Annotated in this window: 47 protein-coding genes and 1 pseudogene (1 of these 48 running past the window's edge); 31 read left to right on the forward strand and 17 right to left on the reverse strand. The window is 72.6% G+C overall.

The annotated features are described in order from the left end of the window. Nucleotides 1-312, forward strand: partial view of a ribonuclease Y gene (rny, locus tag ACFYXS_RS10155; RefSeq protein ID WP_389245936.1) — the 3' portion only. It extends 1,182 nt beyond the left edge of the window; only the last 312 of its 1,494 coding nucleotides appear in the window; its start codon lies off the left edge, out of view; its stop codon occupies nt 310-312. A gap of 53 nt (nt 313-365) precedes the next feature. On the opposite strand, the gene ACFYXS_RS10160 is transcribed toward rny, so the two are convergent. The 5 genes from ACFYXS_RS10160 to ACFYXS_RS10180 form a co-directional block, all read right to left on the reverse strand. Then, entirely contained in the window at nt 366-2,021 is a 1,656-nt protein-coding gene (locus tag ACFYXS_RS10160; protein ID WP_389245938.1) for an FAD-dependent monooxygenase, read from the reverse strand. A 105-nt stretch (nt 2,022-2,126) separates the two neighbouring features. Then, nucleotides 2,127-2,975 (reverse strand): amino acid ABC transporter permease, encoded by an 849-nt coding sequence (locus tag ACFYXS_RS10165; protein ID WP_389245940.1) that lies wholly within the window; start codon nt 2,973-2,975, stop codon nt 2,127-2,129. After that, on the reverse strand, nt 2,972-3,619 hold the full coding sequence (locus ACFYXS_RS10170) for an amino acid ABC transporter permease (RefSeq protein WP_389245942.1): 648 nt from the start codon (nt 3,617-3,619) through the stop codon (nt 2,972-2,974). Before ACFYXS_RS10170 ends, ACFYXS_RS10165 begins: the two co-directional genes overlap by 4 nt. A 153-nt stretch (nt 3,620-3,772) precedes the next feature. Then, nucleotides 3,773-4,690 carry a glutamate ABC transporter substrate-binding protein gene (locus tag ACFYXS_RS10175; protein WP_389245944.1) on the reverse strand — a complete coding sequence of 306 codons (918 nt, stop codon included), beginning with the start codon at nt 4,688-4,690 and terminating at the stop codon, nt 3,773-3,775. Nucleotides 4,691-4,716: 26 nt separating this feature from the next. Then, on the reverse strand, nt 4,717-5,493 hold the full coding sequence (locus ACFYXS_RS10180; protein ID WP_389245946.1) for an amino acid ABC transporter ATP-binding protein: 777 nt from the start codon (nt 5,491-5,493) through the stop codon (nt 4,717-4,719). 303 nt (nt 5,494-5,796) lie between these two features. On the opposite strand from ACFYXS_RS10180, the gene ACFYXS_RS10185 reads away from it, so the two are divergent. Together ACFYXS_RS10185 and ACFYXS_RS10190 are read left to right on the forward strand one after the other, a co-directional pair. Continuing rightward, a complete protein-coding gene (locus tag ACFYXS_RS10185; protein ID WP_389245948.1) occupies nt 5,797-6,510 on the forward strand; it encodes a response regulator transcription factor in 714 nt (237 codons plus the stop codon). A 12-nt stretch (nt 6,511-6,522) separates the two neighbouring features. After that, entirely contained in the window at nt 6,523-7,911 is a 1,389-nt protein-coding gene (locus ACFYXS_RS10190) for a sensor histidine kinase (RefSeq protein WP_389245950.1), read from the forward strand. Here the strand turns inward: ACFYXS_RS10190 and ACFYXS_RS10195 are convergent. Next, complete coding sequence (locus ACFYXS_RS10195; protein ID WP_389245953.1) at nt 7,886-8,653, reverse strand: GntR family transcriptional regulator; 768 nt, start codon at nt 8,651-8,653, stop codon at nt 7,886-7,888. The genes ACFYXS_RS10190 and ACFYXS_RS10195 overlap by 26 nt on opposite strands. 269 nt (nt 8,654-8,922) lie before the next feature. Here ACFYXS_RS10195 and ACFYXS_RS10200 point away from each other — a divergent pair, with 269 nt between their 5' ends. The 5 genes from ACFYXS_RS10200 to ACFYXS_RS10220 all read left to right on the forward strand — a co-directional run bounded on the left by ACFYXS_RS10200 (nt 8,923) and on the right by ACFYXS_RS10220 (nt 14,768). Then, the gene (locus tag ACFYXS_RS10200; RefSeq protein ID WP_389245956.1) at nt 8,923-10,074 is read left to right on the forward strand and encodes an ABC transporter substrate-binding protein; all 1,152 of its coding nucleotides are present in this window, start codon (nt 8,923-8,925) and stop codon (nt 10,072-10,074) included. Nucleotides 10,075-10,082: 8 nt separating this feature from the next. Beyond that, nucleotides 10,083-10,976, forward strand: coding sequence for an ABC transporter permease (locus ACFYXS_RS10205; protein ID WP_389246866.1), 894 nt, complete (start codon nt 10,083-10,085; stop codon nt 10,974-10,976). Further along, the gene (locus ACFYXS_RS10210) at nt 10,964-11,800 is read left to right on the forward strand and encodes an ABC transporter permease (RefSeq protein ID WP_389245958.1); all 837 of its coding nucleotides are present in this window, start codon (nt 10,964-10,966) and stop codon (nt 11,798-11,800) included. Before ACFYXS_RS10205 ends, ACFYXS_RS10210 begins: the two co-directional genes overlap by 13 nt. A gap of 8 nt (nt 11,801-11,808) precedes the next feature. Beyond that, nucleotides 11,809-12,921, forward strand: coding sequence for an ABC transporter ATP-binding protein (locus ACFYXS_RS10215; RefSeq protein WP_389245962.1), 1,113 nt, complete (start codon nt 11,809-11,811; stop codon nt 12,919-12,921). Between the two features lie 65 nt (nt 12,922-12,986). Continuing rightward, nucleotides 12,987-14,768: an HAD-IA family hydrolase gene (locus ACFYXS_RS10220; protein WP_389245964.1), complete on the forward strand. Its 1,782-nt coding sequence runs from the start codon at nt 12,987-12,989 to the stop codon at nt 14,766-14,768. Between the two features lie 31 nt (nt 14,769-14,799). Here ACFYXS_RS10220 and ACFYXS_RS10225 read toward each other — a convergent pair whose 3' ends face one another. Together ACFYXS_RS10225 and ACFYXS_RS10230 are read right to left on the reverse strand one after the other, a co-directional pair. Continuing rightward, nucleotides 14,800-16,638, reverse strand: a complete 1,839-nt coding sequence (locus ACFYXS_RS10225; protein WP_389245966.1) for a bifunctional serine/threonine-protein kinase/glutamate ABC transporter substrate-binding protein — start codon at nt 16,636-16,638, stop codon at nt 14,800-14,802. A 116-nt stretch (nt 16,639-16,754) separates the two neighbouring features. Beyond that, nucleotides 16,755-17,738 (reverse strand): TAXI family TRAP transporter solute-binding subunit, encoded by a 984-nt coding sequence (locus ACFYXS_RS10230; protein ID WP_389245968.1) that lies wholly within the window; start codon nt 17,736-17,738, stop codon nt 16,755-16,757. 130 nt (nt 17,739-17,868) lie between these two features. Between ACFYXS_RS10230 and ACFYXS_RS10235 the strand changes: the two are divergent. The 4 genes and pseudogenes from ACFYXS_RS10235 to ACFYXS_RS10250 all read left to right on the forward strand — a co-directional run bounded on the left by ACFYXS_RS10235 (nt 17,869) and on the right by ACFYXS_RS10250 (nt 21,405). After that, nucleotides 17,869-18,755 (forward strand): annotated as a pseudogene (locus ACFYXS_RS10235) (MBL fold metallo-hydrolase). Between the two features lie 36 nt (nt 18,756-18,791). Beyond that, nucleotides 18,792-20,300, forward strand: a complete 1,509-nt coding sequence (gene miaB, locus ACFYXS_RS10240) for a tRNA (N6-isopentenyl adenosine(37)-C2)-methylthiotransferase MiaB (protein WP_389245970.1) — start codon at nt 18,792-18,794, stop codon at nt 20,298-20,300. 51 nt (nt 20,301-20,351) lie between these two features. Continuing rightward, nucleotides 20,352-20,675 (forward strand): hypothetical protein, encoded by a 324-nt coding sequence (locus ACFYXS_RS10245; protein WP_389245971.1) that lies wholly within the window; start codon nt 20,352-20,354, stop codon nt 20,673-20,675. Between the two features lie 25 nt (nt 20,676-20,700). Beyond that, nucleotides 20,701-21,405 carry a class III extradiol dioxygenase subunit B-like domain-containing protein gene (locus tag ACFYXS_RS10250; protein WP_389245973.1) on the forward strand — a complete coding sequence of 235 codons (705 nt, stop codon included), beginning with the start codon at nt 20,701-20,703 and terminating at the stop codon, nt 21,403-21,405. On the opposite strand, the gene ACFYXS_RS10255 is transcribed toward ACFYXS_RS10250, so the two are convergent. After that, entirely contained in the window at nt 21,402-21,617 is a 216-nt protein-coding gene (locus ACFYXS_RS10255) for an antitoxin (RefSeq protein ID WP_389245975.1), read from the reverse strand. The genes ACFYXS_RS10250 and ACFYXS_RS10255 overlap by 4 nt on opposite strands. 106 nt (nt 21,618-21,723) lie before the next feature. Between ACFYXS_RS10255 and miaA the strand changes: the two genes are divergently transcribed. The 6 genes from miaA to hflX all read left to right on the forward strand — a co-directional run bounded on the left by miaA (nt 21,724) and on the right by hflX (nt 29,710). After that, on the forward strand, nt 21,724-22,674 hold the full coding sequence (miaA, locus tag ACFYXS_RS10260) for a tRNA (adenosine(37)-N6)-dimethylallyltransferase MiaA (RefSeq protein WP_389245977.1): 951 nt from the start codon (nt 21,724-21,726) through the stop codon (nt 22,672-22,674). Nucleotides 22,675-22,771: 97 nt separating this feature from the next. Then, entirely contained in the window at nt 22,772-23,239 is a 468-nt protein-coding gene (locus ACFYXS_RS10265; RefSeq protein ID WP_389246868.1) for a hypothetical protein, read from the forward strand. Nucleotides 23,240-23,255: 16 nt separating this feature from the next. Beyond that, complete coding sequence (gene dapF, locus ACFYXS_RS10270; protein WP_389245979.1) at nt 23,256-24,134, forward strand: diaminopimelate epimerase; 879 nt, start codon at nt 23,256-23,258, stop codon at nt 24,132-24,134. 153 nt (nt 24,135-24,287) lie between these two features. Further along, on the forward strand, nt 24,288-26,420 hold the full coding sequence (locus ACFYXS_RS10275) for a RelA/SpoT family protein (RefSeq protein WP_389245981.1): 2,133 nt from the start codon (nt 24,288-24,290) through the stop codon (nt 26,418-26,420). Between the two features lie 71 nt (nt 26,421-26,491). Beyond that, the gene (locus ACFYXS_RS10280) at nt 26,492-28,060 is read left to right on the forward strand and encodes a M1 family metallopeptidase (RefSeq protein ID WP_389245983.1); all 1,569 of its coding nucleotides are present in this window, start codon (nt 26,492-26,494) and stop codon (nt 28,058-28,060) included. A 147-nt stretch (nt 28,061-28,207) separates the two neighbouring features. Then, the gene (hflX, locus tag ACFYXS_RS10285) at nt 28,208-29,710 is read left to right on the forward strand and encodes a GTPase HflX (protein ID WP_389245986.1); all 1,503 of its coding nucleotides are present in this window, start codon (nt 28,208-28,210) and stop codon (nt 29,708-29,710) included. A 70-nt stretch (nt 29,711-29,780) separates the two neighbouring features. Here the strand turns inward: hflX and ACFYXS_RS10290 are convergent, their stop codons facing one another. Continuing rightward, entirely contained in the window at nt 29,781-30,968 is a 1,188-nt protein-coding gene (locus ACFYXS_RS10290) for a trypsin-like serine peptidase (RefSeq protein ID WP_389245988.1), read from the reverse strand. A gap of 224 nt (nt 30,969-31,192) precedes the next feature. Between ACFYXS_RS10290 and ACFYXS_RS10295 the strand changes: the two genes are divergently transcribed. From ACFYXS_RS10295 to ACFYXS_RS10310, 4 genes are all read left to right on the forward strand, one after another. After that, entirely contained in the window at nt 31,193-32,578 is a 1,386-nt protein-coding gene (locus tag ACFYXS_RS10295) for a diaminobutyrate--2-oxoglutarate transaminase family protein (RefSeq protein ID WP_389246870.1), read from the forward strand. Between the two features lie 67 nt (nt 32,579-32,645). Continuing rightward, complete coding sequence (locus ACFYXS_RS10300) at nt 32,646-34,427, forward strand: IucA/IucC family protein (protein ID WP_389245990.1); 1,782 nt, start codon at nt 32,646-32,648, stop codon at nt 34,425-34,427. A 36-nt stretch (nt 34,428-34,463) separates the two neighbouring features. Next, on the forward strand, nt 34,464-35,240 hold the full coding sequence (locus ACFYXS_RS10305; protein ID WP_389245992.1) for a GNAT family N-acetyltransferase: 777 nt from the start codon (nt 34,464-34,466) through the stop codon (nt 35,238-35,240). Nucleotides 35,241-35,322: 82 nt separating this feature from the next. Continuing rightward, complete coding sequence (locus ACFYXS_RS10310; protein WP_389245994.1) at nt 35,323-37,323, forward strand: ATP-dependent DNA helicase; 2,001 nt, start codon at nt 35,323-35,325, stop codon at nt 37,321-37,323. Nucleotides 37,324-37,396: 73 nt separating this feature from the next. Here the strand turns inward: ACFYXS_RS10310 and lexA are convergent, their stop codons facing one another. Then, complete coding sequence (gene lexA, locus ACFYXS_RS10315) at nt 37,397-38,167, reverse strand: transcriptional repressor LexA (RefSeq protein ID WP_319659169.1); 771 nt, start codon at nt 38,165-38,167, stop codon at nt 37,397-37,399. A gap of 582 nt (nt 38,168-38,749) precedes the next feature. Between lexA and nrdR the strand changes: the two genes are divergently transcribed. Both nrdR and ACFYXS_RS10325 read left to right on the forward strand, forming a co-directional pair. Continuing rightward, nucleotides 38,750-39,262, forward strand: a complete 513-nt coding sequence (gene nrdR / locus ACFYXS_RS10320; protein ID WP_389245996.1) for a transcriptional regulator NrdR — start codon at nt 38,750-38,752, stop codon at nt 39,260-39,262. Nucleotides 39,263-39,389: 127 nt separating this feature from the next. Further along, the gene (locus ACFYXS_RS10325) at nt 39,390-42,317 is read left to right on the forward strand and encodes a vitamin B12-dependent ribonucleotide reductase (protein WP_389245998.1); all 2,928 of its coding nucleotides are present in this window, start codon (nt 39,390-39,392) and stop codon (nt 42,315-42,317) included. Between the two features lie 116 nt (nt 42,318-42,433). Here ACFYXS_RS10325 and ACFYXS_RS10330 read toward each other — a convergent pair whose 3' ends face one another. Together ACFYXS_RS10330 and ACFYXS_RS10335 are read right to left on the reverse strand one after the other, a co-directional pair. Then, nucleotides 42,434-43,900, reverse strand: a complete 1,467-nt coding sequence (locus ACFYXS_RS10330; protein ID WP_389246001.1) for an MFS transporter — start codon at nt 43,898-43,900, stop codon at nt 42,434-42,436. Between the two features lie 135 nt (nt 43,901-44,035). Continuing rightward, nucleotides 44,036-44,440, reverse strand: a complete 405-nt coding sequence (locus ACFYXS_RS10335) for a VOC family protein (RefSeq protein WP_389246003.1) — start codon at nt 44,438-44,440, stop codon at nt 44,036-44,038. Between the two features lie 84 nt (nt 44,441-44,524). Here ACFYXS_RS10335 and ACFYXS_RS10340 point away from each other — a divergent pair, with 84 nt between their 5' ends. Then, a complete protein-coding gene (locus ACFYXS_RS10340) occupies nt 44,525-45,133 on the forward strand; it encodes a YdbC family protein (protein WP_389246005.1) in 609 nt (202 codons plus the stop codon). Nucleotides 45,134-45,215: 82 nt separating this feature from the next. Here the strand turns inward: ACFYXS_RS10340 and ACFYXS_RS10345 are convergent, their stop codons facing one another. Beyond that, on the reverse strand, nt 45,216-46,001 hold the full coding sequence (locus ACFYXS_RS10345; protein ID WP_389246007.1) for a VOC family protein: 786 nt from the start codon (nt 45,999-46,001) through the stop codon (nt 45,216-45,218). A 236-nt stretch (nt 46,002-46,237) separates the two neighbouring features. On the opposite strand from ACFYXS_RS10345, the gene ACFYXS_RS10350 reads away from it, so the two are divergent. The 3 genes from ACFYXS_RS10350 to ACFYXS_RS10360 all read left to right on the forward strand — a co-directional run bounded on the left by ACFYXS_RS10350 (nt 46,238) and on the right by ACFYXS_RS10360 (nt 49,700). After that, nucleotides 46,238-46,903 (forward strand): phosphoglycerate mutase family protein, encoded by a 666-nt coding sequence (locus ACFYXS_RS10350; RefSeq protein WP_389246009.1) that lies wholly within the window; start codon nt 46,238-46,240, stop codon nt 46,901-46,903. A 56-nt stretch (nt 46,904-46,959) separates the two neighbouring features. Continuing rightward, the gene (locus tag ACFYXS_RS10355) at nt 46,960-47,862 is read left to right on the forward strand and encodes an ADP-ribosylglycohydrolase family protein (protein WP_389246011.1); all 903 of its coding nucleotides are present in this window, start codon (nt 46,960-46,962) and stop codon (nt 47,860-47,862) included. Nucleotides 47,863-48,176: 314 nt separating this feature from the next. Next, complete coding sequence (locus ACFYXS_RS10360) at nt 48,177-49,700, forward strand: DUF4173 domain-containing protein (RefSeq protein ID WP_389246013.1); 1,524 nt, start codon at nt 48,177-48,179, stop codon at nt 49,698-49,700. A gap of 56 nt (nt 49,701-49,756) precedes the next feature. Here ACFYXS_RS10360 and ACFYXS_RS10365 read toward each other — a convergent pair whose 3' ends face one another. Next, nucleotides 49,757-51,304 carry an MFS transporter gene (locus ACFYXS_RS10365; protein WP_389246015.1) on the reverse strand — a complete coding sequence of 516 codons (1,548 nt, stop codon included), beginning with the start codon at nt 51,302-51,304 and terminating at the stop codon, nt 49,757-49,759. Nucleotides 51,305-51,416: 112 nt separating this feature from the next. Here ACFYXS_RS10365 and ACFYXS_RS10370 point away from each other — a divergent pair, with 112 nt between their 5' ends. The 3 genes from ACFYXS_RS10370 (at nt 51,417) to ACFYXS_RS10380 (ending at nt 53,540) form a co-directional block, all read left to right on the forward strand. Beyond that, nucleotides 51,417-52,034, forward strand: coding sequence for a TetR/AcrR family transcriptional regulator (locus ACFYXS_RS10370; RefSeq protein ID WP_389246017.1), 618 nt, complete (start codon nt 51,417-51,419; stop codon nt 52,032-52,034). Between the two features lie 94 nt (nt 52,035-52,128). After that, on the forward strand, nt 52,129-52,824 hold the full coding sequence (locus tag ACFYXS_RS10375) for a ribonuclease HII (RefSeq protein WP_389246019.1): 696 nt from the start codon (nt 52,129-52,131) through the stop codon (nt 52,822-52,824). Between the two features lie 59 nt (nt 52,825-52,883). Further along, nucleotides 52,884-53,540 carry a hypothetical protein gene (locus tag ACFYXS_RS10380; RefSeq protein WP_389246021.1) on the forward strand — a complete coding sequence of 219 codons (657 nt, stop codon included), beginning with the start codon at nt 52,884-52,886 and terminating at the stop codon, nt 53,538-53,540. Here ACFYXS_RS10380 and ACFYXS_RS10385 read toward each other — a convergent pair whose 3' ends face one another. Together ACFYXS_RS10385 and ACFYXS_RS10390 are read right to left on the reverse strand one after the other, a co-directional pair. Continuing rightward, nucleotides 53,541-54,131: a hypothetical protein gene (locus tag ACFYXS_RS10385; RefSeq protein WP_389246023.1), complete on the reverse strand. Its 591-nt coding sequence runs from the start codon at nt 54,129-54,131 to the stop codon at nt 53,541-53,543. Between the two features lie 201 nt (nt 54,132-54,332). Then, nucleotides 54,333-56,492 (reverse strand): RecQ family ATP-dependent DNA helicase, encoded by a 2,160-nt coding sequence (locus ACFYXS_RS10390; protein WP_389246025.1) that lies wholly within the window; start codon nt 56,490-56,492, stop codon nt 54,333-54,335. Between the last annotated feature and the right edge of the window lie 101 nt (nt 56,493-56,593).

A 56,593-nucleotide genomic window follows, 5' to 3' on the forward strand; every position in this document is an offset into this window, starting at 1 on the left:
GTCCTCACCCAGGCCGCCGACGCCATCTCCGGCGGCCGCCCCGGCGCCCGCCGCGAGTCCCTGGAGAGCTACGTCCGCCGCCTCAAGCGCCTGGAGCAGATCGCCGCAGCCCAGCCCGGCGTTGTCAAGGTCTTCGCCATGCAGGCCGGCCGCGAGGTCCGTGTGATGGTCCGCCCCGACGACGTCGACGACATCCAGGCCCAGGTCATCGCCCGTGACGTCGCCAAACAGGTCGAGGAGGAACTCACCTACCCCGGCCAGATCCGCATCACCGTCGTCCGCGAGTCCCGCGCCACCGAGTTCGCCCGCTGAGCGGGCGAACCGGCGATGCGGTGATGCGGTGATGCGCGACCGGTGACCGCCGCTCAGTGCGGGACGGGGTCCTCCACCGGTGACGGGGGGCCGCCGCGGGCGAGGTCGGCGTAGGCGTAGAGCTCGGTCGGACGGCAACCGGTCATCACGGCGACGAGGTGGCCGTCGGGGCGGATCAGGAGCACGCTGTGCGCCGTGGAGCCCGGATAGGCGTCCGTGACAAGGAGTTCGGCGCGCTGGGGGAGAGCGGAGACCGCTTTGGCGAGCCGTGGCATCAGCCCCGCGGTGAGCCAGTGCCGGCTCTCCCACACACCTGTGCCGGGGGCGACGAGGACGACCAGCAGGTCCCGCCCCAGGTGCTCGTACAGATGCCCCTGGGAGCCGTCGAGGGCCGTGACGGGGACGTCGGTCACGGCGCCGCCGGGCGGTGTGGCGCAGGCGGCGATCAGCGGGGACGGCGCGTCGGCGGGGCCGCCCGCGGAGGGCGGGGCGGAGCCGCGCGGCGCCGGCAGTGCGAGCGGGGACCGGGTGTAGACCGGCGAGGCCCCCAGGGGACCGCGCCCGATGTGGCTGTCGGTGAGGAGTTCGGCGTACCGCCGGGCGGAGCCGGAGAGCACCGAGCGCCGGACGGTGTGCCAGACGCCGTTGGCCCGCAGCAGCGGCAGCACCTGGTCGGTGGCGCGCAGCCGGGCACCGACCGCGCCGCGCCGCTCGGCCTGGTAGCTGTCGAGCAGGGTGTCGGAGGCCCCGTGGTGCCAGGCCAGCGACAGCTTCCAGCCGAGGTTGTCCGCGTCGCGCAGGCCCTCCTCGACGCTCTGCGCGCCGAGCGCGCCCGTCAGGTGGGCCGCGTCGCCGGCGAGGAAGACCCGTCCCGCGCGCCAGCGCCGGGCGAGGCGCTGGTGCACCGGGTACTCGGCGGAGCCCAGCAGTTCGTACGGCGGAACGCTTCCGCACCAGGCCGTGAGGGTGCCCCGGACGCGGGACACCAACTCGTCGGAGGTGAGGTCCGCGCCGCGGGCGGGCAGCAGCCAGTCCAGCCGCCACACGCCGTCCGGCAGCGGACGCGCCGTCACCTCCGGCCCCGCCCCGGGTCCCGGCGGCTCGCGGTGCAGCAGGGCCACGCCCTCGTCCGGGAGCGCGACCTTCAGCGCGGCGACCGCGTGCCGGTCGACGGCGGTGCGGCCGGGGAAGCGCACCCCCAGCAGCTTGCGCACCGTGGAGCGCGGCCCGTCGCAGCCGACCAGGTAACTGCCGCGCCACCAGGTGCCGTTGGCGCCCCGGGTGCGCACGCTCACTCCGGAGTCGTCCTGTTCCACGGCGTCCACGTGCGCCCCGGGCACGAGCCGGGCCAGGGCCTGGGACCCGATCGCGGCGCGCAGTCCGTGCTCCAGCCGTTCCTGGGTGATGTGCAGGGGGGAGGGACCCTGGCCGCCGTGCCCTTCGGTGCCGAACTCGACGCGGACGGTCTCCTGGCGGCGCCGCAGCGTCCGCCAGGCGGCCCATGTGGCGCCGTCCTCGTACAGACGGGTGTGGCCGAGCCGGGCGACCAGGGAGGCGGTCTCCGGCGTCAGGACGGCGGTGCGCTCCGGGGAGGGGGAGGGCGCGTGGTCGTACTCGTCGAGGACGATGCTCGGCACGCCGTGCCGCGCCAGGGAGAGAGCGAGGGCGAGTCCGGTCGGACCCGCCCCCGCGATGATCACCGGGTCCACGGTGCGGTCCCGGGAAGATGTGCAGTCACATTGCGTATGCAACCCACTGCGCGTGCGTGCGTCAAGTGACGACACCTGGCCGAGCGGGGTGCGCCTGGCGCACCGTCACTCCGCCGCGGCCTCCACGGCCTTGATGGCACCGGCCCTGGGCGGGGCACCCTTGCGGCTGCGGCGCCCCTGCCGTTCGATCCAGTTCGCGAGCGCGCTGAGGGCCAGGCACATCACGATGTAGATCGGCCCGATCACGATGATCATCGGGATGAAGGGGAAGCCGGCGCTGTTCTTGGCGATGAGGTTGCCCGTGTAGAGCAGTTCCTCGTAGGTGATGATGTAGCCGAGCGAGGTGTCCTTGAGGGTGACCACGACCTGGCTGATGATCGAGGGCAGCATCGCCCGCACCGCTTGCGGGATCAGCACGGAGACCATGACCTGCGTCTTGCGCAGGCCCAGGGCGTACGCCGCCTCGCGCTGCCCCTTGGGCACGGCGTTGATACCGGCCCGGAAGATCTCGGCCTGCACCGAACCGTTGTAGAGGGTCAGGCCGATCACCAGGGCCCACAGCGGGGCGGAGGTGAAGACGCCGACGTACAGCGCGAAGATCATGATGAGCAGCGGCATCGCGCGGAAGAACTCCACGACGACGGTGGCCACCCAGCGCACGGGCGCGTGGTCGGAGAGCCGGCCGGTGGCCAGCAGCGCGCCCAGCAGCAGGGAGAGGACCACGGCCAGTGCGAAGGCCTTCAGCGTGGCGAGCAGGCCGTCGACGATCCGCTGCTGGATGTCGGCATACTGGAACGGCTCCCACAGGTACGAGGCGAACTGCCCCGAGTCGTCGAGCCGCCGGTAGACGAACCACAGCAGCGCGAGGATCGCCAGCGCGGCGACCGCGCCGATGGCCCGGTTGCGGACCCGGGCCCGCGGGCCGGGGGCGTCGAAGAGGACGTTCGCGCTCATCGGGCCACCGCCAGCCGGGACTCGAGCAGCCGGAAGACGCCGCTGATGAAGAGGGTGATGATCAGGTAGGCGATCGCCACCCAGATGAAGATGACGAAGATGTTGTAGCCCTTCTCACCGAGCGTCTTCTGGACGCTGAACAGCTCGAAGACGCTGAAGCCGCCGGCGATCGCGGAGTTCTTGGCGAGCGCGATCAGCAGGCTGCCAAGCGGCGCCACCACGGTGCGGGTGGCCTGCGGCAGGATGATCAGCCGCAGCGTCTGGCTGAAGGTCATCCCGAGGCTGCGTGCGGCCTCTGCCTGGCCCAGCGGCACCGTGTTCATGCCCGAGCGCACCGCCTCGCAGATGAAGGCCGAGGTGTAGCAGCTCAGGGCGAGCACGGCGAGCTGGAAGAAGCTCCAGGTGTTCAGCCCCAGCCGGGGCAGCACCAGTGCCGCGACGAAGAAGAGCAGGGTCAGGGGGGTGTTCCGCAGCAGCGTGACCCAGACCGTGCCGAACCAGCGCAGCGGCGGCACGGGGGACACCCGGAACGCGGCCATGACCACCCCGAGCACCAGGGCGATCGCCCCGCTGAGCGCGGTCAGCTCGACCGTGCCGAGGAACCCCTCGCGGAAGAGCGCGAAGTTGTCCAGCAGTACGTTCATCGATTCTCCGAAACCGATTCTCCGAAGGGGTGCGCCGGCGGCCGCACCGGGCCGCCGGCGCATCACGCTCGGGCTGTGCCGGGGGAGGGGGGCCCGGGACGGGCCCGCGTCGGGGACCCGGACGGGCCGGGTCCCCCTGCGGCGCGCGGGAGGTCAGGACTGGAGCTGCGGGATCTCGGCGCTCACGCCGGACTTGCCGAGCGTGGCGTCGTAGGCCTTCTTCCAGTCGCCGTTGTCCTCGTGGTTCTTCAGGGCCTCGGTGACCGCCTTCTGCAGGACGGAGTCGTCCTTGAGCAGGCCGACGCCGTAGGGCTCCTCGGAGAACGGCTTGCCGATGACCTCCAGGTTGGCCGGGTCCTGCGCGGCGTAGCCCTTGAGGATGGCGTCGTCGGTGGTGACGGCGTCGACCTGGCCGGAGGCGAGGTTCTGCACGCACAGCGAGTACGAGTCGTACTCGACGGTCTTGGCGCCGTAGCCGCCGTCCTTGATGCGCTGGATGGAGGTGGAGCCGGTGGCCGAGCAGACCTTCTTGCCCTTGAGGTCGTCGGTGCTCTTGATGCCGCCGCCCTTCTTGACCAGGAGGTCCTGGCCCGCGACGAAGTACGGGCCGGCGAAGGAGATCTGCTTCTTGCGCTCGTCGTTGATCGTGTAGGTGCCGACGTAGTAGTCGACCTGGCCGCCGGAGATGGCGGTCTCGCGGTTGGCCGACTGGATCGTCTTGAACTCGATCTTGCTCTCGTCGAAGCCCAGGTCGGCGGCGACCATCTTGGCGATCTCGATGTCGAAGCCCGAGTACTTCTTGCTGCCCGGGTCCTGGTAACCCAGGTTCGGCTGGTCGGCCTTGACGCCGATGACGAGCTTGCCGTCCTTCTTGATCCGGTCCCAGGTCTTGGAGCCGGCCAGGTCCACGCCGGACTTGACGGTGTACGAGGGCAGCTCGGCGGCGGCGGCGCTGCTGGAGCCGCCCGTGGGCGCGCTGGAGGAGGGCGAGCCCTCCTTGCCGCACGCGGTGGCGGTGGCGGTCAGCGCCAGGACGGCGAGTCCGGCGGCGGCAGTGGTACGGAACCTCATCGTCATCATCCTTAGGTCGGCAAACCTCAGTGGTGGAGGATCTTCGAAAGGAAGTCCTTGGCCCGGTCGCTCCGGGGATTGCTGAAGAACTGGTCCGGCGTCGCCTGTTCGACGATCCGGCCGTCGGCCATGAAGACCACCCGGTTGGCGGCGGACCGCGCGAAGCCCATCTCGTGGGTGACGACGACCATCGTCATGCCGTCGCGGGCGAGCTGCTGCATGACCTCCAGCACCTCGTTGATCATCTCCGGGTCCAGCGCGGAGGTCGGCTCGTCGAAGAGCATCACCTTCGGCTCCATCGCCAGCGCGCGGGCGATGGCGACGCGCTGCTGCTGGCCGCCGGAGAGCTGGGCCGGGTACTTGTCCGCCTGGCTGGCCACGCCCACCCGGTCCAGCAGGGTGCGGGCGCGTTCCTCGGCGGACCTCTTGTCGGTCTTGCGGACCTTGATCTGCCCGAGCGTCACGTTCTCGAGCACGGTCTTGTGAGCGAAGAGGTTGAAGGACTGGAACACCATGCCGACGTCGGCGCGCAGCCGGGCGAGCTCCTTGCCCTCCGCGGGCAGCGGCTTGCCGTCGACGGTGATGCGGCCCGCGTCGATGGTCTCCAGCCGGTTGACGGCGCGGCACAGGGTCGACTTGCCCGACCCGGACGGGCCGATGACGACCACGACCTCACCGCGTCCGATGGTCAGGTTGATGTCCTGGAGCACGTGCAGGGCGCCGAAGTGCTTGTTCACGCCCTCCAGCACGACCAGGGCGTCGGCCGTGGCCGCGACGTCCTCGGTCACCGGAACCTCCGTCATCGGCGTGTGCTCCATCCTCGTCGGTTGACTCATCGGTTGACCAGACCTTGAAGATCGACCCTATTGACATCGGGGGAACCGAGTCACCCGATCTGAGGGGAACTTGAGCATCACGATCCGATTACCGAAGGGCACAATTCCTGCACTCTGGGTGAGCGCGCGGGTCGGTGGAGCGTACCGGCTCCGTAACAGTCGGGCCGCGGCGCCCGGAGTGGCTTGACGCGCGCATCGCCGATCCGCGTGGATGCGGGGGGTGGGTCATCATGGCCGGTACGTGAAGGCCCGACGGCGGGAGGTGAACGGATGAGGCTGCTGCTCGTGGAGGACGACCACCGGGTCGCCGCCGCGCTGTCCGCCGTGCTGGGCAAGCACGGGCTGCAGGTCACCCACGCCCGCAGCGGCGAGGAGGCACTGCACGCGCTGCTGCCGGACCACGGTCCGGCCTACGACGTGGTGCTGCTCGACCTCGGCCTGCCCGACCAGGACGGCTTCGAGGTGTGCAGCAGGATCCGGCTGCGCACCGCCATACCCGTGATCATGGTCACGGCCCGCGCCGACGTGCGCTCCCGCATCCACGGGCTCAACCTCGGCGCCGACGACTACGTGGTGAAGCCGTACGACACCGGAGAGCTGCTCGCCCGCATCCACGCCGTCTGCCGCCGCAAGGCGCAGGAGGGGCCCGGTGCCGAGGGCGAGGGCGGCGAGGCCGTCGCGGACGGCGGGCCGATCCGGCTCGGGCCGGTCTGCCTGGAGCCGGCCACCCGCAAGGTGACCGTCGGCGAGGAGCCGGTGGCGCTCACCCGCAAGGAGTTCGACCTGCTGGCGATGCTCGCGCAGCGGCCCGGTGTGGTGTTCCGCCGTGAGCAGATCATCAGCGAGGTGTGGCGGACGAGCTGGGAAGGGACCGGGCGCACCCTCGAGGTGCACGTGGCGTCGCTGCGCTCCAAGCTGCGGCTGCCGTCCCTGATCGAGACCGTGCGCGGGGTCGGCTACCGGCTCGTCGTGCCGTCCTCCTAGGGGGCGCGCGCGGTGCGCACCCGGCTGCTCCCCCTGCTCATCGTCCTCATGGCGGGTGTGCTGCTGGCGCTCGGCTTCCCGCTCGCCGCCAGCCTCGCCGCCGCCCAGCAGCAGCGGGTCGTCGTCGACCGCATCGACGACACCGCGCGCTTCGCCGCGCTCGCCCAGTACGTCAACACCGACACCGGTGGCGAACGCGAGGGCACCCTCAAGGCCGACCTGCTGCAGTACCAGCAGGTCTACGGCATCCGGGCCGGTGTCTTCGGCCGCGACGGGCGGCCGATCGCCTCCGCGCCGGCCGGCTGGCGGCTGCCGGAGGGCGGCGAGGCCACGACCGCGTACCGCGAGGCGCTGGCCGGGCGCCGCAGCCACGACCCCCGGCAGATCTGGCCCTGGCAGCACCGCCGGCTGCCGGTCGCCTCCCCGGTGGTGCGGGACGGCGACGTCGTCGCGGTGGTGCTCACCGACTCGCCGACCGGCGCGATGCGTTCGCGCATCCTGCGCGGCTGGCTGCTGCTGGCCGCCGGGGAACTCGCCGCCATGGCCGTGGCCGTGATGGCCGCCTTCCGGCTCACCGGCTGGGTGCTGCGCCCGGTCCGGGTGCTGGACCGGGTCACCCACGACATCGCCACCGGCCGCATGAAGTCCCGCGTCGCGGCTGCCGGCGGACCGCCCGAACTGCGCCGGCTGGCGCGCTCCTTCAACGAGATGGCCGACAACGTGGAGGAGGTGCTCGACCAGCAGCGGGCCTTCGTCGCCGACGCCTCGCACCAGTTGCGCAACCCGCTGTCGGCGCTGCTGCTGCGGATCGAGCTGCTCGGGCTGGAACTCCCCGAGGGCCACGAGGAGATCGGCTCGGTCCAGGAGGAGGGCAAGCGTCTGGCCTCCGTCCTGGACGACCTGCTGGGGCTGGCCACCGCCGAGCACGCCGAGGCCCACCTCGCCCTCGCCGACGTCGCCGCCCTCACCGCGGAACGCGTGGAGGCCTGGCGGCCCGTCGCCGACCGCGAGGGCGTGGAACTGTCCTACGACGGTGTCGCGGCGGCCACCGGGTGGGCGGACCGGATCGCGCTGTCCAGCGCGCTGGACGCCGTCATCGACAACGCCCTGAAGTTCACCCCACGGGGTGAACGGGTGCGCGTCGGCACCGCCGTCGCCGTCCGTCCCGGCCGGGTCGAGGTCACGGTGGCCGACGGCGGCCCGGGCCTGAGCGGGGACGAACTCGCCCGCGTCGGCGACCGGTTCTGGCGCAGCCCGCGCCACCAGAACGTGGACGGCTCGGGTCTGGGCCTGTCCATCGCGCGGGTCCTGCTCGCCCAGGGCGGCGGCGGCATCTCCTACGCCCCGAACGAGCCGCACGGGCTGCGGGTGACGCTCACTGTGCCGCGAACGGCTCCTTGAGGCCCGGACCGGCCTGCCGGGCCAGCGGGTTGGACCCTATGGAGTTGTGGATGCTGAAGTTGACGGCGTCCGAGCGGTAGCGGTCGTCCGACCACTCGACCGGGCGGCCCTTCTGCGTCGTGGTCACCCGCCGCACCCGCAGCAGCGGGCTGCCGCGCCGCACGCCGAGCAGTTCCGCGTCCCTGGTGCCGGCCGCGACCGCGTCGATCAGGTGCTCGCCGTAGGCGAAGACCAGGCCCGTGTCGTCGTACAGCCGCTGGGTCACCGACTCGCATTCCGGCTCTATGCGCCGCACCGCCGGGGCGATCCAGTCCGCGTACACCGTGCGCTCGACCAGGACGCTCTCGCCGTCCAGGCCGCGCAGGCGCAGCACGTACAGCACCTCGGTGCCCGGGCGCAGGTGCAGCCGCGCGGCGTCCTCCGTGCCGGCCGGGCGGGTCTCGGAGGAGACCACCTCGCCGGAGGCCGCGCGCCCCATGGCGCGGGCCCACTGGGCGAAGCTGCGCAGCTCCGCGAAGCTCTGGCTGCGCCGGCTGGCCAGGACGACCCGGCGGGCGCCCTGCCGGGAGCCGATCAGGCCCTCGGTGGTGAGCGCGGCGATCGCCTGCCGCACCGTGCCGCGCGAGACGCCGTAGCGGGCGGCCAGTTCGGTCTCCGGGGGCAGCAGGGCGCCGACCGTGTACTGCTCGTCGTCGATGGCCCGCCGCAGTTCCTCGGCGATCTCTTCGTGCCGCGCCGTCACCGCGTCCCCTTCCGTTCATTCGCCGTCTGCGCACAACAGGGGTCAGCGTAGACGAGCCGGAGCGTGCCCGTCCGCAGGGGCATCGGTCAACTTGCTGACGACGCAGATCCGTTGCCATCAGCGGCGTACTGTTCTCCGGCAGCTGTCCGGGGTTCTCGCCCTGTTAACGGAAAGGACATGGATGCCGGGCCTACTGGGGTCAACTTGTTCAAACAAGTGATGCCGGTCCTGGTCGCCCAGGACCCGACACCCCTACCCAGGAGACATCCGTGCCTGCGTCCCTCCCGAAGGCGGCAGCCGTCGCCGCCGGTCTTGCTCTGACCGCGCTGGCCCTCAGCGCCTGTGGCTCCGCCCCCTCCACCCAGACCTCCGCCGACGGCAAGAGCGCCGCCACCGCGACCTCCGCCGAGGAGTTCGGCGGCATGGACGCCCTCGTGGCCGCCGCCAAGAAGGAGGGCACCCTCAACGCGATCGCCCTGCCCCGCGACTGGGCCAACTACGGCGAGCTGATCGACGGCTTCACCAAGAAGTACGGGATCAAGATCAACGACGAGACCCCGGACGCCGCCAGCCAGGACGAGATCAACGCCGTCACCTCCCGCAAGGGCCAGGACCGCGCCCCCGACGTCCTGGACCTCGGCAGCTCCTTCGCCCTCAGCGGTGCCCAGCAGGGTCTGTTCGCCTCCTACAAGGTCGCCTCCTTCGACGACATCCCGGCCGCCCAGAAGGACGCACAGGCGCGCTGGTACAACGACTACGGCGGCTACGTCTCCATCGGCTGCGACGCCAAGGCGGTCAAGGTCTGCCCGACGTCCTTCGCCGACCTGCTCAAGCCGCAGTACAAGAGCCAGGTCGCCATGAACGGCAACCCGACCAAGTCCGGCTCCGCCTTCGGCGGCGTCTACGCGGCGGCCCTGGCCAACGGCGGCTCCTTCGACGACATCCAGGCCGGCCTGGACTTCTTCGCCAAGCTGAAGAAGAACGGCAACTACACGCCCGTCGAGTCCACCCCGGCCACCGTCGAGAAGGGCGAGACGCCCATCTCCATCGACTGGGACTACCTGAACGCCGGCTACGCCAAGGAGTTCGCCAGCAAGGGCCTGGACTGGAAGGTCGTCATCCCCGAGGACGGCAAGTACGCCCAGTACTACTCCCAGGCGATCAACAAGGACGCCCCGCACCCCGCGGCCGCGCGCCTGTGGCAGGAGTACCTCTACAGCGCCGAGGGCCAGAACCTGTGGCTCAAGGGCTTCGCCCGCCCCGTCCTGATGCCCGCCATGGAGACGGCCGGCACCCTCGACAAGGCCGCCGCCGCCGCGCTCCCCCCGGTCACCGGCACCCCGTCCTTCCCGACCGAGGACCAGCAGGCCAAGGCCAAGGACGTCCTCGCCCAGGGCTGGGCCAAGGCCGTCACCGGATGACCGACCTCATGACCGCCACCGTCGCGCCCGCCGCCGACGCCGGGGAGAAGACCCCGGCGCGGCGGCGCCCCGCCGGCTGGCTCGCGGTGGCCCCGCTGCTCGTCTTCGTGGCGATCAGTTTCGGGGCCCCCGCCCTGGCCATGCTGAACGGCGCCTTCACCGTCAAGGACCCCACCACCGGGGCCTCCTCGTACACCACGGCCAACTTGACCTCCTCCCTGCAGGGGGCCTACCTGACCGCCCTGTGGGGCAGTGTCAAGCTGTCCGCGCTCTCCGCGGCGATCGGCACCGTGTGCGGGCTGCTGCTCGCGCAGGCCGTGGTCACCTCGCGCTTCCGCGCGCTGCGCGAGGCCGTTCTGACCGCGTCGGGCGTGCTCGCCAACTTCGGCGGCGTGCCGCTCGCCTTCGCCTTCGTCGCCACCCTCGGCAACTCCGGCATCCTCACCCGGCGCCTCGGCCTCGCCGACAAGGGCTGGAACCTCTACAGCTTCTGGGGTCTGGTGATCGTCTACCTGTACTTCCTGATCCCGCTGATGGTGCTCACCGTCACCCCCGCCCTGGACGGGCTGCGGGTCCAGTGGCGCGAGGCCGCCCAGAACAACGGCGCCACCGGCGTCCAGTACTGGCGGCACGTCGCGCTGCCCGTGCTGGCCCCCTCGCTGCTCGGGGGCTTCGTGCTGCTCTTCGGCAGCGCCTTCGCCGCGTACGCCACCGCCGCCGCCATGGTCGGCAGCTCGGTGCCACTGGTTCCCCTGCAGATCGCCGACGCCATCTCCGGCAACGTGCTGGTCGGCCAGGAGAACGTCGGCCTGGCGCTCAGTCTCGACATGGTCGTCGTCGCCGGCCTGGTCATGGCGATCTACCTGCCCCTGCAACGACGGAGCGCGCGATGGCTCGTGTGACCACCGCACGACTGCGGCCCTGGCGGGGCTTCGTCCTCGCCTTCGCCGCGATCTACTTCCTGGTGCCGCTGGCCGCCTCGGTGATCTTCACCGTGGACGTCCCCGGCCAGGGCTTCACACTCGACGCCTACGGACAGATCTTCAAGGCCGAGGGTTTCACCACCAGCCTGCTGCTCTCCCTCGAGCTGGCCGTGGCCACCGTGCTCGTCGTCCTGCTCCTCATGGTGCCCGCCATGGTGGCGCTGCGGCTGTCGGCGCCCCGGCTGCGCCCCGTGATCGAGGTGGTCTGCTCGCTGCCGCTGGTCGTGCCGCCGATCGCCCTGGTGGCCGGTGTCCGCACCGTGCTGGGCTGGGGTCCGGAGTACCTGTCCAGCACGCCCCTGTTCCAGACGTTCGTGGCCGTCCAGAACCCGGACTTCCCCGTGGTGCTGGTCCTCACGGACGTGGTGATGGCGCTGCCGTTCGTCTACCGGGCGCTCGACGCGGGCCTGCGGGCCATCGACGTGCGCACCCTGGTGGAGGCCGCCCGCTCCTGCGGGGCGAGTTACCCGCGCGCCCTGATCAGCACGGTGCTCCCGAACCTGCGCGGGGCGCTGCTGAACGCCTCGTTCCTGACCCTCGCCCTCGTGCTCGGCGAGTTCACCGTCGCCTCGCTGCTCGGCTTCCAGCCCTTCGCCGTGTGGATCGTCACCGCCAGCGGTTCGCAGGCCCAGTTGTCCGTCGCCGTCTCGGTGCTCAGCCTGCTCGTCACCTGGGCGCTGCTGCTGGCACTGACCGCGTTCAGCGGACGCCGTTCCTCGACACGCACCGCCTCCCAGGAGTGACCGACACCATGACCGACACCGTCCCCGCCCCGCCCACCGACGCCGCCCCGCGCACCGCGGGCGGCGCCACCGTCGAGTTCCGTGCGCTGCGCCGGTCCTTCGACACCACCACCGCCCTGGACGGGCTGGACCTGACCGTGCAGCCCGGCGAACTGCTCGCCCTGCTGGGCCCGTCCGGTTGCGGCAAAACCACCGCGCTGCGCATGCTCGCGGGCTTCGAGCACCCCGACTCCGGTCAGGTCCTCGTCGACGGCAAGGACGTCACCTCGACCCCGGCGCACCGCCGCGACGCCGGCATGGTCTTCCAGTCCTACAGCCTCTTCCCGCACCTGAGCGCCGCCGACAACGTGGCCTTCGGGCTGCGCATGCGCAAGGTCGGCACCGCCGAGCGCCGCAGGCGCGCCGCCGAACTGCTGGAGCTCGTCGGCCTGCCGAGCCACGCCGACCGCTTCCCGCACCAGCTCTCCGGTGGTCAGCAGCAGCGTGTGGCACTCGCCCGCGCCCTGGCGCTGCGGCCGCGCGTGCTGCTGCTGGACGAGCCGCTGAGCGCCCTGGACGCCAAGGTGCGCACCAACCTCCGCGAGGAGATCCGCCGCCTGCAGCTGGAACTCGGCATCACCACACTGTTCGTGACGCACGACCAGGAGGAGGCGCTGTCCATGGCCGACCGCGTCGCCGTCATGAACGCCGGCCGCCTGGAGCAGTGCGCCGCCCCCGCCGAGCTGTACGACCGCCCGGCGACCGCCTTCGTCGCCGAGTTCGTCGGCACCAACAGCCGGATCCCGGGCCGCCTGGCCGACGACGGGTACGTCGAGGTCCTGGGCCGCCGGCTGCCCGCCGAGAGCGGCACCGCCGACGGTTCCCACGGTTCCGGGGGCCGCGAGGTCGACGTGCTGGTGCGTCCCGAGGCGGTGACCGTGTCCGCCGACCCCACCGGCGACGCGCACGTCGTGGCGACCGCCTTCCTCGGCGCGGTGACCCGGGTGACCGTCCGGCTCTCCGACGGCACCGACGTCAAGGCCGACCTGCCCAGCACCGCCGCCGCCGCGCTGCCGCCCGGCGCGTCCGTCTCCCTGACCCTGCCCGACCGCCCCGTCCTGGTGGCCGCGCGCGCCGCCTGACCCCGATCCCGACCCCGCCCCGATCGCACCGCCCATCCCCCCACACCCCGTTGAAAGAGAGTTCCGTGACCCACCCACCGACCCACCCGCTCAATGCCGTTCTGTTCGACATGGACGGCACGCTCGTCGACACCGAGGAGCTGTGGTGGGAGGCGGTCGAGCAAGTGGCCGCCGGGTTGGGGCACGTGCTCGGCGACGCCGATGTGACCGAGGTCCTCGGCCGCGCCGTCGAGCACACCGCCGCACATCTGGTGAGCACGACCGGGACGGCGACCCGCGCCGACGAGCTGGCCGCCGTCCTGCACCGCGAGTTCGCGACCCGGGTCCGGGTCCGTACGGTCCCGCGCCCCGGTGCGATCGAACTGCTCGACGAACTGGCCCGGCACGCCGTCCCCATCGCGCTTGTGTCGGCCTCGCCCCGTGAGGTCGTCGACATCGTCCTCGACGTCCTCGGCCGGGACCGCTTCGCGGTCTCCTTCACCGCCGACGACACCGAGCGCACCAAGCCCGCCCCCGACCCCTACCTCGCCGCGGCCCACGCCCTGGGCGCCGACCCGGCCTCCTGCGTCGCCGTCGAGGACACCCCGACCGGCGTCGCCTCCGCCGAGGCCGCCGGCTGCCGGGTGCTCGCCGTGCCCTCGCTGGCGCCGATCGCGCCCGGTCCCGGACGCATGGTGCTCAGCAGCCTGGAGCAGGCCGGCATCACGGTGCTGCGGGACCTGGTCCGCCGTGCACCGTCCTTCCTGGTGCCCGCCTTCACCACCCGCGCCGCCCGGGTCGGCGAGCCCTTCCGCGCCACCGTGGCCGGCCTGCTGCGCGGCGCCCCCGTGACGTACGCGATGGGCGCCGGCCCGGCCTGGGCCGAGGTCACCGCCGACGGCACGGTCACCGGCACACCCGACGCGCCCGGCGAGGCCGAGGTCACCGTCACCGCCACCGACGACACCGGGCGCACCGCCTCCGTCACCGTCCGGGTGCCGGTCGCCGCGGCCGGCGAGCCCCTGGTGCGCAGGCTGCGCGTCATGACCTGGAACCTGTGGCTCGGCGGCACCAGGGTCGACGACCACCGCGACAAGCAGCTGCGCGTCCTGCTGGACGCGGACGCCGACGTCGTCGGCCTTCAGGAGACCCTCACCCACTCCGCCAAGGAACTGGCCGAGGCACTCGGCTGGGACTACCACCAGGCCGGCGACAACCTCGGCGTCATCAGCCGCTACCCGATCGTCTCCCGCCACGGCCTGCCCGCGACCCCGTTCTACGGCGGCCTCGGCGCGACCGTACGCCTCGACGCGGACCACGACGTCACGGTGTGGAGCGCGCACCTGAACTACACGCCCTACGGCCCCTACGACGCCCTCCACGACCGGCTGCCGGTCGAGGCGCTGGCCGCGCGCGAGGAGTCCTCGGGCCGTCTCGGCGAGATCCGCCACATCCTGCACGACATGGCCGGCGACCTCGCCGCCCGCGATACCACTCCGGTGCTGCTGGTCGGGGACTTCAACGTCCCCTCCCACCTGGACTGGACCGCCGGGGCGGCCCCGCTGCACGGCGGCCGCGGCCCGATGCCCTGGCCGGTCACCCTGGAGGCCGAGGCGGCGGGCCTGCGCGACTCCTACCGCGACGCCCACCCCGACCCGGTGCGCGACCCGGGCACCACCTGGTCACCGGTCAACCCCGAGCCCGAACCGCAGGACCGGATCGACTTCGTGCTCTACGCGGGCAGCGGGCTGGAGGTCCTGGACTCCACGACGCTCGTCACCGGCGACCCCCGTCCCGAGCCCGATGTCGCGGGCAACGCGTGGCCCTCCGACCACGCCGCCGTCGTCACCACCTTCGCGCTGCGCTGATCCGCGCGGGCCGCCCGGGGGCAGCGCACGGTCAGGCGCACTCCTCCATCTCCTCGGGCGGCCGCTGGTCCGCGAGCTGCTGCGGGGTGAGCGGCTTGAGGTGCTTGATGTACGACGCCTGCCAGGCACCCGAGGTGATCTCGTCCTGGATCGCGTCGCATATGGCGTGCTTCAGCGCGGGCTCGTTCTTCTGGATGCCCACGCCGTACTCCTCGCTTCCGAACGGCACCCCCAGCAGGCGCAGTTGCTCGGGGTGCTGGGCCCGGTAGCCGGCCAGGATGATGTCGTCGGTGGAGACGGCGTCGACCCGGCCGGTCAGCAGCTCGTCGACGCAGATCCCGTACGAGGCCTGCTGGTCGGTCTTTATCAACGGGAACTGCTTCCCGAGGCGCTCGGCGGGAGTGGAGTCGGTGACCGTGCACACCTTGCGGCCGAACAGGTCCTGCGCGCCGTGGATGGGCGAGTTCGTGCGCACCAGGAAGTCCTGTGCGGCCTGGTAGTACGGGCCCGCGAAGTCGACCTGCTCCTTGCGCTCCGGCGTGATCGAGTAGCTCGCCACTATCAGATCGACCTGACCGGCCTTCAGGCGGTACTCCCGCGACTGGGTGTCCACGACCGTGAACTCGACGCGCTGGAAGCCCAGATGGCGGGCGATCGCCCGGGCCAGATCGATGTCGAAGCCCTCGTAGCCGCCCTTGGCGGTCGACGAGGCCTGACTCAGTCCCGGCTGGTCCTTCTTGACGCCGACCAGCAGATAGCCGCGCGCACGGGCCGCCTGGTACGTCGGGGAGCCCCCCAGCTTCGGCCCGCTGCCGTCCCGCAGCCCGTCGGTGGCGAACCAGCCGGCCGCCGCGAGCACCACCAGTCCGACGCCGCCCGCCAGCAGCGCGCGCCAGCGCCGCCACGCGAGGCGCCCGCCGGGCCGGGGCGCCGGCACGGCGCCCCCCTCCGCGGACGGGTCCGTGAGCGGCTCCGGGACGTGTGCCGCCGACTCGGTGGCCTGCGGGTCGTAGTCGGTATGGACGGGCAGGGGGAACTGCGGGGTCTCCTGCGCCACGTGCTGCAGCAACTGCTCGGCGCGCTGTGCCGTCATCCGCGCCCCGGGGTCCTTGACCAGCAGCCCGTCGACCAGCGGGCGCAGCGGCCCGCCGTGCGCCATCGGCGGCGGCTCCGAGGTGCGCACGGCCTCCAGCACCTCGTACGGCGTCGGCCCCCGGAAGGGCGCCCTGCCCTCGACCATCTCGTACAGCGTGACGCCCAGCGACCACAGGTCGGAGGCGGGCGTCGGGGGCTGCCGGTTGGCCACCTCCGGGGCGAGGTACTGCGGGGTGCCCACGGTCTCGTGCAGCCGCGTCACCTGGGCCGCGCCCTCGAAGGTGGCGATGCCGAAGTCCATCAGCACGGCACGGCCGTCGCGCCGGAAGAGGATGTTGTGCGGCTTCACGTCCCGGTGCAGCACACCGGCCGCGTGCACCGCGCGCAGACCCCGCAGCACCTCCAGCCCGATCCGCGCCGCCTGGAGCGCCGGCAGCCGGCCCCGCTCGCGCAGCTGGTCGGCCAAGGAGTGCGGGTTGACCTGCTCCATGACGATCCAGACCTGGCCCTCGGCCTCTATCACGTCGTGCACCGCGACCACGTGCTCGTGCCCGATCCGGGCGATCGCCTGCGCCTCCCGGCGCGCCCGCTCCACCCACTGCGCCTGCGTCTCCGGGTCCAGCGCCCCGCGGAACAGCAGCTCCTTGACGGCGACCTGACGGCCGAGCCGGTTGTCGTACGCCTCCCAGACCACGCCCATGCCGCCGCGCCCGAGCTGCCGTCGCAGTTCGTAGCGGCCGTCGATGAGGGTCTCCGGAATACCCTCAGTGCTCATGCCTGTGCCCCCATCGGTCCGTGGTCGGCTACAGGTTATGGGGCGGCGACAGGGATGAACATCGGCCCCGGGGAAGGGAGATGATCACATGTCGGACGGAACGCCGCTTACCGGGCCTACGGCTTCACCGAGCGGTAGTAGCGCTCGGCCCCCGCGTGCAGCGGCAGCGGGTCGGTGAAGACGGCGGTCCGCAGATCCACCAGCTGCGCGGCGTGCACCTCCTGGCCGATCCGGTCCCGGCTGTCGATGACCGTCCTGGTGAGCCGTTCCACCAGCCCGGTGTCCTGCCGGTCCGTGGTGATCAGCAGGTTGGCCACGGCGATCGTCTGCACCGCCTGCCCGCCCTCGATCATCGGGTAGGCGTCCGCGGGCATGACGGCCTGCCGGTAGTAGCCGGACTCGTCGTCCCCGGAGTGCAGGGCGGTCACCAGGTCGCCGAGCTGGACCAGCTTGACGTCGGACCTCTCCGCCAGATCCGTCACGGCCTTCGTCGGCAGTCCGCCCGACCAGAAGAACGCGTCCAGCTTGCCCTCGCGCAGCAGCTGGGGCGCCGTGTCGATGCCGACCGGCTCCCGGCGCACGTCCTTCTCGTGCCCCAGGCCCGCCGCGGTGAGCAGCCGCCGCGCTATCAGGTTCACCCCGGAACTGGGCTGCCCCACCCCGACGCGCAGCCCCCGCAGGTCCTTCGCCGACCGCACCTCGGAGTCGGCGGGCACCACCAGCTGCATGTAGTCGTCGTACAGCCGCGCGCACGCCCGCAGCCGTCCGGCCCCCTCGCCCCGGTAGTCCGCGACGGCGTCGGCCGCCGCGATCGCGAAGTCCGCCTGCCCGGTGGCCACCCGCCGCACGTTGTCCACCGACCCCTCGGACGGCACGAGCCGCACCCGCACGCCCGGCAGATCGGTGCGCAGGTAGGGCTGGAGCCGCTTGCCGTAGGTCTCGTAGACGCCGTTGCGCGACCCGGTCGAGAACGACACGGCCCCGGTCGGGTACGACGGGCCCTCCGCGGGCAGCAGCCACCACACCAGCAGCGCCGTCGCCGCGGCAGCCGCCAGCACCGCCTGCACGACCCGGCGCCTGCCGATACGGGGAACCTCCATCCGGGCGATACTGCCAGCCGCCTCCCGCCCTGGCCAGCGCCCGCCGCCGGCGCCGGGGCGCCCGCGGTGGCCGGGGCGTCGTTACGCTCGGAGGACGACCGCGTCCCGCCCGTCGTACCGGAGGCACCGGATGCACACCTCGGCCGCCTGGGACCTCGGCGGCCTCGTCGTCCGCCGGGTCGACGAGACCGCCCTGCCGCCGTCGACCGGGGCGCGGCTGCTCCCCGGGGCCACCCCGGACGTCGTGACCGCCGTGCCCTGGCTGCTTCCCGACTTCGCCCGGCAGGACGGCACGCTGCGGCTGCACAGCCACACGTTCGCCTGGCGGGGGACGGGCTGAACGTCCTGGTGGACACCGGCATCGGCAACGGGAAACCGCGCGACGACCCGGCCTGGGACCGGCTGGACACCGCCTACCTGCTGCGCCTGGCCGGCGCGGGGTTCCCGCCCGAGGAGGTCGACCTGGTGATCCTCACCCACCTGCACACCGACCACGTGGGCTGGAACACCCGCGACGACGGCGGCGGATGGGTCCCCACCTTCCCCAACGCGCGCCACGTCGTCTCGCGCGCCGAGTGGGACCACTGGGCCGGCCCGGCGGCGGACGCGGCCCACCGGCAGGTTCTCCGTGACTCGGTGCACCCGGTGCGCGACGCCGGGCTGCTCGACCTGGTGGACGTCGGCGACGGGCCCGCCGAGCCCGCCCCCGGGATCCGGCTGCTGCCGGTGCCGGGCCACACCCCGGGACAGGTGGCCGTCGAGGTGCGGGGCGCCGGCCGGACCGCCGTGATCGGCGCCGACAGCGTGCACCATCCCGTGCAGATCGCGCGGCCCGGCCTCACCAGCCCCACCGACACCGACCCCGCGCTGTCCGTCCGCAGCCGCCGCGCACTGCTCGACCGCCTGGCCGGCACGGGGACGCTGCTCCTGGGCACGCACTTCCCGCCGCCCACCGCCGGGACGGTCGTCCCGGACGGGAACGCGCACCGCCTCGTACCCGTCCCGGGGGGAACGTGAGCGCGAGCGCCTCCGGCGCCCCCTTACCCTGGTTGGGTGCAGCGTGAAGAGCAGGGTGTGAAGAGCTACGAGATCCGCACCTACGGGTGCCAGATGAACGTCCACGACTCCGAACGGCTGGCAGGCCTCCTGGAGGCGGCCGGCTACGTTCGCGCGCCCAAGGACGCCGACGGCACGGTGTCCGCGGACGTCGTGGTCTTCAACACCTGCGCGGTGCGCGAGAACGCCGACAACCGCCTGTACGGCAACCTCGGCCGCCTCGCCCCGTACAAGGCGGCCCGCCCGGGCATGCAGATCGCCGTCGGCGGCTGCCTGGCGCAGAAGGACCGCGACACGATCGTGAAGAAGGCCCCCTGGGTCGACGTCGTCTTCGGCACCCACAACATCGGCAGCCTGCCGGTACTGCTGGAGCGCGCCCGGGTCGCCGAGGAGGCCCAGGTCGAGATCGCCGAGTCGCTGGAGACCTTCCCCTCCACCCTGCCGACCCGGCGGGAGTCCGCGTACGCGGCCTGGGTGTCCATCTCGGTGGGCTGCAACAACACCTGCACCTTCTGCATCGTCCCGGCGCTGCGCGGCAAGGAGAAGGACCGCCGCCCCGGCGACATCCTCGCCGAGGTCGAGGCCCTGGTCGCCGAGGGCGTCGTCGAGGTCACGCTGCTCGGCCAGAACGTCAACGCGTACGGCTCCGACATCGGCGACCGCGAGGCCTTCAGCAAGCTGCTGCGCGCCACCGGCGCGATCGACGGCCTGGAGCGCGTCCGCTTCACCTCCCCGCACCCGCGCGACTTCACCGACGACGTGATCGCGGCCATGGCCGAGACCCCGAACGTGATGCACCAGCTGCACATGCCGCTGCAGTCCGGCTCCGACACGGTGCTGCGCGCCATGCGCCGCTCGTACCGGCAGGACCGCTACCTCGGCATCATCGAGAAGGTGCGCGCCGCCATGCCGGACGCCGCCATCTCCACCGACATCATCGTGGGCTTCCCCGGCGAGACCGACGAGGACTTCGAGCAGACGCTGCACGTGGTGCGCGAGGCCCGGTTCGCCCAGGCCTTCACCTTCCAGTACTCCAAGCGCCCCGGCACCCCCGCCGCCGAGATGGACGGCCAGGTGCCCAAGGCCGTCGTGCAGGAGCGGTACGAGCGCCTGGTCGCGCTCCAGGAGGAGATCTCCTGGGAGGAGAACAAGAAGCAGGTCGGCCGGACCCTGGAGATCCTGGTCGCCGAGGGCGAGGGCCGCAAGGACGACGCCACGCACCGCCTGTCCGGCCGCGCCGGCGACAACCGCCTGGTGCACTTCGCGCCGCCGGCGGAGCCCGTGCGCCCCGGTGACATGGTGACCGCCGAGATCACCTACGCGGCGCCGCACCACCTGCTCGCGGAGCGCCCCGCCCTCGCCGTCCGCCGCACCCCGGCCGGCGACGCCTGGGAGCGCCGCACCACGGCCGCGGCCGCCCAGCCCGCGGGCGTCATGCTCGGGCTGCCGACGATCGGCGTCCCGGCGCCGATGCCCGCGGCCTCGCCGGGCTGCGCCACCCACTGACCGGGCGGGGGCCCGGCGGGTGCACACCACAGGAATCCGAGGGGGGACGGCATGAGCCGTTGGGGACTGTTCGTCGAGGAGACCGCCGGCAGCGGCGAGGGCAGGCGGTGGGAGTTCGACCTCCTCGGCCATGCCGACGGCAGCCGTGAGGACGCGCTGCGCGCCCTGGAGCGCACGGCGCAGGCCTTCCGGCCCCGGAAGCCGTTGAGCGTGCGGCGCAGCTGGACGTACCGCACCGGGGACGGTCTGCTGCAGGTCAACGAGGGCATGACCACGACCTACATCTGCCGCTTCACGGTGGCCGAGCTCATCGCCGACAGCAAGGACGCCTCGGTGGCGGCCACGCCCCGGGACCGTGTGCCCGAGGGGTACTGAGCCGGCGCGCGTTAGGCTTCCGATCATGCTGGTCGCCGCCGCCGTTTGCCCCTGCCCGCCGCTGCTCGTTCCCGAGGTCGCCTCGGGCGCGTCCGCCGAGCTGGACACCCTGCGCGCCGCCTGCGCCGACGCGCTGGCCGTGGTCGCCGCGGCCCGCCCTGACCTGCTGGTCGTGGTCGGCGCGGTCGCTACGGGGGAGAGTTCCCACGTCTGGGAGGGCGGCGGCACCGGGTCGCTGCGCCCGTACGGGGTGAACCGCGCGGTGCGCCTGGGCGACGGCTCGGACCCCGAGCCGCTGGCGCCGGCGCTGGTGGTCGCGGCCGCACTGCTGGACGACACGCGCCTGGCCGCGCCCCTGCACGGGTGCGCGGTGCCCGAGGACGCCCCGGCCGGCCGCATGCTGGAGCTGGGCCGAGGTCTGGCGGAGCTGGCCGACCGCGTCGCGCTGCTCGTCATGGGCGACGGCAGCAACTGCCGCACCCTCAAGGCCCCCGGCTACCTGGACGACCGCGCCGAGGCCTTCGACGCGTCCGTCGCACGCGCGCTGGGCGCCGCCGACACGGCGGCACTGGCCGAGCTGGACGCGGGGCTGGCGGGTGAGCTGCAGGCCGCGGGACGCGCGCCGTGGCAGGTCCTGGCCGGGGCGGGGGAGCAGGCCGGACTCGGCGGCGCGCTGCTCTACGACGAGGCGCCCTACGGCGTGGGCTACTTCGTCTCGGTCTGGTCCTAGTCCCGCTTGTCCTTCATCTGACCCAGGGCGCCCTTGGTCTTGTCCACGCCCGTGTCGATCTTGCTGCTGTACTTGTGCTTGGTCTTCTCGTCGACCGTGTGCGCGACCTTGTCGAGCTTGGACTCGATCGCGTCCCCGTGGCGTTCCACGAAATCCCCGGCCTTGGCCCTGGCCTGTTCGGCCTTGGCCTTCAACGTGTCCATGAGGCTCATGGCTCACCGTCCCCTGCGTGGAATGGCCTGAAATGACCTTTTCTGTTTGATGATGCTACTCGTCCGGGGGTGAATCCGCCCCGCCGGGATTTGCGAAACTGTGCACGTGAAGAACGACGCCCCCCACGTGATCGCCGTCGTCGGCCCCACGGCCGCCGGCAAGTCCGACCTCGGTGTCGCCCTGGCCCGGGCCCTGGACGGTGAGGTGATCAACGCCGACTCCATGCAGTTGTACCGAGGCATGGACATCGGCACCGCCAAGCTCGCCGAGGACGAGCGGCACGGCGTCCCGCACCATCTCCTGGACATCTGGGACGTCACGCAGGCGGCCAGCGTGGCCGAGTACCAGCGCCTGGCCCGGGCCGAGATCGACCGTCTGCTGGCGGCCGGGCGCAGCGCCGTCCTCGTCGGCGGCTCCGGTCTCTACGTGCGCGCCGCGATCGACGCCCTGGACTTCCCCGGCACCGACCCCGATGTGCGGGCCCGTCTGGAGGCCGAGCTGGAGGAGCGGGGCTCCGGGCCGCTGCACGCCCGTCTGGCCGCGGTCGACCCCGAGGCGGCGCGCGCGATCCTGCCCAGCAACGGGCGGCGCGTGGTGCGGGCCCTGGAGGTCGTGGAGATCACCGGCCGCCCCTTCACGGCGAACCTGCCCGACGCCCACTCCAAGGGGTCGGTCTACGACACCGTCCAGATCGGCGTCGACGTCCCGCGCCCCGAGCTCGACGAGCGGATCGCGCTGCGGGTCGACCGCATGTGGGACGCCGGGCTGGTCGGCGAGGTGCGGGCGCTGGAGGCCGCCGGCCTCCGCGAGGGGCGGACCGCCTCCCGGGCGCTCGGCTACCAGCAGGTTCTCGCCGCATTCCTGGGCGCCTGCACCGAGCAGGAGGCGCGCGACGAGACCGTGCGTGCCACCAAACGCTTCGCGCGCCGTCAGGATTCGTGGTTCCGCCGGGACCGCCGTGTGCACTGGCTCGGCGGCCGCGGAGAGGAACTGGTGACCCAGGCGCTCGCCCTGTTCGGCCCGGCCCGGCCCAGCGGTCACAGCCTGATCACGTGATGGCATCGGGACGCCCCAGCGGCACTTGACGCCACTTCGAGCGTGCCATCATCGAGCATCGGGCTACGATGTCGGACTCTTTGGAGGGCGCGTGGCGATGGAAGCCGGCCCTCGCAACGGACCGCAACCGGAGCAGGTGGAGGGTGCCGCGGACGCGGAACACGACCGCCTCGTGGTCGACGGACCCCTGGAGGACCCGCTCGACGCACAGACCCTCGCGGAGGAGGAGCAGTCCTTCCGTGAGCTGCGCCCCGAGCGCCGTCTGCGCGTGTGGCAGATCGCCCCGATCGTCGCCCTGGGCGCGCTCGGCTCGCTGATGTTCGCCTTCCCGCTGGCCTTCGAGACCGGCGACGGCGGTGCCGTCGTCGCCATGCTCGGCTTCCTGCTGGGCTGCTGCGCGGCCGGCTGGGGCCTGATGGCCGCCCGCAGGGTCGGTTACACGTGGCCGGGCCTGCCCGCCCGCGGCTCCGAACGGCGCCCCGACTGGCGCTACCTCGCCCTGTACGCGGCCGTGATCGTCGTGCTGGCGCTGCTGGCCTTCTGGCGCGTCGCCCGCCTGCGCTGACCCGTAGGATCGGTGCATGACCACCGCCGCACCGCAGGGCCTGCCGTTCCTCAAGGGGCACGGTACGGAGAACGACTTCGTGATCGTCCCCGACCACGACGGGGAGCTGGACCTGACCGCCGCCATGGTCGCCCGGTTCTGCGACCGCCGGGCCGGGATCGGCGCGGACGGCGTGCTGCGGGTGGTCCGCTCCGCGAAGCACCCCGAGGCCGCGGCCATGGCCGCGGAGGCCGAGTGGTTCATGGACTACCGCAACGGCGACGGCACCATCGCCGAGATGTGCGGCAACGGCGTCCGGGTCTTCGCCCGCTACCTGGAGCGGGCCGGATTCGCCGAGGCCGGTGACCTCCCGATCGCCACCCGTGCCGGAGTGCGGCGGGCGCACCTCGCCAAGAACGGCGACGTCACCGTGGACATGGGACGTGTCGTGCTGCCCGAGGGCGGCGTCGAGGTCTTTGTCGGCGAGCGCCGCTGGCCGGCCCGCAACGTGAACATGGGCAACCCGCACGCCGTCGCGTTCGTCGACGATCTCGCCGAGGCCGGCGACCTGCTGACGTCCCCGGTCTGGGAGCCCGCCGCGGCCTACCCGGACGGCGTGAACGTCGAGTTCGTGGTCGACCGCGGCCCCGGTCACGTCGCCATGCGGGTCCACGAGCGCGGCTCCGGCGAGACCCGGTCCTGCGGCACGGGTGCCTGCGCCGTCATGGTCGCCGCGGCCCGCCGTGACGGGCTCGACCCGGCCGTGACGGGTCGTCCGCAGACCTACACCGTGGACGTGCCCGGTGGGCGCCTGTCCGTCACCGAACACCCGGACGGCACAGTCGAGATGACCGGACCGGCGGTCATCGTCGCCACGGGCGTGATCGACCCGGCGTGGCTGCACGAGGGCGCATAAGCATACCCGTCCTCCGGGGTGTTCATTCGCTCGAACGGGTGATGCCGATCACGCTGGGCGAGAGCGTGGCAGCGGCACGTGATGGGCTCGGTAGCATCAAGCACCGGCACGGAAGCCATCCCGCCGCCGGTCGACGCTGCCGGAGGTGCCCGTATGAGCCCAGACAACGCAGTGGAAGCCGCCCCGAACTCCGAGGGGCGCAGGCGCATCCCGCGGGCGGCGGACCTGCGCCGGCTGGGGCGTGCGGCCCTGCTCGGTCCCGGGGGCCGGGGGCGGGTGCCGGACGCGATCGAGCACATCGCCAAGGTGCACCGCCTGCGACACCCCGGTGCCGACCTCGCCATCCTGCGCAAGGCGTACGAGCTCGCCGAGTCCTCGCACCGCGGCCAGATGCGCAAGAGCGGTGAGCCGTACATCACGCACCCGCTCGCGGTGACCCTCATCCTGGCCGAACTCGGTGCGGAGACCACGACCTTGACGGCCTCGCTCCTCCACGACACCGTCGAGGACACCGATGTGACGCTGGACCAAGTACGTGAGGAGTTCGGCGAGGAGGTGCGCTTCCTGGTCGACGGGGTCACCAAGCTGGAGAAGGTCGACTACGGGGCCGCGGCCGAGCCCGAGACCTTCCGCAAGATGCTGGTCGCCACCGGCAACGACGTCCGCGTGATGTCGATCAAGCTCGCCGACCGGCTGCACAACATGCGCACCCTCGGCGTCATGCGCCCCGAGAAACAGGCGCGCATCGCCAAGGTCACCCGTGACGTGCTCATCCCGCTCGCCGAACGCCTCGGCGTCCAGGCGCTGAAGACCGAGCTGGAGGACCTGGTCTTCGCCATCCTGCATCCCGAGGAGTACAGCCGCACCACCGATCTGATCCTCGAACACGCCGCCCTGCCCGACCCGTTGTCCGCCGTCGCCGAGGACGTGCGCCGGGTGCTGCGGGACGCCGGCATCGGCGCCGAGGTCGACGTCCGGCCGCGGCACGTGGTGTCGGTGCACCGCGTGGCGCTCAAGCGGGGCGGCGCGCAGCCCGGCGGCAGCGACTTCGGCCGTGTACTGATCCAGGTCACCGAGGACGCCGACTGCTACGCCGTGCTCGGTGAGCTGCACACCTGCTTCACCCCGGTCGTCGCGGAGTTCAAGGACTTCATCGCGGCCCCGAAGTTCAACCTCTACCAGTCGCTGCACACCGCCGTCCGCGACACCGACGGCCGCATCGCCGAAGTCCTCATCCGCACCCGGCAGATGCACCTTGCCGCCGAGGCCGGCGTGATCGCGCTGGGCAATCCGTACACGGCGGGCGAGGCCGCCGAGGGCGCCGACGGCGAGCGTGTCGACCCGACCCGGCCCGGCTGGCTCGCCCGGCTGCTGGACTGGCAACGCGACGCCCCCGACCCGGACTTCTTCTGGAGCACCCTGCGCGACGAGCTCGCCCAGGACCGGGAGATCACCGTCTTCTCCGCCGACGGCGGCACGGTGGGGCTGCCGGACGGCGCCACGTGCACCGACGCCGCCTACGCCCTGCACGGCGAGGCCGCCCACGCCGTCGTCGGCGCGCGGGTCAACGGCCGGCTCGCGCCGCTGCGCACTCCCTTGAAGGACGGCGACACCCTGCAACTGCTCATGGCCCACAACACCGGCGGCGAGGCCTCAGGACCGTCGCCGGACTGGCTGGAGCACGCCCGTACCCCCGCCGCCCGCATCGCCATCAGCCGGTGGCTGGAGGCCCACCCGGCGGCCGGCGCCGACGAGCAGCCGGCCACGCCCGCCGTCCGCGCCGCCGGGACGCTCACGCGCCGTACGGCCGACCCGCTCGCGGAGGCCGCCGACACCGACCCGCCCGGCGGCACCGTGCGGATGGCCCGCTGCTGCACACCCGTGCCGCCCGACGGGATCACCGGCTTCGTCATCCGCGGCGGCACGGTGGCCGTGCACCGCGCCGGTTGCCCGGTCAGCGCCCGCATGGTCGACTCCGGCCGCGCCCCGGTCGCCGTCCGCTGGCGCCACGACGCCCCCGGCGCGGGCCACCGCGCCACGCTGTACGCCGAGGCGCTGGGCCGTCCGCGACTGCTCGCCGACCTGACCGAGGTCATCGCCGGCCAGGGTGTCGCCATCGTCTACGCCGCCGTGGAGCCCCCGCAGGAGCACCGGGTACGCCACACGTACACCGTGGAACTGCCCGACCCGGGATCGCTGTCCGCCCTGATGCGCGCCATGCGCGCCGTGCCCGGGGTCTACGACGTGTACCGCGCCCAGGGCGCCGTGGCCACTCCACAGGTCTGAGGACTACCCGATCGGGTGGGGTGCTGACGCGCCGCCACCTGCGGGGCACGGTGCGCTGATACCGATGTCCCATGATCGGATCCTTTGCGCGCCGCGGCGCCCTCACCGCGGCCGCGGTGATCGCGCTCACTGCGGCGGGACTGCCCGGCGGCGACACGACCTCCAACGGTATCGGCGACCGGCTCTACCCCGAGCTCGGGAACCCCGGGTACGACGTCCACGACTACGACATCTCGTTCACCTACCACGGCAACAACCGGCCGTTGAGCGCCGTCACCCGCATCGACGCGCTCGCCACCGACACCCTGGAGAGCTTCCACCTCGACTTCGCCCGGGGCACCGTGAGCTCGGTCGAGGTCAACGACCGGCCCGCCCGGTTCACCACCGAGCGCGAGGAACTGGTCGTCACCCCGTTCGTCCCCGTCCCCGTGGGCGGCCGGATGGAGATCACCGTCGTCCACACCAGTGATCCCACCACCAAGGACGACAGCGGCTGGATCCCCACCAAGGACGGGCTGGTCATGGCCAACCAGGCCAGCGCCGCCCACACCGTCTTCCCCTGCAACGACCACCCCTCGGACAAGGCGCGGTTCGCCTTCCACGTCACCGCTCCCAAGGACCTCACGGTCGTCGCCAACGGCATGCCCGAGCCCTCGCTCACCCGGGGCGCCACCACCACGTGGACCTATCGCACGGCCCACCCCATGGCCACCGAGCTCGCCCAGGTCTCCATCGGGCACAGCGCCGTCCTGCACCGCACGGGGCCGGGCGGCCTGCCGCTGCGCGACGTCCTGGACGCCGCCGACCCGGAGCGGGCGGTGCTGGAGAAGCGGCTGGCGCTGACCGCGGACCAGATCGCGTGGATGGAGCAGCAGGTCGGCCCGTTCCCCTTCGAGACGTACGGCATCCTCAGCGCCAACACGATCACCGGGTTCGAGCTGGAGACGCAGACCCTGTCGCTCTTCGAGCGCCGCGTCCTGCTGGCCCGCGAGGCCGACGCCACGCCGGTGATGGTGCACGAGCTGGCCCACCAGTGGTTCGGCGACAGCGTGAGCCCCGCGACCTGGTCCGACCTGTGGCTGAACGAGGGCCACGCCACCTGGTACCAGTGGCGCTACGGCGCCGAGAAGTACCACGAGTACACCCTGGACAAGCTCGCCAGGAGCGCCTACGAGATCGACGGCGAACTGCGCCGCGCCGGCGGCCCGCCGGCCCACCCGCTCGTGCCCGGCAACCCCGGAGCGCAGGCCAAGCTCAGCATCTTCCGCGGCAACGTCTACTTCAGCGGGGCGCTGGCCCTCTACGCGCTCCGCCAGGAGATCGGCGCCGACGTCTTCCAGGAGCTGGAGCGCGCCTGGGTCACCCGGCACCGCGACGGTGTCGCCTCGACCGGCGACTTCATCGAGCTGGCCTCCGAGACCGCGGGCCGCGACCTCGGTCCCTTCCTGCGGGCCTGGCTGTACGGGCCCACCACCCCGCCGATGCCGGGCCACCCCGACTGGAAGTCGGCCCCCGCCGGACCGGGACCCCAGGCCGGCCCGCACGCCCAGTCCCACGGCCACTCCCACGGCAGCCCGCACGCCGGCCCGCACGGCGCACACCGCTCCGGGGCCGCACCCGCGCCCGCGAAAGTCGCGTGACCGGGCGGCGACCGGCGTGCGACCATCTACCTACGGCGACGCCGCCGCGGCCCGGCCGGGGGAATCTCCCGGTCCCGCCGGACGTTGTGGCCTGTGTGCGGGGCGTGAGCGCCGCGCACATCGATTCCTCTCCGAGCAAAGGATCCAATGACCTCCTCTTCTTCCTCTTCGAGCTCTGCAAGCAGCCGCCAGCGCCTCCCCGAGAGCCTTCGGGCCGACGCCCTGATGGAAGAGGACGTCGCCTGGAGTCACGAGATCGACGGGGAGCGTGACGGCGAACAGTTCGACCGTTCGGAACGTGCCTCTCTGCGCCGTGTGGCGGGTCTGTCCACCGAGCTGGAGGACATCACCGAGGTCGAGTACCGACAGCTCCGCCTGGAGCGGGTCGTGCTCGTCGGTGTCTGGACGGACGGCACCGTCCGCGACGCGGAGAACTCCCTCGCGGAGCTCGCCGCCCTCGCCGAGACCGCGGGCGCCCTCGTCCTCGACGGCGTCATCCAGCGCCGCGACAAGCCGGACCCGGCCACCTACATCGGCTCCGGCAAGGCGCAGGAACTGCGCGCCATCGTGATGGAGAGCGGCGCCGACACCGTGGTCTGCGACGGTGAGCTCAGCCCCGGCCAGCTCATCCACCTGGAAGACGTCGTCAAGGTCAAGGTGGTCGACCGGACCGCGCTGATCCTCGACATCTTCGCCCAGCACGCCAAGAGCCGTGAGGGCAAGGCCCAGGTCTCGCTCGCGCAGATGCAGTACATGCTGCCGCGCCTGCGCGGCTGGGGTCAGTCGCTGTCCCGGCAGATGGGTGGCGGTGGCTCCGGCTCCTCGGGCGGCGGCATGGCCACCCGTGGTCCCGGTGAGACCAAGATCGAGACCGACCGGCGGCGCATCCGCGAGAAGATGGCCAAGATGCGCCGGGAGATCGCGGAGATGAAGACCAGCCGCGACCTCAAGCGCCAGGAGCGCAAGCGCCACAAGGTGCCCTCGGTGGCGATCACCGGTTACACCAACGCCGGCAAGTCCTCACTGCTCAACCGGCTCACCGGTGCGGGCGTCCTGGTGGAGAACGCGCTGTTCGCCACCCTGGACCCGACCGTGCGCCGGGCGGAGACCCCGAGCGGCCGGCTCTACACGCTGGCCGACACCGTCGGTTTCGTGCGGCACCTGCCGCACCACCTGGTCGAGGCCTTCCGCTCCACCATGGAGGAGGTCGCCGACGCCGACCTCATCGTGCACGTGGTGGACGGCTCGCACCCGAACCCGGACGAGCAGCTCGCCGCGGTCCGCGAGGTCTTCCGCGACGTCGGCGCGATGGACGTGCCCGAGATCGTGGTGATCAACAAGGCCGACGCGGCCGACCCGGTGGTGCTGCAGTCGCTGCTGCGCCGCGAGAAGCACTCCATCGCGGTGTCCGCCCGCACCGGGCGCGGCATCCAGGAGCTGCTGGCGATGATCGACGACGAGCTCCCGCGGCCCGCCGTCGAGATCGAGGCCCTGGTGCCGTACACCCGCGGCGCGCTCGTCGCCCGGGTGCACTCCGACGGCGAGGTGCTCTCCGAGGAGCACACCGGCGACGGCACGCTGCTCAAGGCCCGCGTCCACGACGAGCTGGCCGCGGAACTCGAGCCGTTCGCGCTCGCCGCGCGCCGCTGAGCAGGCCAGTACGACGCCGCAGGGCCCGCCCCCTCCATGGGGCGGGCCCTGCGGCGTCTCCTGCCGGGCGCTATCCGCGCACGCCGTCGAAGATCGTCTCGGCCTCGCGGCCCAGGTGCGGTCCGGCCAGCCACCGGGGGCTGTCCTGCGGCCCGATCGAGGTGTTGCTGACCAGCGCGAGCCTGCCGTCCGGCTCCTTGGCGAACCAGCCGCCGCCCGAGGCGCCGGCCGTCATCGTGCAGCCGAGCCAGTGCATGGTCGGCGCGCCCTTGGTCAGTGCCAGCCGCACCGGGTCGCCCGCGCAGTGGTACTGCTGGTAGCCGTAGCCGTCGAAGGGCGCCGCCGCCGGGTAGCCGCGGACGTCCATGGAGTCGATGCCGGCCGAGGTGGGCGCGTCGAACCAGACCGGCACAGAGGCGCCGACCGTCTCCTCCAGGGACGTCGTGGAGTCCGGGTTGGTCACCTTCAGCACCGCGAAGTCGTACGGGTAGGCCGAGCTGGTCTCCGAGGACTCGCCGCCCCCGTCGATCCACTGCTGCGAGGTGCCGGCCTTCGTCGCCCACCAGGTGCCGTACGGGGCGAGCTGGTCCTTGGTGGCGTTCTGCAGTGCCGAGCCGCTCAGGCCCCCGTCGTTGAAGGAGGGCACGAAGACGATGTTGCGGTACCAGCCGCCCGCGGCGCCCGCGTGCACGCAGTGGCCGGCCGTCCACACCAGGTTGCTCTTGCCGGGGTTCGCCGGGTCGCTCACCACGGTCGCCGAGCAGACCGCCTGGCCGTCGGGCATGTCGAAGAGCAGCTTGCCGGTCGCCGGTGAGGCGTCGTGGAACGGGGTCGCCAGCCGCTGCGCCCTGATCGGGGCGGGCTCGGGGTCGGTGGTGCCGTCGTCCGCCTGCCGGACGTCGGCCGTCTGCTCGTCGTCCGGGGTCCCGTCGGCCTTGCGGAGCCGGTCGGCGTCCCAGAGGTCCTTGATGATGGGGTTGATGAAGTCGGCCGCGTCCCGCAGCCACTTGTCCTTGTCCCAGTCCTTCCAGCCGCCGTTCTGCAGCGCGTCCGCCCACTTGTCCAGGTCGTCGAGGCTGGTGGGAAGGGTGGTGGGTAGGTCGGTGGGCAGCTGGAGCCCGCTGTCGTCGGACGACGCGGCCGCCGTGGGGCTGGGCTTGGCATCGGCGTTGTCGTCGGACCCGCCACAGGCGGTCATCGTGACGGCGAGCAATGCGGCCGCTGTCGCCGCCACGGTCAACCGGCGTATCGATGGCATCGGTTGCGATCCCCCTGTTGTGAACATGTCGGTTGCTCGCTGAAGGGCAATGCCCAACTGTGCCCACTCCTGGACGTCGTATGCCCCGGGAAGAGGGACGGCAAGGGCCGGGCGGACGGTTCCGGCGCGAGATCTCCCGCACAGACAGTTGCCGTGCGCGTGTGCCGTCGTTGGTAGCTGCGGGGACGCAGCACCCGACACCGAGGAGTGAGCACGTGGCCGCCATGCCGAGCGCACCGGACCGACTGGCGGTGCACGAGGAGGACTTCGGCGACGCCGAGGGCATCCTGCGACGGCAGTCGCTGCGCGAGTCGGCGGCGCGCACCTACGCCCGTTCACTGCCGGTCGTGCCCGTGCGCGCCCACGGGATGACCATCGAGGCCGCCGACGGCCGCCGTTACCTCGACTGCCTCTCCGGCGCGGGCACCCTCGCGCTCGGCCACAACCACCCGGTCGTGGTGGAGGCCATCCGCGCCGTCCTGGACTCCGGGGCCCCGCTGCACGTGCTGGACCTGGCCACGCCCGTCAAGGACGCCTTCACCACCGCCCTGTTCGAGACGCTGCCCCGCGAACTCGCCGAGCACGCGCGGGTGCAGTTCTGCGGCCCGGCCGGCACGGACGCCGTCGAGGCCGCCCTCAAGCTCGTACGCACCGCCACCGGACGCGACGGCCTGCTCGCCTTCTCCGGCGGATACCACGGCATGACGGCCGGCGCGCTGGCCGTCACCGGCGACACCGCCGTACGGGGCGTGGCGGGGGGCGGCGCCGATGCCGGTGTGACCCGGCTCCCGTACCCGTACGCCTACCGCTGCCCGTTCGGCGTCGGCGGCGAGCAGGGCGCCGAACTGTCGGCCCGGCTGACGGAGAGTCTGCTCGACGACCCCAAGGGCGGCATCCGGCCACCCGCCGGGATGCTCCTCGAACCGGTCCAGGGCGAGGGCGGGGTCATCCCCGCCCCCGACGCCTGGCTGCGCCGCATGCGCGCCGTGACCCGGGCCCGCGGCATCCCCCTCATCGCCGACGAGGTGCAGACCGGCGTCGGCCGGACCGGGGCCTTCTGGGCCGTCGACCACAGTGGTGTGGTGCCGGACGTGATGGTGCTGGCCAAGGCCATCGGCGGCAGCCTGCCGCTCGCCGTCGTCGTCTACCACGAGGACCTCGACGTCTGGCGGCCCGGCGCCCACGCCGGCACCTTCCGCGGCAACCAGCTCGCCATGGCCGCGGGCACCGCCACCCTCACCCATGTGCTCCGCGAGGGCCTGGCGGCGCGCGCCGCCGCCCTGGGAGCGCGCATGCTCGCCCGGCTGCGCGACCTCGCCGCGGCCCACCCCTGCGTCGGGGACGTCCGGGGGCGCGGTCTCATGCTCGGCGTCGAACTCGTCGACCCCGAGGGCACCGCCACCGTCCACGGAGTCCCGCCGGCCGCACCCCGGCTGGCCGCCGCCGTCCGCGGCGCCGCCCTCGACCGCGGCCTCATCGTCGAACTCGGCGGGCGCGACGCGAGCGTTGTCCGTCTGCTGCCTCCGCTCACCATGACCGACGAGCAGGCCGAGGCCGTCCTCGACCGTCTGGCCGACGCCCTGACGGCGGCCACCGCGAGCCGGACGTGAATCCCCTCGTGACCCCGGACGCCGCCGGCCCCGCGCGCCGCCACGCCGACCCCTCAGGAGCCATCGCATGACCGCACGCTTCGCCGTCGGGAGCCCGCCCACGGTCCCCCCGCAGGCCCGGCACGAGGAGTCCGGCGACCCGTACGCCGTCGCCGACGCGGCCGGTACCGAAGCCCTGCTGCGGTGCTGGGTACGGGAGACGGGCCTGCCGGCACCGCGGGGCGGCACCCTGTGCGTGCCGCTGCCCGCGACCGGCACCGAACTGCGGGTGCCGGTCCTCCACTGGTCGCCCACCGGGCACCACCTCTTCGGGCCCCCGCGCCTGGCCGCCGCGGGCCAGGCCGTCGGCGCGGTGACCCTCGCGGCTCTGCTCGCCCGGGAGGCGGCCGCCCCCGGGCCCGACGGCGCCGACCTGGTGACGCGGGTCGCGGACTCCGTCCGCCGGACCGCGGCGATCGTCGCCGAGCGCCGGGCACGCCCGGCCGCGCCGCCCGGCACGATCCCGTTCCTCGACGCCGAGCAGGCCCTCGTCCTCGGCCACCCCCTGCACCCCACGCCGAAGAGCCGCGAAGGAGTCGGCGAGGCCGAATCCGCCGCCTACGCGCCTGAACAGCGCGGACGCTTCGCCCTGCACTGGGCGGCGGTGGACCGCGCGGTCCTGGCCGACGACTCCGCGTGGACCGAGCGCGGGCGCACCGTGCCGGCCCCCCTGCTGATGGCCCGCCTGGCGGGCCCCGACGTCGTCCGGCGGCTCCCGCCCGGCACCGTGCCGCTGCCGCTGCACCCCTGGCAGGCCCGCGACCTCGGGCACCGTCCCGACGTGCGGGCGCTGCTGGAGGCCGGCCTGCTGCACGACCTCGGCACGGCGGGCGAGCCGTGGTACCCGACGTCCTCCGTGCGCACGGTCCTGCGGCCCGGCACGGCCGCGATGCTCAAGCTCTCCCTGGCGGTACGCATCACCAACTCCCGCCGCGAGAACCTCCGCAAGGAGCTCCACCGGGGCGTCGAGGTGCACCGTCTGCTGCGAGCCGGCCTCGCCGAACGCTGGCACCTGGCCCACCCGGGCTTCGACATCGTGCGCGACCCGGCCTGGCTCGCCGTCGACGCCCCGGACGGCGGCGCGCCCGTCCGCGGCCTCGACGTCGTCGTACGGCACAACCCCTTCGGGCCCGTCGACGACGTGGCCTGCGTCGCCGGCCTCACCGCGCCGCGGCCGGCGCCCGACGGCGGACCGGGCATGGCCTCGCGCCTCGCCGAACTCGTAGGGGCCCTGGCGGCACGCAGCGGACGGCCCGCCGCGGCGGTGTCGGCGGAGTGGTTCCTGCGCTACCTCGACGCGGTCGTGCGCCCGGTGCTGTGGCTCGACGGCGAGGCCGGCATCGCCCTGGAGGCCCACCAGCAGAACACCCTCGTGGCGCTGGACGCCCACGGCTGGCCGGCCGGCGGCCGCTACCGCGACAACCAGGGCTACTACTTCCGCGAGAGCGCCCGCACGGCCCTGGAGGCGTGCCTGCCCGGCGTCGGCGCCGTGAGCGACACCTTCGTCCCCGACACCGTCGCCGACGAGCGCCTCGCCTACTACCTCGGCATCAACAACGTCCTCGGCCTCATCGGGGCCTTCGGCTCCCAGCGCCTCGCCGACGAGCGGGTGCTGCTGGCCGCCTTCCGCGGCTTCCTCGGCAAGGCTGCCGCCGGCGGCCGCTCCCCGCTGCCGGCACACCTGCTGGAGGCGCCGGAGCTGCGGTGCAAGGCCAACCTGCTCACCCGGCTGCACGGCCTGGACGAACTCGTCGGCCCCGTCGACACCCAGTCCGTGTACGTCACCGTCCCCAACCCCCTCCGCGGCTGACCGCGGAGGCCACGAAGAGAGGAGGCAGCAGCCGCCATGACGGCCGCCGACTCCAACACCCACACCGGTCGCACCGGCCGCGCCGCCACCTCGCAGGACCCGGGCACCCCCGGCGCCGCCGGCGCCGCGGGAACCCCCGGCCCGGACGACACCCTGGATCTGGAACTGCCCCCCGAGCTCCGCGCCCTCTTCGCGGAGGACGTCACCGCCGACGACCACGCCGGCCGCCCGGCCGCGCTCGACGACCTCCTCGACGGGGTCGCCGACTGGGGCCCGGTGGACACCCGGGCCGGCACCTTCCACCTCGTCCCTGCCCGCCCCGAGCGCGATCTGCCGGTGGTCAGCCGCTGGATGAACGACCCCGCCGTCGCCGCGTTCTGGCAGCTTGCGGGCGCCCCCGCGGTCGCCGAGCGCCACCTGCGCGCGCAGCTCGACGGCGACGGGCGCAGCGTGCCGTGCATCGGCGTGCTCGACGGCGTCCCCATGAGCTACTGGGAGATCTACCGGGCCGACCTGGACCCCCTCGCGCGCTACTACCCGGCCCGCCCCCACGACACCGGGCTCCACCTGCTCATCGGCCGCGTCTCCGACCGCGCCCGCGGCCTCGGCGGCATCCTGCTGCGCGCCGTCGCCGACCATGTCCTGGAGCACCGCCCGAGCTGCGCCCGGGTGGTCGCCGAGCCCGACCTGCGCAACACCCCCTCGGTGTCGGCCTTCCTCGCCGCGGGGTTCCGGTTCTCGGCGGAAGTGCAGATGCCCGGCAAACGCGCCGCCCTGCTCATCCGCGAGCGCGCCCTGCGGCACGTCCTCTGAGACGGACGGCGCGGGGCGCCGGGCCCCGGGGAATTCCGCCGCCGCCTGCGTTGTCGGTGCCGCCCCGTAGGGTGGTCCTGCTATGACACAGCCCGCGAAGCCCGCCCTCACCGACCTCCTCCACGCCGCCGTCACCGCGGTCGGCGGCGTGGAGCGACCCGGCCAGGTCACCATGGCCGAAGCCGTCGCCGATGCCGTCGACGACGGCTCCCACCTGCTGGTCCAGGCCGGCACCGGCACCGGCAAGTCCCTCGGCTACCTGGTGCCCGCCCTCGCGCACGGGGAGCGCGTGGTCGTCGCGACCGCGACCCTGGCGCTGCAGCGCCAGCTGGTGGAACGCGACCTGCCGCGCACCGTCACCGCCCTCCATCCGCTGCTGCGGCGGGAGCCGCAGTTCGCGATGCTCAAGGGCCGGTCGAACTATCTGTGCCTGCACCGGCTCCACGAGGGCGTGCCGCGGGAGGAGGACACGGGCGAGGCCGGTCTCTTCGACCAGTTCGAGGCCGCGGCGCCCACCAGCAAGCTGGGCCAGGACCTGCTGCGGCTGCGGGACTGGGCGGACGAGACCGAGTCCGGTGACCGTGACGACCTGACCCCGGGCGTCTCCGACCGCGCCTGGCAGCAGGTCGCCGTCACCTCCCGGGAGTGCCTGGGCGCCTCCCGTTGCGCGTACGGCGCCGAGTGCTTCGCCGAGGCCGCCCGCGAGCGCGCCAAACTGGCCGACGTCGTCGTCACCAACCACGCGCTGCTGGCGATCGACGCCCTCGAGGGCGCGCCGGTCCTGCCGTCCCACGAGGTGCTGATCGTCGACGAGGCCCATGAACTGGTCTCACGGGTCACCGGCGTCGCCACCGGCGAGCTCGCCCCCGGCCGGGTCAACCGCACGGTCCGGCTGGCCGCCAAACTGGTCAACGAGAAGGCCGCGGACGCGCTGATGAGTGCCTCCGAGGGCTTCGAGCGGCTGATGGAACTGGCGCTCCCCGGGCGGCTGGAGGAGCTGCCGGAGGACCTGCGCTACGCCCTGATGGCGCTGCGCGACGCCTGCCGGCTGGTCATCACCTCGCTCGGCGAGACCCGCGACCGTTCCGTGCAGGACGAGGACGCCGTCCGCAAGATGGCGCTCGCCTCGGCCGAGAACGTCCACGAGGTCGCCGAGCGCATCGTCGAGGGCTCCGAGTGGGACGTCGTCTGGTACGAGCGCCACGACCGTTTCGGAGCCTCGCTGCGGGTGGCCCCGCTGAGCGTGTCCGGGCTGCTGCGCGAGAAGTTGTTCACCGAACGCTCCGTCGTGCTGACCTCGGCCACGCTGCGTCTGGGCGGCGACTTCAACGGCGTCGCGGCCTCGCTCGGCCTCCCGCCGGAAGGCACCGTGGCCGCGGAGGGCGAGGACGAACTCCCGGCCTGGAAGGGCCTCGACGTCGGTTCGCCCTTCGACTACCCCAAGCAGGGCATCCTCTACGTCGCGCGCCATCTGTCCCAGCCCGGCCGGGACAGCGGCCGCGAGGACATGCTGGACGAACTGACCGAGCTGATCGAGGCGGCCGGGGGGCGCACCCTCGGACTGTTCTCCTCGATGCGGGCGGCCCAGGCCGCCGCCGAGGCGCTGCGCGGCCGGATCGACCACCCGATCCTGCTCCAGGGCGAGGAGACGCTGGGTGAGCTGATCCGCCGCTTCTCCGCCGACCCCGGCACCTGCCTGTTCGGCACGCTCTCGCTCTGGCAGGGCGTGGATGTGCCGGGGGACAGCTGCCAACTCGTGGTGATGGACCGGATTCCCTTCCCCCGGCCGGACGACCCGCTGATGAGCGCGCGTCAGAAGGCGGTCGAGGAGAAGGGCGGCAACGGCTTCATGGCGGTCGCCGCCACACATGCGGCGCTGCTGATGGCCCAGGGGGCCGGCCGCCTGGTGCGCGCGGCCGGGGACCGGGGCGTGGTCGCCGTACTCGACCCGCGGCTCGCCACGGCCCGCTACGGCAGCTTCATCAAGGCCTCGATGCCGGACTTCTGGCAGACCACGGACCGCAATCAGGTCCGCAAGTCGCTCGCCGCCATCGACGCCTCAGCGAAGGCGAAGACGCCCTAGGCCCCGCCCGCACACAGACGAGCCCCGGAACCGGCGCAGAGGTCCCGGGGCCCGGTCACGGGCGGGTCGTGGGTCAGACCCGGCGCAGCACCGCCACCACCTTGCCGAGGATGGTCGCCTCGTCGCCCGGGATGGGCTGGTACGCGGAGTTGTGAGGGAGCAGCCACACATGGCCGTCCTCGCGCTTGAAGCGCTTGACCGTGGCCTCGCCCTCGATCATCGCCGCGACGATGTCGCCGTTCTCGGCGACCGGCTGACGGCGCACCGTCACCCAGTCCCCGTCACAGATGGCGGCCTCGATCATCGAGTCGCCGACGACCTTGAGCACGAACAGTTCGCCGTCCCCCACCAGCTGGCGGGGGAGCGGGAAGACGTCCTCGACCGACTCCTCGGCGAGGATCGGGCCACCGGCGGCGATCCGGCCGACCAGCGGTACGTACGACGCCGAGGGCTTGCCCGCGGTGTCGGTCGGCTGCGCCTGCGCGGCGTCGGAGCCGCGCACCTCGTAGGCGCGGGGCCGGTGCGGGTCCCGGCGAAGGAACCCCTTGCGTTCCAGGGCCATCAGCTGATGGGCGACCGACGAGGTGCTCGACAGACCCACGGCCTGGCCGATCTCCCGCATGGACGGCGGGTACCCACGGCGCTGCACCGAGTCCCTGATGACCTCGATGACCCGGCGCTGCCGGTCGGTCAGTCCGGAACTGTCCGCGCGGATTCCTGGAGGTCGTCCGGGAAGCGCACGTGCGGGCTTGGTGGTCTCGTCGTTCATCGCATCCATCGGGCGTAGCCGGTCCTGGGGGCGGTCATGGGCGGTCAGTGTGGCGCTGTCGGCGGTGGTGGTCACGGCGGCCCCTCTCGAGATGTTCTCCCTAGTAGGACAACGGTAGTTGCTTTCGAAAGGTTGCGCCAAACACACGTTCGAGTGAATTTCCACAGTTCCGCTGACAAGATCAAGGCACCGATGATATAGATCGAATACGAATTCGATTCTTCCCGGGAATCCGCTGTCCAATCCCCGCCGCGCACACGGGATTCGGCTGGTCTGCCACCCCCGCGCCGTTCCCCGGCCCGCCCGGTCCCGTTCCGGGCGTTCACCCGCCCCGCCCCGGCTTCCATGATGCGCGAGCCGTGACGATCCGTACACCCAGTGTGTCACTTGTGCCCCGCCGCTTCCGTGAGGCGTGGTGTCGCGTAGGCTCCCGTCCCGTCGACGGGCCGCGACACGCGCTCCGCCGGATTGGCGCACATGAGCCCCAGGCCACCAGATCTAGTGGTTGGATAGGGGGCAGGCCCCACAAGTAGTGGTCCCCGGGTCTTCGGGCCCTCCCGGATCGCCTATGCTTGTGGCTGCTTCGCGAGGCCCCCCGGGGTTCCTCGCGTCATATCGTCGTGTGCTCACCGTGGGTGAGGGAGGGAGAGGGAATCGATGCACTGCCCCTTCTGCCGACACCCCGACAGCCGCGTCGTCGACAGCCGGACCACCGATGACGGCACGTCGATCCGCCGTCGCCGGCAGTGTCCCGACTGCGGCCGCCGCTTCACCACCGTGGAAACGGCCTCGCTGATGGTCATCAAACGCAGCGGGGTCACCGAACCCTTCAGCCGCAACAAGGTCATCGCCGGAGTCCGCAAGGCCTGCCAGGGCCGCCCCGTCACCGAGGACGCACTCGCCCAGCTCGGGCAGCGCGTCGAGGAGGCGGTGCGTGCCACGGGCAGCGCCGAGCTGTCGACCCACGACGTCGGCCTGGCCATACTCGGCCCGCTGAAGGACCTGGACCTCGTCGCCTATCTGCGCTTCGCCTCGGTCTACCAGGCCTTCGACTCGCTCGAGGACTTCGAGGCCGCGATCGCCGAGCTGCGCGACCGGGGGTCATCGACCGACACCGGCGAACGGGACCGGGACAACGCTGTCCCCTCGCCCGTCGTCGCCGCCGACTAGGGCCGGCGGACACCTCAGATTTGCCGGGCACCCGCAGGGGTGTTCCGGCCGTGGAACACCATCGCCGCGGGAAGATCGCGGCGCTTCAAGGCGTTTTAGATGTAATGCCTGTATTGGGAGGCGGCACATGACAGAGACGACGAGCGGCCCGGCACGGGGTTCCCGCGCCAAGTCCGGCAAGACGGCGGGCGCGGCGGGCACGGCGCCCGGCAAGGGTCTGCGCATCGAGCGCATCCACACCACCCCGGGGACGCACCCCTACGACGAGGTGGTCTGGGAGCGTCGTGACGTCGTCATGACCAACTGGCGCGACGGCTCGATCAACTTCGAGCAGCGCGGCGTGGAGTTCCCCGACTCCTGGTCGGTGAACGCGGTCAACATCGTCACCAGCAAGTACTTCCGCGGCGCGGTCGGCACGCCGCAGCGCGAGAGCAGCCTGCGGCAGCTCATCGACCGCGTCGTGAAGACCTACCGCAAGGCCGGTGAGGACCACGGCTACTTCGCGTCGCCCGCCGACGCCGAGATCTTCGACCACGAGCTGACCTGGGCCCTGCTCCACCAGGTGTTCAGCTTCAACTCGCCGGTCTGGTTCAACGTCGGCACCGCCCAGCCGCAGCAGGTCTCCGCCTGCTTCATCCTCTCCGTCGACGACTCCATGGAGTCGATCCTCGACTGGTACAAGGAAGAGGGGATGATCTTCAAGGGCGGCTCCGGCGCCGGCCTGAACCTCTCCCGCATCCGCTCCTCCAAGGAGCTGCTCTCCTCCGGCGGCAACGCCTCCGGCCCGGTCTCCTTCATGCGCGGCGCGGACGCCTCCGCCGGCACCATCAAGTCCGGTGGCGCCACCCGGCGCGCGGCCAAGATGGTCGTGCTCGACGTGGACCACCCGGACGTCGAGGCCTTCATCGAGACCAAGGTGAAGGAGGAGGAGAAGATCCGGGCCCTGCGCGACGCGGGCTTCGACATGGACCTGGGCGGCGACGACATCGCGTCCGTCCAGTACCAGAACGCCAACAACTCCGTCCGCGTGAACGAAGAGTTCATGACGGCGTACGAGAACGGCGAGAAGTTCGGCCTGCGCGCCCGGATGACCGGCGAGGTCATCGAGGAGGTCGACGCCAAGGGGCTGTTCCGCAAGCTGGCGGAGGCCGCCTGGGCCTGCGCCGACCCCGGCATCCAGTACGACGACGTCATCAACCACTGGCACACGACGCCGGAGACCGGCCGCATCACCGCGTCCAACCCGTGCAGCGAGTACATGCACCTGGACAACTCGTCCTGCAACCTCGCCTCGCTCAACCTGCTGAAGTTCCTCGACGACGACGGCAAGGGCACCCAGCGCTTCGACGCGGTGCGCTTCGCCAAGGTCGTCGAGCTCGTCATCACCGCGATGGACATCTCCATCTCCTTCGCGGACTTCCCGACCCAGAAGATCGGGGAGACCACCCGCGCCTTCCGCCAGCTCGGCGTCGGCTACGCCAACCTCGGCGCGCTGCTCATGGCGACCGGCCACGCCTACGACTCCGAGGGCGGCCGCGCGCTCGCCGGTGCCATCACCTCGCTGATGACCGGCATCTCCTACAAGCGCTCCGCCGAGCTGGCCGCGGTCGTCGGCCCGTACGACGGCTACGCCCGCAACGCCACCGCGCACAAGCGTGTGATGAAGCAGCACTCCGACGCCAACGCCGTCGCCCCGCGGATGGACGACCTGGACACCCCGGTCTGGGCCGCGGCCACCGAGGCCTGGCAGGACGTCCTGCGCCTCGGCGAGAAGAACGGATTCCGCAACGCGCAGGCCTCCCTGCTGGCGCCCACCGGCACCATCGGCCTGATGATGGACTGCGACACCACCGGGATCGAGCCGGACCTCGCCCTGGTCAAGTTCAAGAAGCTGGTCGGCGGCGGTTCCATGCAGATCGTGAACAACACGGTCCCGCAGGCCCTGCTCCGCCTGGGCTACCAGCAGGAGCAGATCGAGGCGGTCGTCGCCCACATCTCCGAGCACGGCAGCGTCATCGACGCGCCCGGCCTGAAGCCCGAGCACTACGAGGTCTTCGACTGCGCCATGGGCGAGCGCTCCATCGCGCCGATGGGCCACGTCCGGATGATGGCCGCGACCCAGCCGTTCCTGTCCGGCGCCATCTCCAAGACGGTCAACATGCCGGAGTCGGCGACCGTCGAGGAGATCGAGGAGATCTACTACGAGGGCTGGAAGCTCGGCCTCAAGGCGCTCGCGATCTACCGGGACAACTGCAAGGTCGGCCAGCCGCTCTCGGCCAAGAAGAAGAACGACGGGAAGAAGACCGAGGAGGCGCCGGCCCAGGCTCCGGCCGCGGTCGAGAAGGTCGTCGAGTACCGCCCGGTCCGCCGCCGGCTCCCCAAGGGCCGTCCCGGCATCACCACCTCCTTCACGGTGGGCGGCGCCGAGGGCTACATGACCGCCAACTCCTACCCGGACGACGGTCTCGGCGAGGTCTTCCTCAAGATGTCCAAGCAGGGTTCCACCCTCGCGGGCATGATGGACGCCTTCTCCATCGCCGTCTCCGTCGGTCTGCAGTACGGCGTGCCGCTGGAGACCTACGTCTCGAAGTTCACCAACATGCGCTTCGAGCCGGCCGGTCTGACCGACGACCCGGACGTGCGGATGGCCCAGTCGATCGTCGACTACATCTTCCGCCGCCTGGCGCTGGACTTCCTGCCCTTCGAGACGCGTTCCGCGCTCGGCATCCACTCCGCCGGGGAGCGCAAGCGCCACCTCGACACCGGCTCCTACGAGCCGACCGCCGAGGAGGTCGACGTCGAGGGCCTGGCGCAGTCCGCCCCGCGCCAGACCGAGGCCCCGCCGGCCAAGCCGGCCGCGGCCCCCGAGGAAGTCGTCACCGAGGCCGCCGCGGCCCCGGCGCCGAAGGCCGCGCACAACTCCACCGAACTCCTGGAGATCCAGCTCGGCCTCAACGCCGACGCCCCGCTTTGCTTCTCCTGCGGCACGAAGATGCGCCGCGCGGGCAGCTGCTACCTCTGCGAGGGCTGCGGCTCGACCAGCGGCTGCAGCTGACAGCTGCGGTGGAGCGCGCCGGGTGCGACACCCGGCGTGACTGAACCGGAAGCGTGACCTTCGAAGGGAGGGGCGCCGGCCTCGGGCCGGCGCCCCTCCCTTTTCGTGGGCGGTTCTCAGGCGGCCGGGGGAGGGGCACCCTTCCCGGGCGGGCGCAATACCGTGGCCGCGAGGAGGAAAGCCACCGCGAGCAGCACCGCGCCCGTGCCGAAGGCGAGGCGGAAGCCGCCGGTGAGGGCGGACGCGGTGCCGCGGCCGTCGGCGAGCAAGGCGTGCGTGCGCGAGCCGGCGAGGGTGGACAGGACGGCGACGCCGAGCGCGCCGCCCACTTGCTGGGTGGTGTTGAACAGCCCGGACGCGACGCCCGCGTCCTCCGCTCCCGCGCCGGACATGCCGAGCACGGTGAGCGCGGAGACGGCGAGGCCGAAGCCGCCCGCGAGCAGCATCGTCGGCAGCAGGTGCACGGTGTAGTCGGCATGCGCCGGCAGCCGGGTCAGCAGGGCGAGGGCGGCCACGAGCAGCGCGAGACCGGCGAGCAGGACGCGGCGCTCGCCGAAGCGCGCGTTGAGGCGGGCGGAGAAGGCGAGCGAGACGGTCCCGATGGCGAGGGCCGCGGGCAGCATGGCGAGCCCGGTGGCCGCGGGCCCGTAGCCCAGCACGTCCTGGAGGTAGAGCGCCATCAGGATCTGGAACCCGAAGAGCGCGGAGATCATGAGGACCTGCACGGCGTTGGCCCCCGAGACGTCGCGCGAGCGGAACATGCGCAGCGGCAGCAGCGGGGAGCGCGCCGCCGCCTGACGCGCCACGAAGGCGGCGAGGAGAGCGACGGCCAGGGCGCCGAGGGCCAGGGTGCCACCGGAGCCCCAGCCGTGCCCGCCCGTCCGGACGATGGTGAGGACGCCGGTCATCAGCCCGGCGGTGACCAGCAGCGCGCCGAGGGTATCGGCGCCGAGGGCGGCGCCCCGCGGGGGATCGGGAGCGAGCACCCGGGCGGCGAGGATCCCGGCGGCCAGGCCGATGGGCAGGTTGATGAAGAAGATCCAGTGCCAGCTGGCGGCCTGGGTCAGCACGCCGCCCAGCACCTGGCCGATCGACGCGCCGGCGGCGCCGACGAAGCTGAACGCGCCGATGGCGCGGCCGCGTTCACGGGGTTCGGGGAACAGCGTCACGATCAGGCCGAGGCTGACGGCCGAGGTCATGGCGCCGCCGACGCCCTGGAGGAAGCGGGCGCCGATCAGCACCGCTTGGCTGGTGGCGACGCCGCACAGCAGCGAGGCGCCGGTGAAGACGGCGAGTCCGGCCACGAACATCCGCTTGCGCCCGAACAGGTCGCCGAGCCGCCCGCACAGCAGGAGCAGACCGCCGAAGGCGATCATGTAGGCGTTGACGGTCCAGGTGAGGTCGGCGGGGGAGAAGCGCAGGTCGCGCTGGATGGCCGGGAGGGCCACGGTGACGATGCTGCCGTCGAGAATGATCATCAGCATGCCGGCGCAGAGGACGGCGAGGGCGAGCGTGCGGGAGCGGCCGCCGGAGGCGGCGTGTAAGGCCGTGTGTTCCGGCGTGGTCTGCGTGCGCGAGGACATGGCGTCGTCTCCTGGTTGTCGGGGACACAGGGACCCGGGCCCAGGTATGACGCTAGCAGATGGTTTTGTTGAGGACTATCTCTTTCGGTTCTTGGTGGTTGCTCTCGACTCCCCTTCCGCCGCGGACCGCCGGGCTCAGTACGACTGGAGTTCCACCAGGCAGCCGTCGGGCGTGCGCAGATGGGCGGTCCGCAGGTTCGGTCCCCAGGCGGGCCGGTCCTGCGGCTCGGCGAGGACGTCGGCGCCGTGGGCCGCGAGCTTGCCGGTGGCGACGTCCACGTCGTCGACCCGCAGCACGAGCATCGCCGCGTCCTGGGCGGGGGCGTGGGCGGGCAGCGCCTCGGTGCCGATCGTCCGGGCGAGCGCGGCGCGGGAGAAGAGGGTGAGGGCGGCCTGTCCGCCGAGGTCCCAGTTGGCGTAGCCGGCTTCCGGCAGCACCTTGACCGGCTCCGTCTCGAGCAGGTCGCGCAGGGCGGCGGTCCAGAAACGGACGGCGGTGTCGAAGTCCTCGACGAGCAGGCGGGGGTACAGGGCATCCATGTCGTGATCGTATTCGCTTGTCCTGTGGGGGAGTTGATTTCCCTGTGGGGCGGAATGGCCGCTGGTGGGCCATAGGATGGCGCGGTGCTGGTGAAGTGGATTCGCTGCGGCGTCCTCGATCGGGCGGCATTCGAGCGCGGGCAGCGGAAATGGGCCAACGGACTCCCCGGCGAGCCGGGTTTCCGGGGGCAGGGCGGGGGCTGGAGCCGCAGCCAGCCGGGTGTCGCGCACCTGTTCGCCTTCTGGGAGGACCGCGAGTACTACGACGCCTTCATGTCCGGCCCCCATGACCGCTTCGCGGCGCCCCAGGCGGAGACGTACGAGAGCCTCGGGGTGAAGCTCTTCGAGCACCGGCTGGACGTCAAGGTCGGATTCCGCCCCCGCTTCGCGGACAGCGACCTGCTCAGGCTGGCCCACCTCAAGGTGCGGCCGGACCGGGCCGACCACTTCGTCCTCATGCAGCGGAAGGTCTGGAACCCGGCGATGGCCGGCTCGCCGGGCATGCTGCGGGGCGTGTTCGCGCAGGGCCCCGAGTCGGACTTCCTGGTGCTGTCGATGTGGGACTCCGCCGCCGAGCGCGGCAAGTACCGGGACGGCTCGGTCGCCCGGCTCTCGCAGCGCGCCGACCTCGAGGCGGACGTGCTCGCGGTCGCCGGTGACGTCGTCGACCTGGAGCAGTCCTGGTCGGTCTGAGCCCCGACCACCGCGTGCGCCGCGGCGTGGACCGGACGCGGGACGGGCCGTGGGACCGGCCGTGGCGCCGCCCCGCGCGAGGTCAGCCCTCCTTCGCGGGCCGAGTGATCACGGAGAAGTAGGCGCCGTGCGGATCGTCCAGGACCGCGATGCGTCCCACGTGCGGCAGGTCGAAGGGCGGCACCGAGACGCTGCCGCCGAGCTCTGCCGCCCTCGCGGCGGCAGCGTCGGTGTCGGCGACGGCGAAGTAGTGCATCCAGTGCTGGGGTATCTCCGCCGGCCAGGCGTCGTTCATGAGCAGGATGCCGCCGAACGGGCCGCCGCCGCCCTCCACTTCCAGTTCCGTGTACGAGCTGTCACCGGCGAAGGGGTGCGTCTCGCCCGTCCATCCGAAGACGTCGCGGTAGAACGCGCGGGCGCCGTCCACGTCGCGGGTGTTGAGCTCGATCCAGCTGAAGGCCCCCGGCTCGTTCAGCAGGCCCGCGCCCTTGAAGTTCCCCGGCTGCCAGACCGCGAACTCCGCACCGTGGGGGTCGGTGAACTGCGCGAAGCCGCCCTGGTCGAAGACCGCCATCGGCGGCACGGAGACGGCCCCGCCCGCGGCCTGCACCGCCTTGGCGGTGTCCTCGGCGTCCGCGGTGGTCATATAGGTGATCCAGCGCGGCCGGTCCCCCTCGGCCATCACCGGGCCGACGGCGGCCACGGGCTCGCCGCGCAGGGTGAAGAACGTGTAGCCCCCCGCCTCCGGGGGTCCCGGCTGGGACTCCCAGCCGAACAGGCCGCCGTAGAAGGCGCGCGAGGCCTCGATGTCGGGACTGCTCAGATCGGTCCAGCACGGCGTGCCGGGAACGAACGCGGTGGTCTTCATTGCGGCCTCCAACCGGGGGTGCCGCAAAGGGCTCCCTCTTCAATGCTCAGTCTGGGACCCACCACTGACAATCGGGGGCGGCCGCCGGCCGCAATCAGGGGCCGCTTTCCGGGACGCGGTGTCTCATTTGTCCTCGCGGGCCATGGCGTCCCGCAATGGGGGAGGGCTGCCTCTCCCGGGTGCCCGGTGGGTGGACGGTCGCGCCCGTGCAAGGACGTACGAATTACAGTGAGCCCATGGCTCGACCGCGTCGCATTGTGCTCATCCGTCATGGGGAGTCCCAGGGAAACGCCGACGACACGATCTACGAGCGGATCCCCGACCACGCGCTCAACCTCACCACCAAGGGCGAGGAACAGGCGCGTGCCGCGGGTGAGGAACTGCGGGAGCTCTTCGGCGACGAGCGGGTCCAGGCGTTCGTCTCCCCGTACCGCCGTACGCATCAGACCTTCCACCTGCTGGGACTCGACCCGCGCCGCACCCGGGCGAAGGAGGAGCCCCGCCTGCGCGAGCAGGACTGGGGCAACTACCAGGAGGCCGAGGACGTGCAGCGGCAGCGCAAGGCCCGGGACGCGTACGGCCACTTCTTCTACCGCTTCGCCCAGGGCGAGTCGGGGGCGGATGTGTACGACCGGGTCGGGTCCTTCCTGGAGACGCTCTACCGGGCCTTCGACAAGCCGGAGTTCCCGCCGAACGTGCTCCTGGTGACGCACGGGCTGACCATGCGGCTGTTCTGCATGCGCTGGTTCCACTGGACGGTCGACGAGTTCGAGTGCCTGTCGAACCCGGACAACGGCGAATTTCGCGTGCTGCTCGCCGAGCCGGACGGCCGCTACCGCCTCGACCGGCCCTTCGCGCGCTGGCGCACCACCTCCTCCGACCTGGCGAGATATCACGGGTGAGATTGCGCACAGGACGATTGACCCCGATGGCACGGGATGTCAGAGTTCTGGGCGCCATGACCGCTGATCCTGCCGACCTCCCCCGCTCCCGCGCGCTCGCCAGCCTGCGCGGACTCGCCCTCGGCGACGCCCTGGGCTCCCAGTTCTTCGTGCCCGCGCACTACCCCGCGCTGAAGAGCGGCACACCGCCGGCGGGGGTGTGGCAGTGGACCGACGACACCGAGATGGCCTGTTCCGTCGTCGCCGTCCTCGGCGCGCACGGCACCGTGGACCAGGACGCGCTGGCCGCGTCCTTCGCCGCCCACCACGACTTCGACCGCGGTTACGGCCCCGCCGTCAACCGCATGCTGCGGCTGATCCGGCAGGAGAACGGCGACTGGCGCACGCTGGCCGCCGAGATGTTCAACGGCCAGGGCTCCTGGGGCAACGGCGCGGCGATGCGCGTCGCGCCGCTCGGCGCGTGGTTCGCGGGCGAGCCCGAGAAGGCCGCCGAGCAGGCGGAACTGTCCGCGTACACCACCCACCGGCACCGCGAGGCGGTGGCCGGCGCCATGGCGGTCGCCGCCGCCGCCGCCCTGGTCGCCGGGCCCGGTGCCCAGGCCGATCCGGCCGAGCTGCTCACGTCCGTCGTCGCACTCCTGCCGCGCAGCGCCGTCCACGCGGGGCTGCGGCGCGCCGTGGACATGCTCGACTACGACGACGTCGCCACCGTCGCCGCCGTTCTCGGCTGCGGCCGGCGCACCAGCGCGCACGACACCGTGCCCTTCGCCCTGTGGGCAGCCGTCCGGGGCCTCGGCGACTATGAGCGCGCGTTCTGGACGACCGCCCGGGCGGGCGGTGACGTCGACACGACCTGCGCCATCGTCGGCGGCATCGTCGCCGCCCGGCCGGACGGCGAGCCGCCGAAGGCATGGCTGGACCGCTGTGAACCGCTGCCGGAGTGGCTGCCCGCCGTCTGAGTCCCGGCGGAAACCGATCCTTCGTCACGGCCCTGTCACAGACCGGGCCGGCAGCCCCACGGCGCGTATACGCCCCGGAGCACGGCGCATAGCCTGTCGGCCACGCTGCCCCGGCGATCTTCCCGGGGCGCGCTGACAAGCTCCGGTCCCGCGCCGCCTCATCGGCATGCGACCGGTGGGGAGGGGTCCTCATGTCCGACGCGTCGAAAGGCGCCGCGCCGCAGCGGCCGCCGCACAGCCCACCGCACTCCGCCCGGCCACCGGTTCCTTTGCCGGTCCATCCGGCCCATCCGGCCCGTCCGGGCCACCCCACGATGCAGCCACAGCCGTGGACACCGCCGCCCCCGCCGCCCCCTCCGCGGTGGATCATCGACAGCCGCGTCAAGGCGCCGTCCGCCGTCCCTCCGGCGGTGCTCTGGATCGCGCTGCTCACCGGCCTCCTGGCCGCCTTGCTGCTCCGTGACGGCATCGGCGTCAACCTGCTGCTGACCGCCCTGCCCGCCGCGCTCGCCGCCGGGGTCGCGGCGGTCGTGCGCGGCCGCCGCCCCCGTCCGTGGACCCTGGTGTGGGCGGTCACCGCCCTCGGCCTGCTGCTCGTCCCCGCGCTCCGCGACGCCGGCTGGCCCGCCTTTCTCGCGGTCCTCGGCTTCTTCGTGGTGGGTTCGCTCGCCCTGCACGGCGGCCGCCGCTGGCCGGGAGTGCTGCTGGGGGGCCTCGGTGTGTGGGCGTCGGTGGTACCCGGCCTGGGCTGGGCGCTGCGCGGCCTGCGTGAGCGCACCGCGCGCAACCGGCAGCGCTGGCTTCCGATGGCCAAGGCCGTCGTGGTCGCCGTCGTGCTGCTGCTGGTCTTCGGTGCGCTCTTCGCCGGGGCGGACGCCGCCTTCGCCGACCTGCTGGGCGACGTCGTCCCCGACATGACGCTCGGCGACTTCCCCGTACGTGTCCTGCTGTTCGCCCTCGGTGTGCTGGGCGCGCTGGCCGCCGCGTACACCGCCGCGGCGCCGCGCCGCTTCGACCGCGTCAAGATCAAGCCGGGCCGCGCCCGCGGCCGGGCCGAGTGGGCACTGCCGCTGGTCGTGCTCGCGGTGCTGTTCGCCGTCTTCAACGCCGTGCAGCTCACCGTGCTGTTCGGCGGCTACCAGAAGGTGCTCGCCGAGACCGGCCTGACGTACGCGCAGTACGCCCGCCAGGGCTTCTGGCAGCTGCTGATCGTGACCCTGCTGACCATCGGGGTGATCGGCCTGGCCCTGCGGTGGGCGCCCCGGGGCACGGACCGCGACCGCCTGCTCGTGCGTTCCGTCCTCGGCGCGATCTGCGTGCTGACGCTGGTCGTGGTCGCGTCCGCGCTGCGCCGCCTGGAGCTGTACGTGGGCGCCTACGGGCTGACGCGCATGCGGATCTCGGTGGCCGGCATCGAGCTGTGGCTGGGGCTGCTGATCGTCCTGATCATGGCGGCCGGGGTGTTCGGCGCCCGCTGGCTGCCGAGGGCGGTGGTGGCGAGCGCTGCCGTCGGTTTCCTGGCCTTCGGCCTCGCGGGCCCCGACGCCCTGATCGCCGAGCAGCAGGTCACCCGCTACGAGAACACCGGCCGGATCGACCTGGTCTACCTGCAGGACCTGTCCGCCGACGCCGTCCCTGCGCTGGACCGGCTGCCGGAACCGCAGCGCTCGTGCGCGCTGGAGCTGATGGCGCACGACCTGCGGGGCGGCGGCGATCCCTGGTACGCCACGAGCCTCGGTGAGAGCCGTGCCCGCTCCGTGCTGGCCGCGCGCCCGGCGGACGCGGACGACGCCTGCCTGCGGGCGGGGCTCGGGCAGTACCGCATCGAATTGCCCTGACGTGGCCCGGCATTCCGCCGCCCCGGCCTCCCCTCGGGCCGGGCGGCGGTGTGCCGTCAGGCGGCGGGCGTGCCCGCCGTGCCGCTCAGCGCCTCCAGGTCGCTCTTGCGCACCCGGATGACGAACAGCGCGGTGGCCAGGGCCAGCAGGACCAGCGCCACAGCGGCGTACAGGGCGGTGGAGATGCCGTGTGCCAGGACCTCGTGCGACCAGGGCGCCGGCAACTCGTGTGTCCGCGCCAGCTCCGCCTTCTGCGCCGGGGTCGCCTGGGCGAGGAACCGCGGCATCATCTCGGTCGCCTTGTCGCGGCTCGCGGTGCCGAAGACGGTCACCAGGATCGACAGTCCCAGCGAACCGCCCACCTGCTGCATGGCGTTGAGCAGCCCGGAGGCCGCGCCCGCCTCGTGCTGCGCGACCCCGGAGACGGCGGTCAGCGTCAGCGTGACGAAGTTCAGGCCCATGCCGAAGCCGAACAGCACCATCGGGCCCAGCACCCCGCCCACGTAACTGCTGCCGGGGTCGATGAAGGTCAGCCAGGCCATACCGGTGCCGGCGAGTGTCGAGCCCGCGACCAGGAAGGGCTTCGGCCCGAGCACCGGCAGGAAGCGGGTGGACAGACCCGCGCCCGTCACGATGGCCACGGTGACCGGGAGGAAGGCGAAACCGGCCGCGATGGGGCTGTAGCCCAGGACGGTCTGCACGAAGATGACGATGAAGAAGAACATCCCGAACATCCCCGCGGCGAGGCTCAGCATCATCACGTACGTGCCGGAGCGGTTGCGGTCCGCGAACATCCGCAGGGGAGTGATGGGTTCCTTCGCACGACGCTCGATGAGGACGAACGAGCCCAGCAGGACCACCGCCGCGCAGAACGCGCCGATCGTGAGCCCGTCCCGCCAGCCCTGGGCGGCGGCCCGGATGAAGCCGTAGACCAGGGAGGCCATACCGGCGGTCGACGTCGCCGCGCCGGCGATGTCGAAGCGGCCGGGATGGCGTTTGGACTCGCTGATGTAGCGCGGCGCCAGGAAGGCGATCAGCAGGCCGATGGGCACGTTGACGAAGAACACCCAGCGCCAGTCGAGCCAGTCGGTGAGCATGCCGCCGGCCAGCAGGCCCACCGCGCCGCCGCCTGCCGAAACCGCGGCGAAGACGCCGAACGCGCGGTTGCGTTCGGGTCCCTCGGGAAAGTTGGTGGTGATGAGGGCGAGCGAGGTCGGCGAGGCGATCGCGCCGCCGACGCCCTGCAGGGAGCGCGCCGCGAGCAGCTGCCAGGGCTCCTGCGCGAAGCCCCCGAGGAGGGAGGCCAGCGAGAACAGCAGGATGCCGAAGACGAACACCCTGCGGCGGCCCAGGATGTCCCCGGCCCGCCCACCGAGCAGCAGAAGGCCGCCGAAGGTGAGGGTGTAGGCGTTGAGCACCCAGGACAGATCGGTGGTGGAGAAGGAGAGCGCGGTCTGAATGTGCGGGAGCGCGATATTCACAATCGTGGCGTCCAGCACGACCATGAGCTGGCAGGCCGCGATCACGGCGAGTGCGATGCCCGGCCTGCCGTCGCGTCGCGCGGCGCCGGGCTTGTGTGGTGAGGTGAGTTGGTCAGTCGTCACGAGATCCCCCAGACGGTGACTAGTGAACGGCCCCGTTCACTATGGACGACACTAGAGTGGGGCCGTTAGTGAACGCAAGCGTTCACTAGAAGCGAGTAGCCGAGAAGGTGCCATGGTGATGTCGCACGAGGCGGCAACGGAGCCGTCCAAACGGGTCGCGCCGCGCCGCCGCGGGCCGGTGCTGGAACGGGCCATCCTGAAGGCTGCCTTGGAGCAGCTGAGCACCGTCGGCTGGCGGGGACTGACCATGGAGGGCGTCGCGTCCGCCGCCCAGACCGGCAAGGCGGCGGTCTACCGGCGCTGGCCGTCCAAGCAGGCGCTGGCCACCGACGCGCTGCAGGCCGCGCTCCCCGCCGTCCCCGATGTGCCGGACCTCGGCAGCCTCCGCGAGGACCTGCTGTTCCTGGTGCTGAGGATGCGCGAGGCGATGTACTCGCAGAGCGGACTGGCCCTGCGCGCGGTGATCGACGAGTCCGACCACGAGACGGCGCACTGCTTCGTGCGGCTGGTCGTCGAGGGCGTGGTCGAACCCACCAAGCACCGCATCATGGACGTCGTGCGGCGCGGGGTCGGGCGCGGAGAGGTGCGCCCGGACGCCACCGGGGACATCGTCGCCGACGTCGTGCCCGCGCTGATGATGTACCGCTCGAAGATGGGCGGTCGGGAGATCTCGGAACGCGACCTCGTGGAGGTCGTCGACCAGGTGATGCTCCCCCTGCTGCGGCCCTGAGGAACGTGCCCTCGGGGACGTGTCCCGGGGCACGGGACGCGCGCGGGACCCCGCCTCGGACGGCTCGGCCCGGGAGCGTAGGGTTGGCTTTGCCATGGTCCGTGAACCTCCCACCCACAGCGTCGAGCGCTCCTTGCGCGCGACACTCGGCGCCAAGATCGTCGCGGGCGTCGACGAGGTCGGCCGGGGGGCGTGGGCCGGGCCGGTCACCGTCTGCGCGGCCGTCACCGGGCTGCGGCGGGCGCCGGAGGGACTCACCGATTCCAAGCTGCTCACCGTCAAGCGCCGGGGCGAACTCGCCGCCGTGCTCGTCGGTTGGGTGAACTGCTACGCCCTCGGCCACGCGTCTCCCGAGGAGATCGACGACCTCGGGATGACGGCCGCCCTGCGGCTCGCGGCGACGCGTGCCCTGGAAGCCCTGCCCGTACGGCCCGACGCGGTCATCCTCGACGGCAAGCACGACTACCTCGGCGGCCCGTGGCGGGTACGGACGGTCATCAAGGGTGACCAGTCCTGCATCGCCGTCTCCGCGGCATCGGTGATCGCCAAGGTGCGGCGGGACGCCATGATGGCCGAACTGGGTGTGGACTATGCTCCGTTCGGCTTCGAGGCCAACGCCGGTTACCCTTCGCCGGTGCACCGGGCCGCGTTGGCGGAACTGGGGCCCACCCCCCACCACCGTCTGTCCTGGGCATATCTCGATACGCTGCCGCGTTGGCAACACCTGAAGAAAGTCCGGGAGACCGTGGAGGCGGGGGAGACAGGTGAGCAGCTCGGCCTCGATTTCTGAGCCGAGTTGTGACCTACCCGCCGCTGCGCTGTTCCGGTGCATTTGATAGACATCAGCACATGCCTCTCATCCCCGAGGAGCCTCAGATTCACGAGAGTGTCCCGGGTTCTCGCGTAGCCCCGGCCGCCGGCCGGTCCGCGTCGACCCCCCGCCCTGTACCGGCCCCCGGCCCCCGTCCCGCGTCCCCGCGTCCCGCGCCACCGCGCGGAGGCACCACGGTCAACGCCCGGCCCGGCCGCCCCGGCCCCGCCCGTGGTCCGGCCGTCCCGCCGCAGCCGCGGCCGCCGCGGGAAGCCGAGGTCGCCCAGGCCGGCCCCGCCGGTGCGGCGACGACGCAGATCCAGCTCATCCCCGCTCCGGTGGAGGGTGCGCTCGACGCCGCCGACGAGGCCGTCGACCTGCTGCTCGACAACGGTCGGGCGCCGGGCGAGGTCCTGGTGCTCACCACCGGCGAGCAGCACCCCTGGGCCGCCCACGAGCTGAGCTTCGGCGAGACGTCCTACTGGGCGCAGCACGAAGCCGGCGACGATGTCTTCTACGCCGCCCACGACGCCGAGCGCGCCCTGGGCCGTCCGGTCGTGGTCGTCGCGGTCAACGGTGGCTCGGACGAGGTCGTGGCCGCGCTGCTGCCCTCGGCCCTGCGACGGGCCGGTGCGCTGCTGATCGTCTGCGGCGACCCCCAGCGGATCAACGGGCTGCTCGGCGCGAACGCCTGATCAGCGCGCTGCCGCGCGGCGCAGGGCCGGTGTCCCCCCGGGGCGCAGGGCCGCTGCGCCGTGCTGTTCGCTCGACCAGGACGAGGCGTTGGGATTGCGGCCCACGCGGGCCTCGCCGTACACGCGCCAGCCGTCCTCGGTCACAGTGATGTAGGAGCCGGGGCGCAGGCCGTGCAACGAGCACGCGTCCCGCAGGCCCCACGCCCATGCGCCGTCCGCCTCGGTCCACGCCGCGCCGCCCTCGCGGCACACCAGGAGTACGGCGGTGCGCACCGGCGTACGCCGCCGCAGGTCGTCCGGGGTGATCCGACGAAGGTGGGACAGGATCGCGTTGCGCCGCTCCCAGCCGTCGACGACGCCCTCGCGCTGTGCGAACGAGGCGCTGGCCGTGAGCCTTCCGTCGGGTGACAGGACCGCCACCACCGCGGTGCCCGGCGCGGGGAGGTGCCGGGCGTGCAGGTCCTTGACCACGTCGCGCGGGCTGATCAGCAGCGGGAAACCCGAGGCGATCCACTCCGCCGGTTCCAGGGTGCGTACACGGCGGGCGGGGCGGGAGGACGTGCCGGAGGTGGTTTCCGGAGCGAAGCCCATGGCCGCGATCCTCCCTTCGGGTATGCGTCCGAGACCGGGTGCGCTGACGCATGCCGGTCGGGGGGCTCGATGAGCCGAACGGGGAACGCCCCAATTCTCGCTGTCGCACACGCGAGCGGCAACGGTCAATTAGTCGATGTGTCTGTTATCGACTCGTCCGCCGCATAGATCCCCGCGTGCTGTCCAGCATGTGACTACGGATCAGCCTTGCAGAGCCAGGACCAGCGGAAACACGGCTGTAACGCCTGACCTGCGCAGCAGCCGTGCGGCGACCGCCAGGGTCCAGCCCGTTTCGGTGAAATCGTCGACGAGCAGGACCGGTCCGGGCGTTGCCGCGATCGCGTCGGCGAGAGCGGGCGGAACGGCGAAGGCCCCGTGCAGGGCGCGCAGACGCTGAGCGCTGTTGCTGCGCGGTACGCGCGAGGGCTCGACGTCACCTGTGTGGACCAGTTCCCCGAGCAGTGGCATGCGCCCGGCGTCGGCGATGCGCTGCCCGAGCGAGGCGATCAGCCGCGGCCTGGTGTGGGAGGCGACGGTCACCACACCGACCGGGCGGGGCGGCGCGTCGGGCGCCCCACTGGCCCAGCCGCCCGGTCCCCGGGCCCAGTCCGCCAGCACCGTGACCACGGCGTTGACCACGTCGTCCGCGACGGGTGCGTCCGGGGCGTTCACGGCGAACAGCGGTCGCAGCCGGTTGCCCCAGCCGATGTCGGAAAGCCGTCCGAGGGCGCGGCCGGGCGCGGCCTGTTCGCCGACCGGGATCCGGCCCTTGAGGTCGATGCCCACCGCCGGGAGGCCCGTGGGCCACATCCGGCGCGGTTCCACCTCGACCCCGGGGCGCCCGAGGGACGCCCGGGCGGACTCCAGCGCCTCGCGGGACACCTCGGCCGAGTAGCGCGGTGCCGCGCAGTTGTCGCAGCGGCCGCAGGGGGCGGCCTCCTCGTCGTCGAGCTGGCGCCGCAGATACTCCATGCGGCAGGCGGTGGTCGTGGCGTACTCGCGCATGGCCTGCTGCTCGGCCTTGCGCTGCTGGTCTACCCAGGCGTAACGCTCGGTGTCGTACGCCCAGGGCTGCCCCGTGGACGTCCAGCCGCCGCGCACCCGGCGGACGGCGCCGTCCACGTCGAGGACCTTGAGCATGGTCTCCAGCCGGGTGCGGCGCAGGTCGACGCGGGCCTCCAGGGCCGGCACGGACATCGGCGCCCCCGCCTCCGCCAGCAGCGCGAGGGTCTGGCGGACCTGCTCCTCGCGCGGGAAGGCGAGCGAGGCGAAGTAGCGCCAGATCGCCTCGTCCTCCGGACCGGGGAGCAGCAGGACCTCGGCGTGGTCGACGCCGCGGCCGGCGCGGCCCACCTGCTGGTAGTAGGCGATGGGGGAGGAGGGCGAGCCCAGGTGGAGGACGAAGCCCAGGTCGGGCTTGTCGAATCCCATGCCGAGGGCGGAGGTCGCGACCAGGGCCTTGACCTCGTTGCGCAGCAGCGCGGCCTCCGCGGCCCGCCGGTCGGCGTCCTCGGTGCGGCCGGTGTACGCCGCCACTTCGTGCCCGCGCTGCCGCAGGAAGGCCGCGACCTCCTCGGCGGCCGCCACGGTGAGCGTGTAGATGATGCCGGAGCCCGGAAGCTCGCCGAGGTGGTCGGCGAGCCAGGCGAGCCGGTGTGCGGCGTCCGGCAGCGCCAGGACGCCGAGCGAGAGGCTCTCGCGGTCCAGCGGCCCGCGCAGGATCAGTGCGCCCTCGTGGTCGCCGGTGCCCAGTTGTTCCGCGACGTCGGCCGTCACGCGTGCGTTGGCCGTGGCCGTGGTGGCGAGGACGGGGACGCCCGGCGGCAGGTCGGCGAGCATCGTGCGCAACCGGCGGTAGTCGGGCCGGAAGTCGTGGCCCCAGTCGGAGATGCAGTGCGCCTCGTCGACCACGAGCAGGCCGGTGGTGGCGGCGAGTTTGGGCAGTACCTGATCACGGAAGTCGGGGTTGTTGAGCCGCTCGGGGCTGACCAGCAGGACGTCGACCTCGCCGGCGGCGACCTCGGCCTGGACGGTGTCCCACTCCTCGGGGTTGGCCGAGTTGATCGTCCGGGCCCGGATGCCGGCGCGGTCGGCGGCGTCGATCTGGTTGCGCATGAGGGCGAGCAGCGGCGAGACGATCACGGTCGGACCGCTGCCGCGTTCGCGGAGCAGCGCCGTGGCCACGAAGTACACGGCGGACTTGCCCCAGCCCGTGCGCTGGACGACCAGGGCCCGGCGGCCCTGGGCCACCAGCGCCTCGACCGCGCGCCACTGGTCCTCGCGCAGGCGGGCGGTGCCCGTCGGGTCCCCGACGAGCCGGCTGAGGATCGTGTCGGCGGTGGTGCGCAGTGCGGTGGTCATGCCCCCATGCAACCCGATGACACCGACACCGTGCCAACCGCCCCCGCCGAACCTGTGGATAACTCGCCCGAGATTATTGCGATGATATGGGTGGTTTATCC

Source organism: Streptomyces sp. NPDC002574, assembly GCF_042889545.1.
Classification (GTDB): Bacteria; Actinomycetota; Actinomycetes; order Streptomycetales; family Streptomycetaceae; genus Actinacidiphila.

Coding starts and splice junctions, on each gene's coding strand:
- ACFYXS_RS10165 (WP_389245940.1), bottom strand. CDS start 2,975: ATGAGCGCGAACGTCCTCTTCGACGCCCCCGGCCCGCGGGCCCGGGTC.
- ACFYXS_RS10170 (WP_389245942.1), bottom strand. CDS start 3,619: ATGAACGTACTGCTGGACAACTTCGCGCTCTTCCGCGAGGGGTTCCTC.
- ACFYXS_RS10175 (WP_389245944.1), bottom strand. CDS start 4,690: ATGAGGTTCCGTACCACTGCCGCCGCCGGACTCGCCGTCCTGGCGCTG.
- ACFYXS_RS10180 (WP_389245946.1), bottom strand. CDS start 5,493: ATGACGGAGGTTCCGGTGACCGAGGACGTCGCGGCCACGGCCGACGCC.
- ACFYXS_RS10185 (WP_389245948.1), top strand. CDS start 5,797: ATGAGGCTGCTGCTCGTGGAGGACGACCACCGGGTCGCCGCCGCGCTG.
- ACFYXS_RS10205 (WP_389246866.1), top strand. CDS start 10,083: ATGACCGCCACCGTCGCGCCCGCCGCCGACGCCGGGGAGAAGACCCCG.
- ACFYXS_RS10210 (WP_389245958.1), top strand. CDS start 10,964: ATGGCTCGTGTGACCACCGCACGACTGCGGCCCTGGCGGGGCTTCGTC.
- ACFYXS_RS10215 (WP_389245962.1), top strand. CDS start 11,809: ATGACCGACACCGTCCCCGCCCCGCCCACCGACGCCGCCCCGCGCACC.
- ACFYXS_RS10225 (WP_389245966.1), bottom strand. CDS start 16,638: ATGAGCACTGAGGGTATTCCGGAGACCCTCATCGACGGCCGCTACGAA.
- ACFYXS_RS10230 (WP_389245968.1), bottom strand. CDS start 17,738: ATGGAGGTTCCCCGTATCGGCAGGCGCCGGGTCGTGCAGGCGGTGCTG.
- ACFYXS_RS10245 (WP_389245971.1), top strand. CDS start 20,352: ATGAGCCGTTGGGGACTGTTCGTCGAGGAGACCGCCGGCAGCGGCGAG.
- ACFYXS_RS10250 (WP_389245973.1), top strand. CDS start 20,701: ATGCTGGTCGCCGCCGCCGTTTGCCCCTGCCCGCCGCTGCTCGTTCCC.
- ACFYXS_RS10255 (WP_389245975.1), bottom strand. CDS start 21,617: ATGAGCCTCATGGACACGTTGAAGGCCAAGGCCGAACAGGCCAGGGCC.
- ACFYXS_RS10265 (WP_389246868.1), top strand. CDS start 22,772: ATGGAAGCCGGCCCTCGCAACGGACCGCAACCGGAGCAGGTGGAGGGT.
- dapF (WP_389245979.1), top strand. CDS start 23,256: ATGACCACCGCCGCACCGCAGGGCCTGCCGTTCCTCAAGGGGCACGGT.
- ACFYXS_RS10275 (WP_389245981.1), top strand. CDS start 24,288: ATGAGCCCAGACAACGCAGTGGAAGCCGCCCCGAACTCCGAGGGGCGC.
- ACFYXS_RS10280 (WP_389245983.1), top strand. CDS start 26,492: ATGATCGGATCCTTTGCGCGCCGCGGCGCCCTCACCGCGGCCGCGGTG.
- hflX (WP_389245986.1), top strand. CDS start 28,208: ATGACCTCCTCTTCTTCCTCTTCGAGCTCTGCAAGCAGCCGCCAGCGC.
- ACFYXS_RS10290 (WP_389245988.1), bottom strand. CDS start 30,968: ATGCCATCGATACGCCGGTTGACCGTGGCGGCGACAGCGGCCGCATTG.
- ACFYXS_RS10295 (WP_389246870.1), top strand. CDS start 31,193: ATGCCGAGCGCACCGGACCGACTGGCGGTGCACGAGGAGGACTTCGGC.
- ACFYXS_RS10300 (WP_389245990.1), top strand. CDS start 32,646: ATGACCGCACGCTTCGCCGTCGGGAGCCCGCCCACGGTCCCCCCGCAG.
- ACFYXS_RS10305 (WP_389245992.1), top strand. CDS start 34,464: ATGACGGCCGCCGACTCCAACACCCACACCGGTCGCACCGGCCGCGCC.
- ACFYXS_RS10310 (WP_389245994.1), top strand. CDS start 35,323: ATGACACAGCCCGCGAAGCCCGCCCTCACCGACCTCCTCCACGCCGCC.
- nrdR (WP_389245996.1), top strand. CDS start 38,750: ATGCACTGCCCCTTCTGCCGACACCCCGACAGCCGCGTCGTCGACAGC.
- ACFYXS_RS10325 (WP_389245998.1), top strand. CDS start 39,390: ATGACAGAGACGACGAGCGGCCCGGCACGGGGTTCCCGCGCCAAGTCC.
- ACFYXS_RS10330 (WP_389246001.1), bottom strand. CDS start 43,900: ATGTCCTCGCGCACGCAGACCACGCCGGAACACACGGCCTTACACGCC.
- ACFYXS_RS10335 (WP_389246003.1), bottom strand. CDS start 44,440: ATGGATGCCCTGTACCCCCGCCTGCTCGTCGAGGACTTCGACACCGCC.
- ACFYXS_RS10345 (WP_389246007.1), bottom strand. CDS start 46,001: ATGAAGACCACCGCGTTCGTTCCCGGCACGCCGTGCTGGACCGATCTG.
- ACFYXS_RS10350 (WP_389246009.1), top strand. CDS start 46,238: ATGGCTCGACCGCGTCGCATTGTGCTCATCCGTCATGGGGAGTCCCAG.
- ACFYXS_RS10355 (WP_389246011.1), top strand. CDS start 46,960: ATGACCGCTGATCCTGCCGACCTCCCCCGCTCCCGCGCGCTCGCCAGC.
- ACFYXS_RS10360 (WP_389246013.1), top strand. CDS start 48,177: ATGCAGCCACAGCCGTGGACACCGCCGCCCCCGCCGCCCCCTCCGCGG.
- ACFYXS_RS10370 (WP_389246017.1), top strand. CDS start 51,417: ATGGTGATGTCGCACGAGGCGGCAACGGAGCCGTCCAAACGGGTCGCG.
- ACFYXS_RS10375 (WP_389246019.1), top strand. CDS start 52,129: ATGGTCCGTGAACCTCCCACCCACAGCGTCGAGCGCTCCTTGCGCGCG.
- ACFYXS_RS10380 (WP_389246021.1), top strand. CDS start 52,884: ATGCCTCTCATCCCCGAGGAGCCTCAGATTCACGAGAGTGTCCCGGGT.
- ACFYXS_RS10385 (WP_389246023.1), bottom strand. CDS start 54,131: ATGGGCTTCGCTCCGGAAACCACCTCCGGCACGTCCTCCCGCCCCGCC.
- ACFYXS_RS10390 (WP_389246025.1), bottom strand. CDS start 56,492: ATGACCACCGCACTGCGCACCACCGCCGACACGATCCTCAGCCGGCTC.